Raw genomic sequence first — 52,001 nt, forward strand, 5'->3', positions numbered from 1 at the left:
CCCGGCCTCGCCAAGATGATGGCGAGCTATCTCGATCCCCGGCACGACGGCCCGGTGATCGAGCTCGGGCCAGGCACCGGCCCGGTGACCAAGGCGCTGCTGGCGCGGGGCTTCGCGCCCGAGCGTCTGTTCCTGATCGAGTACAATCCGGAATTCTGCGCCCTGCTGCGCCGGCGCTATCCGGGTGTCACGGTCATCCATGGCGACGCCTATGCCATGCGCAAGACCCTGGGCGACCAATTGCCCGGCAAGGCGGTGGGCACCATTTCGTCGCTGCCGTTGTTCACCATGCCCCAGCCCGAGCGCCATCGCATGGTCAACGAGGCGTTCGACATGTCGATCCCCGGCGCGCCGTTCGTGCAGTTCACCTATGCGGTGGTCTCCCCGGTGCCGCTACTGCCCGGCAAGATCGAGGGCAAGGTGTCGCCGCGGGTGTGGATGAACCTGCCGCCGGCGCGGGTGTGGGTCTATCACCGGCCCTGAGCGCGCGCGGACGGCGTTTTCGCACGGGTTTTCGTGGCGCGGGATGCAGGATTACCCGCGCCGGACATGGCCTGTGCCAGACATTTCCCGTGGCATGGCTTGCCTCCCGCCGCAGCGACGGCTACGCCTCGTCTCGCCAGGAGCGCGGGGCGGTGCCGCTGCGGCGCGCGAGGCGCGGCACAATCTTGGAGGGGGCATGAGCGCGGAGCTTTCGGGCGGAGATGACCAGGGCGCCGCGCCGCGCCTTGCGGCCGCGCGCGAGCGCCTCATCGTGGCGTTGGACTATGCCAATGTGGGCGCCGCCGAAGCGCTGGTGTGGCAGCTCGGCGACGATATCTCCTTCTACAAGATCGGCCTGGAGCTCACCATCGCCGGCGGGCTGGATCTCGCCGCCGACCTCATCGGCTCCGGCAAGCGGGTGTTCCTGGACCTGAAGCTGCACGACATCGGCAATACGGTGGAGCGCGCCACGGCCGCCGCCGCCGCCCGTGGCGTGAGCCTGCTCACCGTCCATGCCTATCCCCAGACCCTGGCCGCCGCCGCGCGCGGCGCCGCCGGCAGCCCGCTCAAGGTGCTGGGCGTGACCGTGCTCACCTCTTATGACGATGCCGACCTCGCCGCCGCCGGCTATGCCGCGGGCGTGACCGACACCGTGCGCCGCCGCGCCGGGGATGCTCGCGATGCCGGGGTCGCCGGCGTCATCTGCGCTCCGACCGATGCGCGCATGGTGCGCGAGGTGCTGGGACCTGGTGGCCTGGTGGTGACCCCCGGCGTGCGTCCGGCGGGTGCCGCCGTGGGCGACCAGAAGCGGGTCGCGAGCCCGGCCGATGCGGTCAGGGCGGGGGCGGACATGATCGTCGTGGGGCGGCCCATCATCGCCGCGCCGGACCCGCGGGAAGCCGCCCGCCAGATCCTTTCGGAACTCGCCGGCGCCTGAGGCACGAGAGGGGGGTAAGCATGGCCAAGGGGTATTGGTTCATCAATGTGGATGTGGTCGATCCTGTCGACTTCATCAGCTATGCGCATGCCAACGTCTCCTTCCTGGCGGAGCGCAAGGCGAAATTCCTGATCGCCGGGGGCGATTTCGAGCACATGGAGGGCATCAAGCGCCATCGCAACGCGCTGGTGGAATGGCCCTCCTATGAGGTGGCTCTCGACGCCTATCGCTCGCCCGAATACCAGCGCATCGCCGCGCAGCGGGGTGAGTGCGCCATCACCGACGTGGCCGTTGTCGAAGGCTATGACGGCGAGCAGCCGAGCGCGGCGGAACCGGCGGACAGCACCCCCCAGTTCCCGCGCGGCTATTGGATGGTCCGCATGGACGTGACCGATCCCGCCGGCTACGAGCACTATCGGGCCGAGAATGTGAAGGCGCTGGCCCAGTTCGGCGGCTGGTTCCTGGTGCGCAGCGGGCGCAGCACGGTGGTGGAGGGCAAGGGCCGCTCGCAATATATCGTGATCGCCTTCCCGGATCTCGCCAGCGCCCGCGCCTGCTATCACTCCTTCGACTATCAGCAGGCGTTCGCCCGTCGCAAGCTCGCCGCCCAGGGCGATCTCATCATCCTGTCCGGCCATGCGGGCCGCCAGCCCGCCCTCTGAGCCGGCCGGCCCGCTTCAAGGAGCATACGCGTGTCCGACCTGCGCATTGTCATTGCCGGAGCCGGCGGCCGCATGGGCCGCACCCTCATCAAGGCCATCTGCGACCATGAGGGACTGACCCTCGCCGGAGCGCTGGAGCACGCCGGCAGCACCCATCTGGGCGCCGATGCGGGCGTGGTGGCCGGTCTTCCGGCCGTGGGCGTGACGGTGGAGGCCGACGGTACCGCCAGCCTCGCCGGCGCCGACGTGGTGATCGACTTTTCGTCGCCGGCGGCGTCGGTGCATCTGGCGGAGCGGGCGGCGGCGCGCGGGGTGGCCATGGTCATCGGCACCACCGGCTTCTCGGCCCAGGACAATGCGGCCCTTGGCGCCGCGGCGGGGCGCACCGCCATCGTGAAGTCCGGCAACATGAGCCTCGGCGTCAACCTGCTCGCTGCCCTGACGCGCCGCGTGGCGGCGACCCTCGACGATACGTTCGACATCGAGATCCTCGAGATGCACCACAACAAGAAGGTGGATGCCCCCTCGGGTACCGCGTTGCTGCTGGGCGAGGCGGCGGCCAAGGGGCGCCAGCGCGATCTCGACGCGTGGTCCGAGCGGGGCCGCGACGGCCAGACCGGCGCCCGCAAGGCCGGGGCCATCGGCTTCGCCAGCCTGCGCGGCGGCTCGGTGGTGGGCGAGCATGCGGTGATCTTCGCCGGCCCGGCCGAACGCATCGAGCTGGTGCACAAGGCCGAGGACCGGATGATCTTCGCCCATGGGGCGCTGGTGGCGGCGCGTTGGGTGACCGGGCGGCAGCCGGGTCTCTATTCCATGGCCGACGTGCTCGGCCTCTCCGATTTCTGAACGCTGCTCGCGGAGCTTTCGATGTCCGACCGTATCCTCGTGCTCGTCCGTCACGGACAGAGCGAGTGGAACCTCAAGAACCTGTTCACCGGCTGGCGCGATCCGGCGCTGACCGAGCAGGGCGTGATGGAAGCCAAGCGCGCCGGCGTGCGGCTGAAGGCGGAGGGCCTGGTGTTCGACGCCGCCTTCACCTCGGCGTTGACCCGCGCCCAGAACACGTGCGCCCTCATTCTGAACGAGATGGGGCAGGGCGCCCTGGAGCCGGTGAAGAACCAGGCTTTGAACGAGCGCGACTATGGCGACCTCTCCGGCCTCAACAAGGACGATGCCCGCGGCAAATGGGGCGAGGCGCAGGTGCACCTCTGGCGCCGCTCCTATGACGTGCCCCCGCCTGGCGGCGAGAGCCTGCGCGACACGGTGGCCCGCACGCTGCCTTATTATGTGCAGGAGATCCTGCCGAGCGTGCTGCGCGGCAACCGCACGCTGGTGACCGCCCACGGCAATTCGCTGCGGGCTCTCATCATGGTGCTGGAGAAGCACACGCCGGAGAGTATCCTGAAGCGGGAGCTGGCCACCGGCTCGCCCATCATCTACCGCCTGAACGCCGATTCCACGGTGGAGCAGAAGCTCGACCTCGCGGCCTGAGCGGGCCTTGAGCGGACCCAATGGTTGCCCGGTCGAAGGCCGGGGCCGATGGTCTCATTCGAGTTCCGGCGGACTTTGGTGGGTCCAGATACCCGGCCGGGGCTGCGGCCCGTCCGGCGCGGCGGCGGTGGACGGGGTCGAGGGCTGCGGGTAGCGGGCGGCCAGCGCCTCGGCGCGCCGCATGTTGGCGGTGATGAGGCACAGCGCCCGCTCCTCGAAATTGCCGATGCCGCGCCGGCCCTCGAATGGCGCCACGCTTTGGCAGTCGAAATTACGAAAGAGCAGGAACCGCGATTGCGCCTCGTCCAGCAGCTCGGTCCAGCGATTGCGCTGCACCGGGGCGAGGTCGCTGCGCGCCGCGATGACGCGCATGGCGTTGGCGACCTCCGCTTCCAAGGCCTGCTCGCTGGTGCGGATGGCCTCGTAAAGGCAATGGCTGCGCGCGGTGGCGGCGATCTGGTCGGGCGGACAGAGGGCGGCTGATGTTGAGGCTTCCACGACCGGCGAGACGCTGTCCAAGGTGTGGTCCAAGGTGTGCTCCAAGGCGCGGAGCACGGGCGGGCTGCCGGCCTCGGCGCGGGCGGCGGGTGCGGCGCCGGGCGGCGTCAGCACCACGGGGCCGGGGAACAGCGAGGCGCCGGGCTCCGGCGCCACCGGTCGCGACACCAGCAGGGCCGCCGGGCTCACCGCCAGGGCGAGCGCGAGGAGGCCGAGCCCCCAACGCGGCCGAGCGCGCCTTGGGCGGTTGCGGTCGCTGGCGCCCCGGTGCTCCGTCATGGGGTCAATGGCGCCGGGCGGCCGGCGTGGGCCTCTGCGCGCTGCAGGATGTGGGGCGAGAGGACACGGGGCGAGCGGATTCGGGGCGAGCGGATTCGGATCGCGAGCGCAGCCACGCGGCGGATGCGCTCGCGATCCGTCGCGCCGGGCAGGTTCCGCCGGCCCGGCCGGACCCCTTCCGCGCTTGGGACATCGGTCGAAGCGGACGGGATGCGGCGCGCGGCGGCGTCCGTTTCCATCGGCGCGCCCGCGTGCCGCACGCCTCAGGCGACGGCCAGCGCCGCGCGGGCGTGGGTGCGGATGCGTTCCACCATGGACCTCAAGCCGTTGGAGCGCTGGGGGGTGAGGTGCCCTTCAAGGCCGATCTGCCGGAAGATGCCGAGAATGTCGGTTTCCAGGATGTCCTTGGGGCTGTGGCCGGACACCAGCGTCAGCAGCACGGCAACGAGCCCCTTGACGATATGCGCGTCCGAATCCCCCTGGAATTCCAGCACGGTGCCCTTGGGAGTCGTCTTCGCTTCGCCGATAAGCCACACTTGGCTGGCGCAGCCCTGCACCTTGTTGGTCTCGTTGCGCTCGGCCTCGGGAAACGGCGGCAGCGCCTTGCCGAGTTCGATCACGTGGCGGTAGCGGTCTTCCCAATTGTCCAGGAATTCGAAATCGGAGATCAGGTCGTCCTTGGTGGTCATGAAACCGGTCCCTTCGTCCAATGCGCCGGGCCTATGAGCGGTCTAGCAATGGGCGCCGCGGTGGCGGCGTGCGGTGCAATACACGCGCAGCATATCGCGAGACCCGCAGGGGGGCAAAGGGAAGAGCGATCGCGGAGCGCGCTCGCGCCCGGTGGGCTCAGCCTTGGCGCTTGGCAGGCGCGGGCACGGGCTGCGGCGCGCTCGCCGGCTGCACCTTTTCGCCGCTGCCCCAGGCCGGGGCCAGATCCTGCGGCGTGAGGTCTTGCGGCGTGAGGTTCTGCGGCGCGCCGGTGGCGGTGGCGCCGCTGGAGCCATGGCTCGACAAGGTGTCTGAAAGCCACTTGGCGCCGGCCTGGGCCTTCTCGGTGAGGTGGGTCACCATTTGCCCGCCCACCGCGCAGGCGTCCGGCTGGCGGGTGCAGAAGCCGCGGACATCGGCCACCACCGCCTGAGCGGCGCCGAAGGCGTCGAACACGCTCACATCCTGCCCGGTGGTGCCCTTGAGGCCGAGCGGCAGCAGCAGCAGCACCAGGGCGATCCAGAACGCCATTCGCAGCAGGAAGAACATCGCGCCCTCTTCAGATCATGCCGCGGAGCCCGTCTCCCTTGGAGCCTGGACGTTTGCCGTGGCGAAGGTCTTGCCGGCGTGCCGCAGGGGCGGTTGAGGTCCTCGGGCTCCCGTCTTCGCGCCTGATGCCGCAAGCCTGCCGAACATACCACTGACGCTCCGGATTGCGGTGGCGCGCGGCGCGGGCGCACAGGGGCTTTTCAAGACATCGTTAACGCTCGGCGCGTCGGCACCGGGCGGGCTTAGCGTTCGCTTAAAGCCTCAGTGCGAGAGTGGTGCCATTCCACGACACCGGGAACCGACTCACTCCCCATGCCGGCGCTTGAGAGGAACATGGTGCGGTCACGCGCTTTCAACGGGTTTGGCGACCTCGCCCCCGCGCCTGCCGGAACCTCCGAGGCGGAGGCGGCGGGCCTGCCGCGTCTCGCCCGGCTCGGCCGGGTGATGGCGGTGGTGCTGGGCGCCCTCGGGGCGCTGGCGCTGGCAAGCGCGGGCGCGGTGCTGGTCGCCCAGGCCTCCGGCCTGATCGTGGGCGAGCCGGCCGATGCCTTGTCGCTGCTGGCGGCGGGCCTGCTGTGCGCGGCGCTGGCTGGCATGGCGGCGGGGGTGGCGCGGGCGGCGAGCGGGGTATCCGATGCGGAGCTCCGGGCCGGGGCTGTGCTGGTGAGCGTGCATGACGCCCAGGGCGACGCGGTGGAGGTGGAGAGCCAGACCGGCGTTCTCGCCCGGACCCCGGCGGAGGCGTTGCGGGGGGCGGGCCTGTTCGGTCGGGTGCTGGTGGCGGATCGCCCCGCCTTCCTGTCGGCGGTGCGAACGGCGGCGGAGGGACGCGCCGCGGTGGCGTGCGACGTGCGCCTGAGCTGCGTCTCGGAGACCGCCGGCACCGCCTTCCTGCCGCTTGAGGTGCGCTGCCTGCCGGCGGCGGAGGGGCGGGCGCGATTGATCTGGCGGGAGGCGCGGGTGTCCCGGCAGGAGGTGGACGACGAGGTCCGCGCCCGCGCCGACGCCGAGGAGGCGAACGCCGCCAAGAGTCGTTTCCTCGCCGCCATGAGCCATGAGCTGCGCACGCCGCTCAACGCCATTCTCGGCTTTTCCGAATTGCTTTCCACCGACACCGGCGCGCCGCTCGACGATGCCCGCAAGGCGGAATACGCGCGCATCATCCACGAGAGCGGCCAGCATCTGCTGGGGCTCGTCAACGACATTCTCGACCTGTCGCGGGTGGAGGCCGGGGCCTATGCCCTGGAGCTGGAACCCATAAATGTGGCCGAGCTGGTGGGGGGCTGCCGCGAGATGGTGGCGCTGGACGCCGCGCGCAAGGGCGTGCGGGTGCGCACGCTCGCCGCCGCCACGCTGCCGCTTGTCGCGGCGGACCGGCGGGCGCTGCGGCAGATCGTGCTCAATCTGCTGTCCAATGCGGTGAAGTTCACTCCCGAGGGCGGGCGGGTGCAGCTCACCGCGCGGCGGCAGGGGGATCGCCTGGCGCTGCGGGTGCGCGACACCGGGCCCGGCATCCGCCCGGAAGATGTGGCGCGGCTTGGCGAACCCTTCTTCCAGACCGGCGAGGTGGCGCAGCGGGCGCGCGGCAGTGGGCTCGGCCTGGCCGTGGTGAAGGGGCTGGTGAAGCTCCATGACGGGACGTTCCGGGTGGACAGCGTGCCGGGCCGAGGTACGACCGTCACGGTGACCTTGCCTCAGGGGCCGGTCCGTGCCGGCGCCGACGGAACCGTGAAGGCCGATGGCCGCGGCGACGACGTGGTGGCCGCGTTTCCCGCTCACCGCACAGCAGAAGCCCGCGCAAGGAGGATGGCATGAGGCTCGACACCGCCCCCGCGCTTGCGGCGCCCGCCATCGAGGTGGCCGACGATCCCTTCGCGCCGCCCCCAGTGCATGGCGGCCGGCGCCTGAAGCTGCTGGATGTCCTGGTGGCGGCGGTGGTGGTGGCCGCCGGCGGCGCCGTGGCCTCCAATGCGCTCCTGATGCAGGTGCCGGCGCAGCATGCCGCCTTCGCCCCCGCCGTGCCCGATGCGGCGGCCGGCGGTGGCAAGGCGAAGCCGGCCCGCAGCCCCGCCAATTCCGTGTCCATTCCCCTGCCGCCCGTCAACCCCAACGGTCACGCCGTCGGCAGCGGCGGGGGCGAGACCAACGGCACGCTGGGCTACCTCGCCTCCAAGACCTCCGTCACCGGCATGTCCACGACGCTCAAACCGGTGAGCGCGGAGGAGGCGGCGGCCGGCGCCATCGCCGCGCCGCGTCCCGTGTCGAGCATCAAGCCGCCGCTCAAGGTGGGCCCCCTGGCCGCGACCGGGCCGATGAGCGTCTCGGCGGAGGTCGATCCGATCCGCCCGCCGGCGAATGTGCCCACTTCGCCACGCGTGGCGGCGGTGCAGCGCGCGCTCGCCAAGATCGGCTATGGTCCACTCAAGGCCAGCGGCGTGCTGACCCTGGAAACCCGCGAGGCCATCCGCCGCTTCGAGCGCGACCGCCGGCTACCGGTGGACGGCAACGTCTCCGATGGGCTGGTGCGCGAGCTGAGCGTGATCTCGGGCATCGCGATCAACTGAAGTGAAGGGGCGTCATGCGCCTGAAGAGCGGCATATTCGTTTCAGCCCTGCTGCGACGCGCCCAGGTGGAGGGCGCCTTCGGCGTCGTCGCGCGGCGCGGCTCGGAAGAGGCGGGCGCGGTGTTCGTGAAGGTGACGCCTCTGGATGGCACCGCCGCCCTCTATGGCCCAGCCCCGCAGAGCGCCTTCGATGAGGATGATCCAGGGGATCGCAAGTTCTGCATGCTGGTCCCCCCCGGCCGCCCCGAGGCGGAGGCCGATGCCCGCATGGCCAAGGAGATCCGGTTCGATCCGGATCTGTACCTGGTGGCGATCGAGGACCGCGCGGGCCGTCATTTCCTGGATCTCGTCACGCCGTGAGGCTGGGCGCCGGCCGGGGGCGCGCGCACCTGCCGCAGGGGGATCGTTAACGATCCGTTAAGCTTGGTGAAACCATAAGGGCGCAATCGACGTTGTGGTCATGGCTGTTGCACTGGAGGACCAGGGGCATGAGCACTGTCATTGCGTTTCCCCCGGCGCGGGACACGGCGGCGCAAGCCGTCGCGGACAGGCCGAGGGCAGAGTTGTCCGGACCGAGGGTCGTCATACTTCCGGTGGTGCGGATCGAGCGCCATGGAAATGAGGGCCGGGAGATGGACCGGGAAGCGGAGCGAGAGATGGAGCGGGATGCGGGCGCGCCGGTGCGCCTGGACGCTGCCCGCGCCCCGCGTGGGGTGGGACCATCTGGCCGGGCCCATTGATGATTCTGGGCCGTGACGTTCTGGGCCGTGAGGGCCGTGAGATCCTGGGCGGTGCGGTTCCGGGCGGTGAACTGTACCCCTGATGGTGCCTGCGCGCGCGTCGGCGACGGGGCAGACCCGCGCGGCGCCAGGACGCCGATGGACATGGGCCGATCTTCGGCCGATCTTGGGCCGAGCGTCGGCGTGTCCCCTCAGTTGGCGGAGGTGCAGGTAGCGGCTTCGAGCTGCCGGCGCACCACCTCGCGCATGCCGCGGTCGGGCACATGGGCGCGCACCAGCACGATGCCTTCCTCGGACGGAGATTCGATCACCAGCCGGTCGGCCGCCGTGATCTCCTCATCCTCGGGCAGGGCCGCCTTCTGATCGGCATTCATGAGATCGAGTTCGATCACTTTGCCGGCGGCCTGGTCGGACAAGGCATAGAAGGCCAGTCCCTCATCCGTGTAGAACGACACCGAGGTGTAATTCGCGGTGGCGGGCACCCGCACCTTCAGCGGCTTGTCGTTGAGGTCGTAGAGGCAGACCGCGGAGATGAAGGCCGGGTCCTGCATCGGCAGAACCGCGTCATTGGGGGTTGGGTCCGGCAGCAGCTTCATGTCGTTGCTCCCGACGATTTCCGAGAGGCGGGCAAAGGCGTTGTTCTCCGCCAGGGCCGGCATGGCGAGGATCGAGACGATGTGGGCGATGCCCGCCAGCACCAGCGCCATCGCCGCCGGCAGCAGCAGTCCCGCCGGCCACAGCCAGTTGACGCGCGCCATCTGACGCCCGAACCAGCCGCCGAGCCGCCGCTTGACCGCACGCGGTCGCGGGACGCGCACGGTGAAGGTGTCGAACAGGCTCACGGGCAGGCCTCCTGCACGATGTGCGGCAGCACGGTGGCGGCGTCGCCCGCGCCGGAGGCGAAGGAGAAGGGCGCATCATAAAGGCGCAGCGCCACCTTAAGGCGCCCGCGGGCGCCGGTGGGCAGCCAGTTGCCGGGCCGCGCGCGGGGGGCAAGGCGCACGTCCAGCTTGCCGTCCGCCTTGTACAGGGCCTCGGCGCTGGTGAGGCCGTAGCGCTCGGCGTCGTTGGGGATGAAACGGCCGTCCTCGTCCATCACCGTAAGGGTCCACAAGCGGGCCTGGGGCAGGACGCCGATGATCCGGGTTTCACAGCGCCCGTCGATGGGCTGGCCCGTGTCGTCGGTGGCGGCCAGGAACAGCAGGCCGTCCGCCAGCTCCAGCGGCAATTCGCCGGAGCGGGCCACGGCGGCGCGGGCATAAGGGTCCGCCTTCACGGTGCCGGAGCGCGGCCAGCCGCGCCAGGGGCCGGCTTCGACCACGTCGAGCCCGCGCGAATGGGTCACCATGAACAAAGTGGTGCCCAGCCCGAGCACGATGGCCACGAGAAGGGTCAAGGCGAGAGGCAAGAGACGCACGGCACCGTCCCGGCTACAGCTCCCGTCCGAGGGAGGCTCGACGCCCTTAAGTAGAGCACAATCGCGGCCGGGCAAAGGGACCATCCGCCCGCGCGCATCGGGTGGGGATCGCGGGCAGGGGATCGACGCCCGGCCCGGCCCCGGCCGGCGTCACATGTAGCGCGAGAGGAAGGCGCGGCTGTCCGGCGGCAGCTCGGCGGCGCGGCGCGAGACCGGATCGAAGAGCACCAGCACCGTGTCGGCGGTGGCGACGCAGGCGCCGTCCTGGAACAGCCCCTGCACGATGCCCACCGAGCTGCGGCCGAGGTTCGACACGCGGCTGCCGATCTCCACCGTGCCGGGCCAGGTGATCTCGGCCCGATAGTCCAACACGAGCCGCACGATGACGAAGGAGAAGCCGTCCGGTGCCGCGCGGTGGCCGGGGCCGATGAGCATCTGCGAGCGGCCGGTCTCCAGGTAACTGGAGAACACGGCGTTGTTCACATGGCCCTGCCGGTCGGTGTCGCCGAAGCGGATGGTGTCGAACGACTTCAGCGGGAAGTCGTCGAGGGTGGGCAGGGGGGCCTTTCCGGGCGGGGGCGCGGCGGTCATGTGGCGGGCCCGCTCAGGAGGCGGGGCGCAGGGCGCGCCAGCCGATGTCGGAGCGATAAAAGCCATCCGGCCAGTCGATCCGCGCGATGGCGGCATAGGCCTTCTCCCGCGCGTCCGCCAGGGTGGCCCCGGTGGCGGTGACGTTCAGCACCCGCCCGCCGTTGGAGACAATGTCCGCGCCCTTGCGCCGGGTGCCGGCCTGGAACACCTGCACCCCGTCCGCGTCCGCCTGGTCGAGGCCGCGGATGACGCTGCCGGTCTGGTGCGGGCCGGGATAGCCGCGGCTCGCATAGACCACGGTCATGGCGCTCAGGTCGTGCCAACGCGGCGTCACCTCGGCGAGGCGGCCGGTGGCGGTGGCGTGCAGCAGCTCCACGAGGTCGCTGGCGAGGCGCGGCATCAGCACCTGGCATTCGGGATCGCCGAAGCGGCAATTGTATTCCACCAGCTTTGGCCCGTCGGTGGTGAGCATCAGGCCGGCATAGAGCACGCCGCGATAGGGCGTGCCGGCCGCCACCATGGCGCGGGCGGTGGGGCGGATGATCTCCTCCATGGCGCGCCGTTCCAGCTCCGGGGTGAGCACCGGTGCGGGAGAATAGGCGCCCATGCCGCCGGTGTTGGGGCCGAGATCGCCGTCGAAGGCGCGCTTGTGGTCCTGGGCGCTGCCGAAGGGAACCACGGTTTCCCCGTCCACCAGGGCGAACAGGCTGGCCTCCTCCCCCTCCATGAACTCTTCGATCAGCACTTCGGTGCCGCCGCCGGCGAACACCTGCTCCACCGCGTCCACCGCGTCCTCCACCGCGAGGGCGACCACGACGCCCTTGCCGGCCATGAGGCCGTCGGCCTTGATGACGATGGGGGCGCCTTCCGCCTTCACATAGGCGGCGGCGGCGGCGGCATTGTCGAAGCGGGCGAAGGCGGCGGTGGGGATGCCGTTGGCCTTGCACAATTCCTTGGTGAAGAGCTTGGAGCCCTCCAGCCGCGCGGCGGCGGCGGTGGGGCCGAAGGCGGGAATGCCGGCGGCTTCCAGCCGGTCCACCAGGCCCGCCACCAGCGGCGCCTCGGGACCCACCACCACGAACTCGATGCCGTGGTCCTTGCACCAGGCGACGAGGGTGTCGTGGGCCGAAAGGGGAATGCCTTCGATCAGCTCCGCATGCTCGCCAATGCCCGGATTGCCCGGCAGGGCATAGAACTGGCCGATCTCGCGGCTCTGCGCCAGCTTCCAGGCGAGCGCATGCTCGCGGCCTCCCGAACCGAGCAGCAGGATGTTCATCGGCCCTCCACTCCTCGAGCGTTGTTGTTGGTCGTTACCGTTCTTTACGCGTCGGGGTCCTTGGCTATCGGCTCGCGCCCGCGCATACAAGACCCCTCGCTCTGCGCTCGCCGCATAGGGGTGCGGCGGGCTATGCTCCTTGCCCGGCTTCCTGGTCAGATTGATTCGATGGTCGATGCCCCCGAACCGCGCGGCAATGCGCCCGAATGGAGTGTGTCCGAGCTCTCCGCCGCCCTCAAGCGCACGGTGGAGGACGCCTATGGCCATGTCCGCGTGCGCGGCGAGATTTCCGGCTATCGCGGGCCGCATTCCTCCGGCCATGCCTATTTCAGCCTGAAGGACGCCGGCGCCCGGCTCGACGCGGTGATCTGGAAGGGCACTTTCCAGCGCCTCCGGGTGCGTCCGGAAGAGGGGCTGGAGGTGGTGGCCATCGGCCGGCTCACCACCTATCCCGGCAAATCCGGCTACCAGATCGTGATCGAGGCGCTGGAATTCGCCGGCGCCGGCGCCATCATGGCCATGCTGGAGGAGCGCAAGCGCCGGCTCGCCGCCGAGGGCCTGTTCGACCCCGCGCGCAAGCAGGAACTGCCCTATCTGCCGCGGGTCGTCGGCGTGGTCACCTCGCCCACCGGCGCCGTCATCCGCGACATCTTGCACCGCCTTGCCGACCGGTTTCCCCGCCGTGTGGTGGTGTGGCCGGTGCGGGTGCAGGGCGAGACCTGCGGCGCCGAGGTGGCGGCGGCGATTCGCGGCTTCAACGCTCTGCCGGAGGGCGGACCGATACCGCGGCCCGACGTGATCGTGGTGGCACGCGGCGGCGGCTCGCTGGAAGATCTGCTCGGCTTCTCCGAGGAAGCGGTGGTGCGGGCGGCGGCCGAGAGCTTCATTCCGCTGGTCTCCGCCGTGGGCCATGAAACCGACGTGACCCTCATCGATTTTGCCGCCGACGTGCGCGCGCCCACCCCGTCCGCCGCCGCCGAAATGGTGGTGCCGGTGCGCGCGGACCTCGTGGCGGCGGTGGAGGGGTTCGGCGCCCGGCTGCGGGCGGCGCCGCTGCGCGCGCTGGACCGGCGCCGCGCGGACCTGCGGGCGCTGGCGCGGCTGCTGCCGTCGCCGGAAGACCTGTTCGCCATTCCCCGCCAGCGCCTGGATTCGGTGGGCGAGCGCCTGCCGCGGGCGCTGAAGGCCAATGCGGCGGCCCACCGATTGCAACTGTTGAAGGCGGGCGCGCGCCTGTCGCCGCTGGCCCTGCGCGGGCGGTTCGAGCGGGCTGGCGAGCGGGTGGCGGACATCGCCGGGCGCCTCGGGCGTGCCACCCGGACCAATGTCCGGCAGGCGAGGGATCGGATGGACGCGGTGGGGGACCGGCTGCCGCGGGCGCTGAGCGCCAATGGCGCCACCCATCGCCTGCGGCTGCTGCGGGCCGGGGCCGGCCTATCGCCCCTCGGCCTGCGGGACCGGCTGGCGCGGGCGGGCGAACGGCTGCGGGCGGCCAGCCACGGCTTTTCCATGGCGCGCGGCGCGCAATTGCGGGCGCACAGCGAGCGCAATGCCCGTTCCGGAGAGTTGGTGGACGGCCTCATCCTGCGGGCCCGCCGGGCGGTGGCGAGCCGGCTGCGGGACGAAGGGCGCCGGCTGGACGGCCTCGCGCAGCTTCTCTCGGCCCTGTCCTATCATGGGGTTCTGGAGCGCGGCTTCGCCTTGGTGCGTGATGCCGAGGGCCAGGCCGTGCGCCGCGCCGGGGGGCTTGGTCCGGGCCGGCGCATCGAGCTGGAATTCGCCGACGGGCGCATCGGGGCGCAAACTCTTGGCGGTGCGGTGGGGGCGGAGGCGGTCATTCCCGAGCCCGCGCCGCCGCCGGCCGCCGCGCGCCCGCCGTCCCGCCGCGCGAAGAAGGCGGACCCCGGCCCGACCCTGTTCGACTGAGGGGTGCCATGACCCGGACCCGTGCGCTGACGCCGGCGATGCGCACCTCTTTCGCGCGCCGCGCGTTGGCATTATGCTTTGCGCCTCTCTTGAGGACGTTTCGTAACGTGATGAACCGATTTGAACGCTTCCCCGAGCCCCTCGGCGAGGCGGAGCTGCGCTATCTCGATGGGGAGTTCCGCATCGTGCGACCCGGCAGCTTCGTGCGCTGCGCGGTGACCGGACAGGCCATTCCGCTCGACGATCTGCGCTATTGGAGTGTGGATCTCCAGGAGGCCTATGCCACCCCCGAGGCGGTGCTGACCCGCATGCAGGAGCGCGGCCGCCCGATGCCCTGAACCGGCGCGGTTGCGCCGTGGTGGGATGCCAAGGCCACGGGAACAGAGTCCGTGTGCGGCGACCCTGGTGGTGTGCCGGACCGCTCGGTCTGTCCGGAATATGGGGATCGGATAGCGCCCGGCGCGGGGCGACCCCGCCGTTCCGCGGCATGTCTTTGGATCCTTGCCGCGCCCACGCCCCTCGCGAGGGGGAACGATATGCTGCGCCGTTCCGGTGCCCACGGTCGCTTCGGCGCCCCGTGACGCGCCTCATGTCGGCGGCCGGCGGCGGGACGTGTGATGGAGCTCAGGACTCTGCTGGCGCGGTCCCGGTTCGGCCGATGCGGCGTGTCCGCGATGGCGCAAGGTGAAGCACCCCGGAGCGTTTGACGGCGCCTGTTCACCCTTCAGGACTTCGCGCGCCGTGCGTGTCCCCCGGTCAGGGTATGCGCCTTCCCCGACGGGGCCGGGGCACATGGGCCTTGTACTAAGGGCCTGTGAGCTTGACTCACGGGGCTTTAGTCAAGCTCGCGCGGCGCCTGAGCGAACCCACTTGGCACCGGTCAAAGACCGGGGCCGATGGTATTGTGTGTCTGCGTCATCGGCGCTGGGGCTTTGCCCGTGCGCACGAATGCCAAGGGAACCGCGTTCCGTTTTCCTTGAAGGGCCTCGCGCTGGTTGCCGGAGAGCAATTTCAGCAAAAGTGTGAAGCCGTTTCGCGTTTGGAATTGCGAATGCGCTTTAGCAACCCGCCTGGCGCGCCTGAGCACGGGCCTCGGCGCGGCGCAGCAGGGCATCGAGGGCCGCTGGCTCCTGCGGCACCAGGGACACCGGGAGCACGGCGATCGCGGCCTGCACATCCTTCAATTCGGCGGTGCCGAGCCGGGCCATGTCCTTGGCGGTGGTCACCAGCGTGGCGCCGTCGCGCGCCGCGGTCCGCGCCAAGGCTTCGATGTCCCCGCGACGGAAGCGGTGATGGTCCGGGAAGGCGGTGCGGGCGATCAGGTCGAGCCCTTCCCGTTCCAGGGTGGCGAAGAATTTCTGCGGGCGTCCGATGCCCGCGAACGCGTGCAGTCGGCGACCGCGCAGGGCGGCGACTGCTTCCGGCGATGGCGCGAGCATAGCCCGCAGCACCGTGCGGCCGAGGCGCTCGGCGATGCGCGCGACCGCGTCTCCCGCCGCGCCTTCCCCCACCAGCAGCACCGCATCGGCGCGGCTGATCTGCGGGGCCAGCGGCGCCCGCAGGGGTCCGGCCGGCAGCACCGCGCCATTGCCGATACCCACCATGGCATCCACCACCAGCAGGCTGGCGTCCTTGGCCAGGCTCGGATTCTGGAAGCCGTCGTCCATCACCAGATGGGTCGCCCCGGCCGCCACGGCGAGCCGGGCGCCGCCGGCGCGGTCGCCGCCGGCCACCACCGTGGGGGCATGGCGCGCCAGCAGCAGGGCTTCGTCACCCACCGCATCGGCATCGTCGCGCGCGAGATCGACGCGCAGGGGCGCGGAGACCGCTCCGCCATGCCCGCGCAGCAGCGCGAACGGGCGGCCGCCGGTCGAGGTGAGCCGATCCAGGTACCACAACGCCGTCGGCGTCTTGCCCGCGCCGCCGACGGTGGGATTGCCGATGCACAGCACCGGGATCGGCACCTCTTCCCCTCGTTGCGTCATGCGGCGCAGGGTGAGCGCCCCGATCGCGGCGCCCACCGGGGCCAGGAGGGCCGCCGCCAGCCCCGGAGGTCGCCACCAGAAGCCGGGCGGGTGGAGGGTCATCGATACTGAAGGCGGATGTGGATGAGGTAGGGCTCAATGGCGCGCAGCGTGTGTTCGAGCGCGCCGCCGAGGGCTTCCATGGTCTTCAGCCCCTGCGCCACCGCCTGGGCCCGCAGGTCCGGGTCGCGCATGAGGGCGAAGGCGGTGCGCGCCAAGGTGGCCGCATCGCGCACCGGCAGGGCACCGTAATGGGTGTCGAGATGGGTGTAGATCTCGGCGAAATTCTCCACATGGGGACCGTGCAGCACCACGCTGCCGAGCTTCACCGCCTCGATGGGATTCTGCCCGCCGTGGGGCACCATCGAGCCGCCGATGAAGGTCACCGGCGCCAGCCGATAGAACAGGCCGAGCTCGCCCACCGTGTCGGCGACATAGAAATCGGCATCGGGGGCCGGCAGCTCGTCATGGCCGCGCTGGGCGGCGGCCCAGCCGCCGGCTTCCGCCTTCGCCACGATGGCGGAGCCGCGTTCGGGGTGGCGGGGCGCGATCACGGTCAGCAGATCGGGGATCTGCTCGGCGAGCAGCGCATGGGCCTCCATCACCATCTCGTCTTCGCCGGGATGGGTGGAGGCGGCGAGCAGCAGCGGCCGGTTGCCGATGGCCTCGGTGAATTCGGCGAAGTCGGCCGGATCGGCGGCGGGCGGTGGCACGTCGAACTTCAGGTTGCCGCACACCTCCACCCGCTCGGAGCCGAGGGCGCGGAAGCGCTGGCCATCCTCGTCGGTCTGGGCGAGGCACAGGTCAACGCGGGAGAGCAGGGCGCGCGCGCTCGCCGGCAGCTTGGCCCAGCGCTGGGCGGAGCGGGTCGAGAGCCGCCCGTTCACCAGCACCACCGGCGTTTCGCGCCGGCTGAGTTCGGTCAGCAGATTGGGCCACAATTCGGATTCGGCCAGCAGCACCAGGTCCGGCCGCCAATGATCGAGGAAGCGGCGCACGAAGGATGCGGCGTCGAGCGGGCAGAATTGGTGGATGACACCGTCCGCCGCCCGGTGCGCGGCCACCTTGCTGGACGTGAGGGTGCCGGAGGTGAGCAGCACCTCATAGCCGCGGCCGCGCAGGTTTTCGATCAGCGGCAGCACGCAACTGATCTCGCCGACGCTGGCGCCGTGCACCCAGATCAGCGGGCCTTCCGGCCGCTCGGCGCTGGCGCGGCCGCGCCGCTCGGCGAGGCGCTCGGGATCTTCCTTGCCCTTGCGGACGCGATAGCTGAGCCAGGCCGGCGTGAGCAAGGCTGCGGCCGAGCTGGCGCCCCGATACAGCCGCAGCGCGACGGGCAGCGCGCGCGATTTCTTCATGCGAGCCTCGATCGGGCGGGGGTCGCGCGGCCCCCGGCCAGCGCCTCGGCGCGCCGGGTGACCGCTTCGAGCCGCGCCTGCAATTCGTCGCGGGCGGCGGCGAGCGCGGCCTCGTCCGCCTCGCGCGGGACGTAAAGCGGCGCGCCGACCACGGCTGCCCCCCGGCCGAAGGGCAGGTTGAGGCTGGCGCGATCCCAGCTCTTCAAGGTGATGCGGTTTCGGGTGGCCATTGCGACCGGGATGATAGGCCGTCCCGAGTACCGTGCAATAGTAACGACGCCGAGCCCCGCCTTGCGGGCGATCTTGGGAACGTCGGCGGTCATGGCCACGGTAATTCCCGCTTCCAGGGTGGAGAGCAGCTCATAGGTGGCCGAGACGGCGCCCTTGCGGTGGAAGTCGCGGCGCGAGGTGGCGCCGGACCCGCGGATGGTGCCCACACCCAGCTTTTCCGCGGCGATGGCGTTGATCTCCGCATCGGCATGGCGGGAGATCAGGACCTTGGCCTGGTGGTGCGGCTTCTTCGCGAACGGGGTGAGGAAATGCTGCCCGTGCCAGAAGGTCAGGATGGCGGGCAATTGCGCGTCGATGGTGTCGAAGACGTCCGCCGGCTCGATGACGAACCGCGTGGTGCGCGCCACGAACTTGAAATAAGAAGCAAAGGTAGTCCCCGCCGCGAGTTGGAACGCGCGGTTGGTCCTCAGTCGCCGCCACATTGTTCTTTTTGCTCGCTGTCGTGAGAGGCACGCGACCATGGACGGCCGCGCACGGCGCCATCCATAGCCTCTCTCGGGCTCCCGTCAAAGGGCGGGAGCCGATCTGTCTCGTTCAGCGCGCATTTCGGGCCGGGCCGCGCGGCAGTGCCGCACCGTAATGTGACGCAAGGTCCGACGCATGTCTGGTCGCACGTGCGTCAAGCGGAGCGTGCGTCAAGCGGAGCGTGCGTCACGCATCCTGGGCGATGCCGGTTTCCGGGTCCAGCAGGCGGTGCAGGTGGACCACGAAATAGCGCATCATGGCATTGTCCACGTTCTGTTGGGACTTCGCCTTCCACGCCGCGACCGCGCTGGCATAGTCGGGGAAGATGCCGACGATGTCGAGCTTGGCGAGGTCCTTGAACTCGGAGCCGTTGAGGGAGGTGAGCTCGCCGCCGAAGACGAGGTGGGGCAGTTGCTTGTTGGAGCTGGTCATGGCGTGTCCGGATGCAGGGTCACGGTTGGGAGGGGTCCGCCCCGGAGCGGGCGGGGGAAGGGGAGGTTCCGCCGGCGGCGTCGAGCGCCAGCGGGTGCAGCGCCCGTCCGGCGCACAGCAGCGGTCCATGGCGTGGCACGGCGCGATTGTAGGTGAGCGGCGCGGCGTCGAACGTGGTCAGCCGCCCGCCGGCTTCCTGGACCAGCAGGTCGGCGGCCGCGAGATCCCAGTCATGGCTGTTGGCGCGTGACAGGGCGAGATCGATTTCGTCGCTGGCCACGCGCGCGATGCGCAGCGCCAGTGAGTGGCCGCGCGGCAGGCGGGTGATGGCGGCGACGCGGGCGATGGCGTCGAGTGCGTCCACGGGCCCGGCGGCGCGGGCGCCTTCCAGGGTGGCGCGGGTGCCGGCCGCCAGCCGCAGGCCATTGCGTTGCGCGCCGGCGCCGAGAATGGCGGTGAACATCTCGTCGAGTACCGGGGCGAACAAAGCGGCGAGGAGCGGCCGCCCGTCCTCCACCAGCGCCACGGACACCGCCCAGTCGGGCGCGCCGTTCATATAGCCGCGGGTGCCGTCGATGGGGTCAACCACCCACACCCGCCGCGCCGCGAGGCGGTCCGGGGTGTCGGCGGTCTCTTCTGAAAGCCAGCCGTAATCGGGACGCAGCGCCGTCAGGCGCTGGTGAAGGAAGCGATCGACCGCGAGGTCGGCCTCGGTGACCGGGGAATTGTTGTCCTTGGTCCAGGATTTGACGCCGGCGGCGAACAGCGTGCGCGCAAGCGCTCCGGCTCCCGCCACCACATCCGTCAGGTGGCGGGCCAGGATCTCGTCGTCCGGGTGCACGGCACGCGGCTCCCCGGCGGAGGCGTTGAGTGGCTCGACGCTCATGGCCCCGCCACATAGGAGCACGCGCTAGGGAACGCAATGCGTCTTCTGTCTCCTAACCGCCTGAAAAATGGGCGAACAGGGGGTGGGCAGCGTGAAAACACATTACAATTCATCGGTATACAAGAAGGACGGAATTTGCGTCGCGCCCGTCCTTGTCCTGCCTATTTTTTGGCGGCGCCTACGGAAAGATCAGTCGCAGGGCGCTCGGCACCAGCGTATCGAGGCTCAGGCCGGCAAACAGGATGAGGCCGGCGTCGCGATTGGAGCGAAAAAGCGCGAGGCAGCGGGCGGAATCGTCGATGTCGAGCCGCGACACCTGCCAGCGCAGATGTGCGGCAAATCCGATGAGACCCAGCAGCGAGAATAGCCCGGCCGGCACCAGCAGAAGGGCGCCGGCGAACAGCACCACCACCAAAGTGTAGCACAGGGCGACGGCGAGGCCGGTGTTGGCGCCGAACAGGAGCGCCGTGGAGCGCACGCCGACGATGGCGTCATCCTCCCGGTCCTGGTGGGCGTAGATGGTGTCGTAGGCGAACACCCATACCACCGCGCCGGCGAACAGCAGCAGGGCGGGATCGGAGATGGTGTCGAACACGCTGGCCCAGCCCATCAGCGCGCCCCAGGAGAAGGCGATGCCCAAGGTGAGCTGCGGCACAGAGGTGATGCGCTTCATCAGCGGATAGACCGCCACCACGCCCAGCGAGGCGATGCCGGTGACGATCGCGAAGCGCGGCAGGCACAGCAGCACGCCGAGGCCGATCAGGGCCTGGAACACCAGGAAGGCGAGGGCCGCCGGCACGCTCACGGCGCCGGAGGCGATGGGGCGCGCGCGGGTGCGCGCCACCGCCTGGTCGATCTTGCGATCGAGAATGTCGTTCCAGGTGCAGCCGGCGCCGCGCATGGCCACCGCGCCGATGGCGAACAGGATGAGCAGCGTCGGGTCGGGGTAGGGCGCGTCGGCCGCGATCGCGGCCAGCGCCGTGGACCACCAGCAGGGCAGCAGCAGCAGCCAGGAGCCGATCGGCCGGTCGAGCCGCGCCAGATGGAGGTAAGGCCGGATCGCGGCGGGCGCGGAGCGATCCACCCAATTGTCTGGCGGCGCGTCCGCGACTGTGGGGGCCACCGCGCCCTGCTGTGTGCTCAAGGGGCGCCTATTTCTGCAGGACGTTGCCGCTCAGCGTGTCGAACACGCCGCTCTTGCCGTCGCCGGCATTGCCCACCGAATAGCCGGTGGTGATGCCGAGCGCGCTCGACATGGAGCCCTGCGGCGGCGGCTTCACGGGGCCGCCCGCGCCTGGGGCGCCACCATTGGCCGCGACCTGGCAAACCTTGTCGCGCACCTCATTGGTCTTCTTGTGGCTGGCCGCGGCCTGCTTGATCGCCGTTTCCGGGATCTGGCACCAGTCCTTGTTCTCGGTCAGGAACTTCACCCAATTGGCTTCCGCCGTGGAGAAGGCGCGGAACAGGGGGCACAGGGTCTGCGGGTCGGCCTTCTTCTTGCCGGCCTCGTTCAGTGCCTTGCCCTTTTCCTCCAGCGCGCTGCGCGCGGCGACGACGTCGCTCTGGCAATCCGCCCATGCCGTCGCGATGGACAGGGCGCTCACCACGACCGCCGCCGCAATCTTGAGCGTCGTCTTCTGCATCGAGCACAGCCCTTTCATGTCCGCCCCTTCTGGGTCCTTGTTATATGGAGCACCGACATGGGGCAATATCACGGCGCGGCCCGCAGAAAAGCCGGCGGACGCAACGGCAGTGTGGCAGCGATATGCTAATGGCCCATTTCCATGGGGGCGCCGCGCCCATTGCCAATGGCCCATGGCCCAATGCCCTTGCCCTGCCGTCCGGCGTGTGGGAGAGGCAGGCGATCCGGTCGCGGCCGGGGCTGTCCTTTGCGACATGGACGATGGGGATGAGCGTGGCGGAACACCAGCCGGCCTCCGGGCCGAAGCCGACCGAACCGGCGGCACCAGCCCCCTTCGCCGATCTCGTGCCGGAGCTGCGCGCCCGCGCGCCCGGCCTGCGCGGCCGGCTGGAGGCCAATGTGCCGCTGGCCGATTTCACCTGGTTTCGGGTCGGCGGGCCGGCGCAGGTTCTGTTTCTGCCCGCCGATGCGGATGATCTTGCGCGTCTGCTCGCCGCCCTTCCCGCTCAGGTGCCGGTCACGGTGATCGGCCTCGGTTCCAACCTCATCGTGCGTGATGGCGGCGTGCCGGGGGTGGTGGTGCGCCTCGCCAGGGGGTTCACCGAGATCGTGGTGGAGGGGTGCCGCATCACGGCCGGCGCCGGCGCGCCCGATGTGAAGGTCGCGCGCGCGGCGGCCGAGGCGGGGCTCGATGGCTTTTCGTTCCTGCGCGGCATTCCCGGCGCCATCGGCGGCGCGCTGCGCATGAATGCCGGGGCCTATGGGGGCGAGGTGAAGGATGTGCTCGTCAGCGCCCAGGCGGTCACCCGCGCCGGCGCGGTGGTGACGCTCGCGGCGGCCGAGATGGGCTTCACCTATCGCCATTGCCATGCGCCGGACGACCTGATCTTTACCCGCGCCGTGTTCGAGGGGCGGCCCGGCGACCGGGCCGAGATCGCCGCCCAGATGGCCAAGATCACGGACAGCCGCGAGGCGACCCAGCCCATCAAGAGCCGCACCGGCGGCTCCACCTTCACGAATCCGCCTGGCGCCAGTGCCTGGAAGCTGGTGGATGGGGCGGGCCTGCGCGGCTTCACCCTGGGCCGGGCCCAGGTGTCGGAGCTGCACACCAATTTCCTGGTCAATCTGGGCGGGGCCACCGCCGCCGAGATCGAAGCCCTGGGCGAGGAGGTGCGGCGGCGGGTGTTGGCGACAAGCGGCGTTGCGCTGGAGTGGGAGATCAAGCGGATCGGCATCGCCGCGCCCGCGCCGTAAGGCGCGGAATAGGGGCTTGCGCGAAAGCGCACGCGGCGGGTGATGTCTCGCCGCGTGCGGTGCCGGCGCGGGTCGTCCGTCAGGAGAGACCGCGCCGGGGCACACTCCGGGCACGGGCCTCCCGGCGCCTCTCACGAGGCCGGACGAAGGGCGGTCCGCGGGTCATGGGGCGCGACCGTCAGGGCGGCGGGGCGCCCCTGGACGATGACGCCATACCAGCCGAGGCCGCGATAGGTCTCGTAGCCGGGCGTAAGGGCGAAGCCCACCATGGCCCCCTGGCTGTCCGTGTAGTGGCCGGTGTCACCGGTCGCCTTCAGGGGAAACACCTCGGTGAGGATGCCCTTGTTGTCGGAGGCCGCGATCACGCGGAAGCGGGAATCGAGCAGCATGTAGCGGGTGCGGGCCTGCTCATCGGCGCTGCGGCGGCCGCCGTTCACCACCGCGGCGGCCTGGGGGCGCCAGTCGAAGAAGATCCCGAGCACGCCCAGCGGCCGGCCGTTGGTTTCGCCGCCGGAACGCACGGCGGCGCTGTAGATGGCGGCCTGGGCGTGGTTGAGCGCGCCCACGGTCTCCACGTCCGCCACCGCGAAATCTTCCCCGGTCCGGGTTTCCATGGCGGAGCGGAACCACGCGGTATGCGAGACGTCGGTGCCGACCGCCGATGGATATTGCCCCGGTCGCCCATTGGCCACCACCCGCCCGTCGGCGTCGATGATCCAGAGGTCGAGATAGACGGTGTAGCTTTGCAGGATCACGCCGAGCCGCTGGCACGCGTGGCGGGCGTTGTCCGGGCTCGGCGTCTCCAGGCAGTCCACCACTGCTTTGTCGGTGGCCCACCAGCGCACGTCGCAGGACCGCTCATAAAGATTCCGGTCGATGATCTCGATCATGTTCAGCGCCTGATCGGCCAGGCGCTGGCCGCGCACCTGCTCGGCCATCTGGCGGCCGATGTCGGTGAGCTCGACGATGGAGCGCGACAGGTCGGTGGACAGGGCGCTGGAAATCTCCTGGATCCGCTTGGAAACCGCCTTCACCTCGTTGGCGACCACGGAGAAGCCGCGGCCGGCATCGCCGGCGCGGGCGGCCTCGATGAGGGCGTTCAGCGCGAGGGTGCGCGTCTCCCGCGTCACGCCATTGATCTGAGCTATCTTTTCGTGGGCGATCGTGCCGATCTGCTCTGAAAGCAGGACCACCCGTTCGGGTTCAGCGCTCATGTCACGGCCTCATGAAAAATGGTGCCTAATCTCGCTTCATGAGCAAAAAATGGGCCAATGAGTGGTGCGTGCGTAGGGCATCTCTCACGCCGCCATGCTATCGAATGACCATCTCAGTTTGGAGACGGTCAGGCTTAAGTCTTATGTCGTTACCGCCATTGTGGTCTCGGCCGCAGCGCCCGGTTCGTCGAAGTGTCATGTCCGGACAAGGCTCACGCTTGAAGACGGCCGCGACCGGTCGCAGTGCGGGAGGAAAATGCGCTTCGATTGCTGCGCTGCTACACCCGTCGGCCCGCAAATTGAGAGCTATGCCTGAATTTTAGGCGATACCTTTAGCAAATTGCACACGGCCTTTGGTTTCCACTGGGTCCTGTCGCGCGGTCCTGTCGCGCGCCCGCGCCGGAGATCCGGTTTTTTGCTACATCCCCGCTACCCCGGGGCGCGGGGGTTGAGGAGCAGTGAGCGATCATGGCGAAACATGTGGCGGTGCTGATGGGCGGCTGGTCGTCCGAGCGGGAGGTCTCGCTGAATTCGGGCGCCGCCTGCGCGGTGGCCCTGGAGGATGCGGGCTATCGGGTGACACGGGTGGACGTGGGGCGCGACGTGGCCGAGGTGCTGGCGCGGCTGAAGCCGGACGTGGCCCTCAACGTGCTGCATGGCCATCCGGGCGAGGACGGCACCATTCAGGGCGTTCTGGAGATCCTGCGCATTCCCTACAGCCATTCGGGCGTGCTGGCCTCGGCCCTGGCCATGGACAAGGCGCAGGCGCGGCTCATGCTGGCGGCGGCGGGGGTTCCGGTGGCCGCCGGGCGGCCGGTGAGTCGGGCCGAGGCGGCCACCGCCCATGTGATGGCGCCGCCTTATGTGCTGAAGCCGGTGGCCGAGGGGTCCAGCGTCGGCGTGTTCATCGTGCGCGAGGGGCAGGCCCATCCGCCCCAGGAACTCCACAGGGAAGATTGGGCCTTCGGAGAAATTCTGTTGGCGGAAGAGTTCATCCCCGGCCTGGAGCTGACCTGCGGCGTGATGGGCGACAAAGCCTTGGGCGTCATCGAGATCGAGGCGGCGCAACCCTTTTACGACTACGAAAGCAAGTATGCGCCCGGCGGCTCCCGCCACATTCTTCCGGCCCGGATTTTACCTGAAGTTTACGAGCGCGTGCAGATGTTAAGCCTAACGGCGCACCGAGCTCTCGGCTGCCGGGGGGTGTCTCGCGCGGATTTCCGCTTTGACGTTTCCAAGGGCGATGCCTCCGGGCTCGTCTGCCTGGAAGTGAACACCCAACCCGGCATGACCGAGACTTCGCTGGTGCCCGACATGGCAGCCCACGCGGGCATCTCATTCGGCGAGCTTGTGACATGGATGGTGGAGGACGCGTCGCTGGATCGGTAAGGGCTCCCAAGCCCGCGGCGCCTGCCGTCGCGCCGGTTCCGCCCGGACGCCACAAGCGCCTGCCGGTGGAACCGCGCCCGGCGAGCCGCACCGCCATCCTGCTGCGCCGCTTCACGGTGCGCCTGGGCGGCTCCCGGCTCGGCCGGCGTGGCGCCAGCCTGCTCACGGTGGCCGTCATCGGCGGATTTTCCGCCTACGGCATCGTGCTGGGCGGCCATGTGGAGGAGGCGCGGGAGGTCGGCATGGACCTCGCCGACGCCGCCGCCAACGTGGCCGGCTTCAAAATCCGCGAGGTCAACCTCTCGGGCCACAACCACGTGATGCCGCAGGAGATTCTCCAGGCGGCGGGGATCAAGGGCTCCACCTCGATCCTGTTCGTCAATGCCGACGACATGCGGACCAAGTTGGAGCAGATGCCCTGGATTCTGTCGGCCAGCGTCCGCAAGCAGTTCCCGGACCGGATCGACATCGCGGTGGTGGAGCGGGAGGCGTTCGCCCTCTGGCAGGTCAATGGCGAGATCAAGGTGATCTCCCGCGACGGCACGCCGATCGCCCCCTATTCGGACGACCCGCGTTATGTGGACCTGCCGATCGTTGTCGGCGAAGGCGCGCAGAAGCGGGTGGAAGAAATCGTCGATGCGCTCGCCCGCCTGCCGGACCTGAAGGGCCAGGTGCGCGCCGCCATCCTGGTGGCCGAGCGGCGCTGGACGCTGAAGATGCACAACGGCATCGACGTGCGCCTGCCCGAGGCCGGCATGGAGGCCGCCCTGATGCAGCTCGTCGCCCTCGATCGCGACAAGAAGCTTTTGACCCGTGACATCACCATCGTCGACCTGCGCCTGCCCGATCGCGTGGCGGTGCGCCTGTCGGATGCCGCCGCCGCCGCCCGCGACGAGATGCTGAAGGCGAAGGCCAAAGCCAAGAAGGGAGGCCCCGCATGAGGTCCCGGCTTGCCCAGGGGTTCGCGCCGAAGATGCGCCCCCTGCCGCCGCGCAAGGGCGGCATCGTCGGCGTGCTCGATATCGGCACCAGCAAGGTGGTGTGCGCCATCGCCAAGCTGCGGCCCCGTGGCGCGTCGGACGTGCTGAGCCGGCGCACCCATTCCATCGACGTGCTCGGCATCGGCCACACCCGCGCCTACGGCATCAAGGGCGGCGCCGTGGTGGACATGGCCAAGGCCGAGCTGGCCATCCGCCAGGCGGTGGACATGGCCGAGCGCGCCTCGGGGGTGCAGATCGCCTCGGTGGTGGTCGGGGTCTCCGGTGGCCGGCTCGCCTCCCAGCATTATGAAGCGGCGGTGCGCCTCACCGCGCCATCGGTGGAGGAGTTCGACATCCGCCGGGTGCTGGAGGCGGCTTCCACCTATGCGGTGGGCGATGGCCGGGCCGTCATGCATGCGCTGCCGGTCGGCTACGCGCTGGATGGGCGCTCCGGCATCGGCGAACCGTGCGGCATGCTCGGCCAGGAGCTGGGCGCCGACATGCACGTCATCACCGCCGATCTCACGGCGCTGAAGAATCTGGTGCTGTGCGTGGAGCGCTGCCACCTCTCCATCGAGGCCATGGTGGCGGCGCCCTATGCGGCGGCGCTGTCCTCGCTCACCGACGACGAGATGGAACTGGGTGTCACCCTCATCGACATGGGGGCCGGCACCACCACCTTCGCCATCGTCGCCGGGGGCCACTGCGTCTATGTGGACGGGGTCGCCTTGGGCGGCCACCACATCACCAACGATGTCGCCCGCGGCCTGCCGGCCCGGCTCGCCGATGCCGAGCGCCTCAAGGCCCTGCATGGGGCGGTGGTGGCGGTCTCTTCCGACGAGCACGACATGCTGACCGTGCCGCCGCTCTCCGGCGATTCGCGGGACCAGCCGCAGATGGTGCCGAAGTCGCGCCTCGTCACCATCGTGCGGCCCCGCGCGGAAGAAATCGTGGAATTGATTCGCGACCGGCTGAAGTCCTCGGGGCATGCCGGGGATGCCGGCCGGCGCATCGTGCTCACCGGCGGCGCGGCGCAGCTTCAGGGGCTTGCGGACCTGGTGGCGCGGGTGATCGGGCCGCAGGTGCGCATCGGCCGTCCGTTAGGGGTTTCGCGCCTGCCGGAAGCGGCGCGCGGGGCGGCGTTCGCGGTCACTGCGGGCCTGCTCGTCTACCCGCAAGCCGCTGGCCTGGAACATTTCGAGCCCCGCCGGCGGCAGGCCGTGGGGGCTGAATCCCAAGGATATTTCGGCCGCGTGGGACGCTGGCTGAAGGACAGCTTTTAGACATGGTTAACTAAATCCGCAGTAACACAGTGGGCAATCGGATTCATCGAGAGGCGGTCTGAGCCGAGCGGGTTCGACGGAGCGAAAACATGACGATCAACCTTCAGATGCCCGACATTCGTGAGCTCCGTCCGCGGATCACGGTGTTCGGTGTGGGCGGCGCCGGTGGCAACGCTGTCAACAACATGATCGCCTCGGGTCTGAGCGGTGTGGAGTTCGTGGTGGCGAACACCGACGCTCAGGCTCTCACCCTCACCAAGGCCGAGCGCGTGGTGCAGATGGGCGTGGCGGTGACCGAGGGTCTCGGCGCCGGCTCCCAGCCGGAGGTCGGCCGCGCCGCCGCCGAGGAAGTGATCGACGAGATTCGCGATCACCTGTCCGGCTCGCACATGGTGTTCATCACCGCCGGCATGGGCGGCGGCACCGGCACCGGCGCGGCGGCGGTGGTGGCGCGGGCCGCGCGCGAACTCGGCATCCTCACCGTGGGCGTGGTGACCAAGCCGTTCCACTTCGAGGGCCTGCGGCGCATGCGCGTCGCCGAGCACGGCATTATCGAGCTGCAGAAGAGCGTCGATACCCTCATCGTCATCCCGAACCAGAATCTGTTCCGGGTGGCCAATGAGAAGACCACCTTCGCCGATGCCTTCGCCATGGCCGACCAGGTGCTGTATTCGGGTGTCGCCTGCATCACCGACCTGATGGTGAAGGAAGGCCTCATCAACCTGGACTTCGCCGATGTGCGCGCCGTGATGCGCGACATGGGCAAGGCCATGATGGGCACCGGCGAGGCTTCCGGCGAGAAGCGCGCCCTGCAGGCCGCCGAGGCCGCCATCGCCAACCCGCTCTTGGACGAGACCTCCATGCAGGGGGCCCGCGGCCTCCTGATCTCCATCACCGGCGGCAAGGACATGACGCTGTTCGAGGTGGACGAGGCGGCGACCCGCATCCGCGAGGAAGTGGACCCCGACGCCAACATCATCCTCGGCGCCACCTTCGACGAGATGCTGGATGGCATCATCCGCGTGTCGGTGGTGGCCACCGGCATCGATCCCCTCTCCATGCCCGACCAGATCCAGCCGCCGGCCGACCTGGGCGGCCGCAAGATGTCCAACGCCGGTCGCGTGGCGGTGGAAGCCGCCCGCGAGGCACAGATCCACTCGGCGGTGGCCTCCATCTCCGAAGAGGATCTCCTGGGCATCGAGGATTTCGCGCCCATCCCCCAGCAGGCGCCCGTGCCCGAGCAGGCGGTGGCCATCGACGACGTGACCATCCGCGCCGCCCAGCCGCGTCCCTCTTTCCTCGCCGAGCCGGAGCCCGCCCCGGCGCCGGCCCAGATCCAGGAAGACGACGACTTCGCGCCCTATATCCCGCCGCCGAGCCAGCGCATGCGCACCACCCGCATGCCGCGCGTGGACGAGCTGCCGCTGCCGGCTCAGAACCAGATCCGCGCCCAGCGCGGTGAGCCGCCGGTGGAGCAGGCCCAGCCTGACAAGAAGCGCATGACCCTCCTGCAGCGCCTGGCCCATGTGGGCCGCCGCGAGGAGCCGGAACCCGAGCCGGTGCGCCGCGAGCAGCAGACCATGCGCGCTCCGGAGCGTCGCCCGGCCGAGCCGCGGTACCAGGATCAGCGTCCGGTGGCGGGCGGTCGTCCCGCCGAGGCGGTCTCTGAGTTCGCCAAGCGCCCGCAGACCCGGCCGGTGATGGAGGTTCCCTCCCGCCCCGCGCCGCAGCGCGGTGACGACGACGACCATCTGGACATCCCCGCCTTCCTGCGCCGTCAGGCCAACTGACCGCAAGGACCGGCGCGCCCGCCGCGCCGGTCCTCGGGCTCCCGCCGGGACCTCCGCTCGCGGTCGGGCCGAGCCGGGCCGGATGACCTGAGTCGCCGCGCCGCGTGTCCGCAGCCTGTAACAATGGCCTTGAGGCCGGCTGTCACGGTCGGCCTTAAGTTTTTGTTAAATAAAAGAAATCGCGCTTTTAGGCATGGTAACAGGCGGTAAGCAAGCGTGATTTGGCGCAGCGCAGCGCGGGGACTAGGGTGCCCCCCAATCCTGATCGGCCCACACGTCTCGCGTTGACAGTTTGTTCGGACAACCGCGGCGAAAGTGGGAAGGCAAGGTGGAGCTTTGGGGGAGGGCTGGCGGCCATTCGGTGGCCTGCGCTCCCGGCGCATGGGACGACACCGATTATGCAGACCACTCTGGCTCGCGAGATTGCCCTCAAAGGGGCCGGCGTTCACGCCGGGGTCGAGGCGACCCTCACTCTGAAGCCGGCTGCCGCGAATACCGGAATTGTCTTCGTCCGCTCCTTCGCCGACAGCGCGCCGCGCAAGGCGACAGTTTCCCATAAATCCGTGCAGGCCACCGATCTCGCCACCGTGCTGGGCGATCGCTCGGGCGCGCTGGTGTCCACAGTCGAGCATCTGCTCGCCACCTTCAATGGTGTCGGCGTCGACAATGCGGTGGTGGAGATCGACGGGCCGGAAGTGCCGATCCTCGACGGCAGCGCGGTGGAGTTCGTCGCGGCCATCGATGCCGCCGGCATCACCAGCGTGCGGGGCCGGCGCAAGTATCTCAAGGTTCTGAAGCCGGTGCGGGTGGAGAACGGCGCCGCCTTCGGCGAGCTTCTGCCCTATGACGCGGGCTTCCGCCTGGAAGTGGAAATCGATTTCGCCCACGAGGCCATCGGCCGCCAGCGCTTCGCCGCCACCCTGTCACCGGCGGTGTTCCGCCGCGAGTTGGCGCAGGCCCGCACGTTCGGCTTCTTGAAGGACGTGGAGCGCCTGCGCGCCGCCGGCTATGCCCGTGGCGCCGCGCTGGAAAACACCGTGTGCCTCGACGAGGCGGGCGTCATCAATCCCGACGGCCTGCGCTTCGCCGATGAGTTCGTGCGTCACAAGGCCCTCGACGCGGTGGGGGATCTCGCCCTCGCCGGCATGCCGCTGCTGGCCCGCTATCGCTCCTTCCGCGGCGGCCACAAGCTGAATTTCCAGATGGTGAACGCGCTGCTGGCCGACCGCTCCGCTTATGCGGTGGTGGAGGAGGCCCGCCCGGTGCGCGAGACCGTCGGCGCGGAGATCACCGGGACGAGCCCGGTGCCGGTGTTCGCGCCCGACCTGTGAGCGTGGCGGCGGTGGGCCGGGATGAACTCCTGGCCGGGCCGCCCTCTCCCGCCGCGTGGTTTTTCATGATCCGGCTTCAAGGGCCCGGTGGACGCCAGCGTCCCACCGGGCTTTTTGTTTGAGGCGCAGGGAGCTTTCGCCTTCGCGTGCCGGGGCGCTTCTGTCGGCTCAGATCGCGGCCTACGCTTTGGCCGCTCGCCAAACCACGCAACCCCAAGCCTCGCAGTCCAAGCAGCGTCGGGGCGGCGACGGCTGCGCGGTCCTCTCGTCGGGCGGCTCTCGGGTGGCGGCGCCGTTCCGGTGGCCAGACGTCGCGGCAATGGCGTCCGTCGCGCTCGTCCCCATGATGGGTCGGAACGGGCGCGGCGCCCGTCGCGGGCGGATGCGCATGTTCGGACGACCGGCTTGCGCGATCGCTCGGTGCGCTTGGCGCACCGCCTTCGGCGCACCCCTCTTGGGGAGGCATCTGCTCTTTGGGGGGCATCTGTTCTTGGCGCGCATCTTTGGGGCGCATCGACGGTGAGGCTGGTCATAGCGCGGGCCGTGGTCGTGGTCCCGGCCATGTTAGGCCGCCGCCGTGCCCGTTTGCGTTTCGCTCACGCGCCGGCGGCTGGGCCCATGTCCCCGTCCAGGCGCATCAATAGCCTGCGCCGCGATCCACGAGATTCAGCAGCGGCAGGCCGGCTTGATGGCGGCGGATGCCCTCGATGACGGTGGGCGCGGCGGTTTCCGGATAGGTGGGGGCGGAGGCGTGGGGCATCACGATGATGCGCGGATGGGACCAGAACGGATGCGCCGCCGGCAGCGGCTCCACCTGGAAGACATCGAGGGTGGCGCCGGCGATCTGCCCGCTTTCGAGCGCCGCCAGCAGGTCGCCATCCACCAGATGCCCGCCGCGCGCCACGTTGATGAGAAAGCCGCCGCGCGGCATGCGCGAGAAGGTTTCGGCGTTGAGGATGCCGCGATTGTCGGGCGTCAGCGGCAGCAGGCACACCAGGATCTCGGTTTCGGCGAGAAAGGCGCCCAGGCCCTCGGCGCCGTGAAAGCAGGTGAGGCCGGGAATGTCGTGGGCCGAACGGGCCCAGCCGCGCACGGCGAAGCCCATCTGGGCCAGCTTCTCCGCGCAGGTCCGCCCCAGCTCGCCCAGCCCCATGACGCCGACCGTGCGGTGGCGGGCGAGCGGCACGTCGCGTTCGCGCCATTCCCGGCGGGCCTGCTGGGTGGCGTAGGCGGGCATGTCGCGGTGGTAATAGAGCGTCTGCATGAGCACGAACTCGCTCATGCCGTCCTTCAGGCCAGGGTCCACCATGCGCACGAGGGGCAGGTGAGGGGGCACCACATCGGGGCTGATGATGCGATCGACGCCGGCGCCGAGGGAGAACACCGCCTGGAGGTTCGGCAGGCCGGCGAGGACACCGGGCGCCACCTTCCAGACGAAGGCATAGGTGATGTCCTCGGCCGCGCCGATCTGCGGCCACATCCGGATTTCGAGCTCCGGCATCGCCGCGGCGAAGGCGGCGCGCCAGGGTTCGGGTGGCGTGTCGAGGCAGGCCCACAGCAGGACGGGCGGACGGGCGGGGGCAGCGGCCATGATGGTTTCCTGGCATGAACGGGCGGCGCGCCCGCACGGCGGCGCCATCCTCCGGCTATAGTGCCTTTTTCGCGCGCCCGTCATCCCGTGGCGGCGGGGCCGATGATCCTGCACCTTGGGGCTGGTTCGCGCCGGCCTCGGCGGCAGCATCTCGCCGGTTCTCGGCTGATCATTCCGGCGGGCGCATCGGCCGCGTTGCATTCGCGCGAGCGGCGTGCCAGAGCTGTCCCGATTTGGCCGATAGGTGCAGGGTTCCTCATGAAAAAAGCGTCTCTCTTCGCTGCCGTCGCCACGCTCGCGCTCTGTGCGATGCCTCGCATGGGTCTTGCCCAAACCGCGAAGTTCGAATGCGCCTGGCTGCCGGCCGGGCAGAAGCCGGCGGCCGAGGTCGCGGCCCTGCTCGCCGCCGGCGATCCGCTGGACAAGCCGCAGGTGCTCAATGCGGCGGTGGACCAGCTGCGCGCCAGCGGCCTGCGTCCCGCCCTCATCATCGACGGGCTGGTCAGCGCCTATTGCCCCTCGGTGGCGGCCAACGCTTCCTACACGGACGCGCAGAAGGTGGCCCGCATGCAGGCCTTCGCGGCCCGCACCGTGCGCCTCGTCTATTCGCTCGAATCAGCCGACAAGATCTTCCTCGACGTGGCCTTGCCGTCGTCGGTGGTGGACGCGGTGAATGCCAAGGCGAGCGCCGGCGGCGTGAGCCAGCAGGACTGGCTGGCGGGCGTGGTCACCACGGCGGCCCAGGCCAAGTAAACGAGCCAATTGCGCGGACGCGGCCGGTGCCGACCGACTCCGTCCGCTGCAAGGCAATCAATCGTCGGCGGGCGGCGGTGTGCGTTGCCCGACTGATTGAACCCATCTGATTGAGCGCCAGCGGATGACCTGCCGTTGCGGGAGTCGGGTTGGCGGCCCTTGGGACTGAAGGCGCGCGTGCCCGCGTGGGGCGTGCAGTTGCCGGGCTCTGGGGCAAGGGCGCCGCGCGAGTCGGTGTGCAGGCCACCGCGGCTAAGGATTTTCGAGAACACTCTGCCTTCAGCGCGCGGCTTCAGGTGCCGGGTGGCAGACCGCGCGCCCGAACGAAGGGGGGCGCCGACGCACTGTGGCGGGATCACACCGTCATGTGTGCCGGTGTGATCCCGTGGATTGCAATCGCACCAGCCCCCAGCGCTTCAGCTGCCTCGCCCGAACCTTCCTGGCCTAACCTTCCTGGCCCGAGCGCGCCGGCTCGAACTCCGTGCGCGCGGCGCGGCGGTGGGGCGCCTTGCCGTTCGAACGGCTCAGGAAGCGGGGGCGAGGATGCCCTTTTCGGTGAGCAGGGCGGCAAGCTCACCCGCCTGGAACATTTCGCGCACGATGTCGCAACCGCCGACGAATTCGCCCTTGACGTAGAGCTGGGGAATCGTCGGCCAGTTGGAGAAGGCCTTGATGCCCTCGCGGATGAAGGGGTCTTCCAGCACGTTTACGGAGGCGTAGGGCGCGCCGACCTGGTTGAGCACCTGCACCACGGCGGAGGAGAAGCCGCATTGCGGCGCCTGCGGCACGCCCTTCATGAAGAGCACGATGTCGTTGCTGTCGATGATGTCCTTGATGCGTTCGGCGGTGTTGGCCATCGGGGTGGTCCTTAGCTGATCCGTGACGGAAGATGGGGGCGGGCGATCAGGCGCCCCCTATTTGGGAATGATGGTTTCAAGGGCGAGGGCGTGCAGCACGCCGCCCATCTGGCCCTGCAGCGCGGAATAGACCATCTGGTGCTGCTGCACGCGGCTTTTGCCCCGGAAGGTTTCCGACGTAACGCGGGCGGCGTAATGGTCGCCGTCGCCGGCAAGGTCCACGATCACCACATGGGCGTCGGGAAGGGCGGTCTTCACAAGCCGTTCGATTTCGGCTCCGTCCATGGCCATGGTCTGCGCTCCTCTTTGGGGCTCCTCATGCAAGGTCGGCACCAAGTGCCCTTGCCGCCCCGACAGCCGCGCCGTCGCCGCGCCGGTTTCCGCCAAATTCCAGGCACGTCGGGGGAAACCCGGCGATGCGCCGCCGGGCGCGTGCGGCGATGGCGCGTTTCGTCCGTCAGCCCGCTGTCGGCTTTGCGACAGGTCATCGACACCTTGGGATGTTGCCGAATCGCGTGCTATGTCGCCGGGAATAACGGCTGCGGTTCGGTCTGAAGTCCCGGCTGATCGTGCGGGCCGGGGGAAATGCGAGGCCCGCGCCGAAATCGGCCCGGCTCTTGCTTGCCGAACTCAACTTCCGTGATGAGAGACGGATCATGAGCGAAACACGACATGGGGACCGCCGCCGCTCACCGGCCTTCGCGGTGATCCTCGGGACAAACGAGATCGCCTCGGCGGTGGCGGTGCATCTGCACCGTTCCGGCTACGGCGTTGTTTTGTCTCATGACCCGGTGCCGCCGGTCATTCGCCGCAAGATGGCGTTTCACGACGCCCTCTTCGACGATCTGGTGGAGGTGGACGGGGTGTGCGCCACCCTGGTCGATTCCAGCATGGCGATCCGCCACGGCCTCAACCGCCGGGACGGGGTGCGGGACGGGGTGATGGTCACCAATCTCGGCCTTCTGGATCTCATCGTCATCGGCGCCATCGACCTCTTGGTGGATGCGCGCATGAACAAATACCAGGTGACGCCGGATCTGCGGCGCCTGGCGGCCCTCACCATCGGCCTCGGGCCGGGCTTCAGCGGCGGCGCCAATTGCGATGTCGCCATCGAGACGCGGCCGGGCAAGGAGGGGCAGATCATCCAATATGGCCCGACCGACGCGCCGGACGGCGTGGCGCGGCCGCTGGGCAACAGCCGGTCTGAGCGTTTCGTGCATGCGGAGATGCCGGGTCGCTGGTACACGGCGATCGAGATCGGCACCCGCGTCTACAAGGATTTCCTTATCGGCCATCTCGGCAACGTGCCGGTGCGGGCGCCGTTCGACGGCGTGGTGCGCGGCGTGGTCCGCGACGGCACCGAGGTGCCCGCCGGCGTGAAGCTGCTGGAGCTCGATCCGCGCGGCCGCAACGCCAATTGGACCGGGCTCGACGCCCGCGCCCTCATCATCGCCAAGGCGGTCAATCGCGCCCTGTCCTTCCGCAAAGCCAAGCCGGCGGCCAAGGATCCCTCACTCCCGGTTTTGCGGTGAGGGGCCTTCCTTTTCGGTGTCCGTCGGCCGCCATAGAGGCCGTCGTTCATGATCGAATTGTTCCCGAACACCGACGTCATCAATTTCGGTGACCTGCCCCCCGGCATCAACGCGCTGCTCCAGCAGGGCGTTATTGCCTACCGGAAAGACCGAGAACGGGCGGACCAATTGTTCCGGCAGGCGCTGGCGGCGGCTCCGCACGAGCTGCCCACCTATTTCTGCCTCTATAAGATCCATACCTATCAAGGCAATCTGGACGAGGCCCAGCGCGCCGCCGAGGGCGGCCTGAAGGAGGCCGCGCGCCAGGCCGGATGGAACACGGACTGGCGGCAGTGGGTGCCGGAAGATCCCTTTCCGGACGGCGCCGGCCGGTTCGCCCTCTATACTCTGAAGGCGCTCGCCTTCATTCACCTGCGACAGAACCTGCCGACCGACGCGGCGGAGAAGCTCGACGCCTTGAAGGTGCTCGATCCCAGCGGCGCCGTGGGCTGGCCGGTGGTGGCCGCCCTCGCCGAGGGCGTGGCTTGACCGCGTTCTCTGGCATCAGGTTTGCTAGTTGGAGGGGGAACGGCGCTTCAGGGCGTCGTGATTGGTCAAAAACCGCAATGCGTGCGCAATAACGTACGACATCGGCGTGTCATCGAGGCGGAACAACTCAGCAGACAGAGGTCTCGGGGTCGGGGCCGGGGGCGGCGTTGCTCCCGACTGCCGGCGTCGCGTCGGCGGGTCGGCTCCCGCCCGGCTGAAGGGGAGAACGGAACAGACGCGGCGGCACCCCTGTCGGGACGCTGCAGGAAAGCCTACATCATACCAAGATGCAGGACCGTGACTGGAGAGGTTGCTGGAGGCGACTGTCAGATGACGGAGAATATCGACGATTACGGCTTCGAGGCCCCCTGTGCTCCCGCGCTGTATGCGGAGGGGGAGGCGAAGTCCTACCTGGATTTCGAGCCGAAGGACGTGACCCGGCTGGAGAATATCGTGGGCGCGCTGCGCACGGTGAATGATCCGGAAATCCCGGTGAATATCTACGATCTTGGCCTCGTCTACCGCATCGATCTGAAGGCGGACGGCGTGGTGGAGATCGACATGACCCTGACCGCGCCGGGCTGCCCCGTGGCTGGCACCCTCACGGGCTGGGTGCAGCAGGCGGTGAGCGCGCTGGAAGGGGTTTCGGATGTGAAGATGAACCTTGTGTTCGATCCGCCGTGGGACAAATCGCGGATGTCGGAAGAGGTTCAATTGGAACTTGGCCTGTTGTGAACCGTTGCCGGTGTGCTTCAGGTGGCGTTGCCAAGGGACATGGGTCGCGGGCCGGTGTGCAGATGACGCGCACGTTCTGAACGGGGACGTTGCGGCCTCTCGCTTCCAGTTGTTGGGACGGGTGACCGGTGCGGGCCGCCGATTCCACACCGGGCGGGTTTTTCCGCGCCGCGGCGGTCGCGAAAAATCCGCGCGCGCCGCCGGTTGATCGGCGTGCGCCCGCGAGGGTTTGCCGTTCGCGCCGGGCTCACGCCAGCCGCTTTAAGTTTTTGCATGTGAGCAATTCCCACACGCGAAGCGGAAGCCCGTGCCCTGGAAAAGGGCTCTAACTCTGTCGCTTCACATTTTTGCAGAAATGACTCTAGCGGCGCAGGTCGTTGGGTCGCACACCCTCGATGTCCACGAACATCTCGCCGCCCAGGATCTGCGAGGGATATTCCACCAGGGTGCAGACGCCGCCGACGGTGCATGTGCCCGTCATGGCATCGAACGCCCAGTCGTGGGCGCGGCAGGTGATGGTCCGGCCATCGAAGCGGGCGTCGATCAGCAGCTCACCGGCGTGGGGGCACAGGCCCTGGAGCGCGCGCGGCGCGCCCCCCTGCGGCCACACCGCCAGCACCAGGGTGTAGCCGATGCCGACCGGCAGCATCGTTCCCTCCTTCAGGTCCGCAAGGTCGCACAGCTTGACCCGCATGAGAGCCCCCCGCATCGCGTTACAGGCTGAAGTGCGCCTTGAACATCTGTTGCTTCTCCGCCGTGTCGAGGCCGGAGGAAAGGGGCCAGCCCTGTTGTCGAAACAAGGTGTTGGCGTCCCGTGTCACGTCCTTGCCATGAAGGTACCACCGTACGACCCCATCGGGGGAGAGAAGGGCGGGACCGTCGTCGCGATGCACCGTCCCGTCGGTGAGCCAGAGCCGGGTGTCCACATAAAGAAAGATGCCGGCTTTGCGGGAGAGGTCGTCGCGGTTGGCTTCCTCCACCACCATGCACACATGTTCTGTCATCGGGATGCTCCTGGTCCTTGCGGAAAGCGTCAGTTGAGGATGCGGGCGGCGGTGCCGAGGGTGGCGGTGTTGTAGCCTTCCTCCCGCAGCACCTGCTGCACGGCGCGGCGTTCCAGCAGGCGCCGGTAGTGGGCGGCGACGTTGGGGGGCAGGGGAATCTGGGTCTTGTCCGCCCAGAACTCCACATAGAAAAGGAACGGATCGGCGGCCGAGAAGGTGTCGGCCACATAGTCCCGTCCCGCCAGCACCTTGTCGAGAATGGCGAAGCCCTGGGTGACGATGTCGCGACCGAGGGTTTTCACCTTGTCGAGGTCGCTGGCGGTGCCGGCGAAGCTCGGGGTGGCGAAGATGCGGGCAAAGCCCTGGCCGTGCACGGTGTTGACCACATAGGCCATGGTCTCGATGGCGCGGGTCTCGGCTTCCAGGTCCGTGGGCCAGAGGCCGGCGCGCGGCTGGCTCTTGCCGAGCCAGAAGCCGATGGCGATCATCTCGGTCAGCACGCTGCCGTCGCGCCGCACCAGGGTGGGAATGGTGGATTTCGGATTGAGCGCCACATAGTCCGGCTTGAAGTGGTCGCCGGCGGGCAGGTTCACGATGTGGGCCTCGAACACCTCCTCCAATTCTTCGAGCAGGATGTGGATCGCCGTGGAGCAGGATCCAGGTGTCATGTAAAATTTCATGTTCGCCATGTCGTGACCTGTATTGGGCTGCCGGATGTCGGGGGGAGCGACCGCGCGCGCCCCGACACCCGGTCGGGGCGGCATGGTTCATGCAATTATCGGGGCAATTGAGAATTCCTACAGGATGTCGGGATCAGAACCCGACATCCTGTGTCATTCACGACAAGCTCACACGACGGCACCGTGTTGTATTCGGCGCCGGACGCGTTTTTGTCGGGCGCGCAAGAAGAACAGCAGGACGGGCACCATGTCGGCTGAGGATATCGAGGTCTATGCCATCTGCGAGGTCGATGACATCGATCCGGGCGAGGCGAAAGCCTTCAACCTGTCCCGCGTCGGCGAGGATGGCGCGGCGCGGCCGTTCCGCATCCTCGTGGTGCGCACCGGCGCCCGCGAGGTGGTGGGCTATGTGAACGCGTGCCCCCACCAGGGCACCTGGCTGAATGTGGGCAGCGGCGAATTTTTCAATAAAGACGGGACCTTGCTGCGCTGTGGCCGGCACGGGGCGCTGTTCGACATCGAGAGCGGCGCCTGCACCGAGGGGCCGTGCAAGGACCAGAGCCTGGAGCCCATCGCGCTGGCGGTGGTGGGCGATGATGTGTGCCTGTGCGGCGTGACGCTGGTGGAGGAGGAAGACCGGCCCTTCCCCTATGACGAGCTGGACGACACCATGGAAATCATGATCTCGCCCGATTAAGGCCGGGTCGGGCAGCCCCTATGCTGCGCGCGTTTTCCGGTTCAACTGGAGATGCAGTTTTCATGACTTCATGTGACGCGACGGCGCCCGATGCGCCCCAAGATCCCGCCGGCGCGGAGGCATCTTGCCGCTACTTCATCACCTACACCGGCGTGAAAGTGCCGTTCAAGCTGGTGGAACCCATCGCGGCGGAGCATCTCACGCACCGCAATACCTTCATCAAGGCCTATTTCGATGCCGCGGGCGTGCTCACCGGCTTCGACAAGATGGTCTATGGGGAGGTGGAACTGGCGCACCGCTACGCGTACCACGCCAACGGGCGCCTGAGCCGGGCGGACGTGACCATGGACGAGGAAACGGTGATCCTCGCGTTCGACGAGAGCGGCGCGCCGGTGGCGGGCGCCTAGAGCAATTTCAGCAAAAGTGTGCCGCGGTTTTGCGTCTGAAATTGCGATAAAATAAGGGTTTAGAGCATTTTCGGTGAACCGGAATTCACCGAAAATGCTCTAGGCGTCGCGATCCGCGGGCGCTGGAAGAGGGAGCAGGCCATGACGGTGGCGCAACTCATGGAGGCCTTGGCCCGGATGCCGGCCGAAGCCGTGGTGCTCATGGAGGCGGACGGCGGGCTTTCGCTGGTGAGCGCCCTTGATCTGGTGGACGCCCAGGGGCCGGGCGCGCCGGCGGAAGTGATCCTGCTGCCGAACATGGACGAATAGGCCCGGCGCGACCACCTGCCGCCGTGACGCGCGGACGCTGGCGCCGGCCTTGCGTGATGGTCGCGCAACTGGTTTCGTCGGGAAGGCTCGTGCATATGGGCGGCCTTTGTGGGCAAGCTCTTGTTGCACGCGCGACATCCATGGCGCGCCGGTCACTGACCGGGCCGCTGGTCCGAGCCGGGGCGAGGCCCCGCTGAAAGGTCGAGGAAAGACATGTCCGACGGTGTCGAGACCCAGACGGTGTATGACCGGATCGGTGGGGCGGTCGCCATCGACCGCTTGGTGGAGGAGTTCTATGCGCGCATGGACCGCCTGCCGGAAGCGCAGGACATCCGCCGCCTCCATGCGCCCGACCTCGGCCCGCTCAAGGCCGATCTGAAGCGCTATCTCAGTGAATGGACCGGCGGACCCAAGCTCTATTCGCCGGAGAAGGGCCACCCGCGGATGCGCCAGCGGCACATGCACATCCCCATCGGCAATGCCGAGCGCGATGCCTGGCTCTTGTGCATGCGCGGCGCCCTCGACACGACCGTGGCCGATGCGGTGGCCCGTGACGAAGTGTTCGGCGCCATGGCGAAGCTGGCGGATTGGATGCGCAACATGGCCGGCAATCCCCACGACACGGCGGGACACGCCGCGCGCCCCTGACTGAATGCGGCATCGCGCCCCGCCGATGCGGTGGGGTGGGCCGCTCCCGGTTCGCGTGAAAGTGCCCCTTAGGGCCCCCACCTTTGTCGGCCGAAAAACGAGTCCGTGACGATCCTCCCGGCGCGCCGCGGGCGCCCTGCTCGTCCGACGCGTGCCGGGGCTACAGGGGGATGCCGAAAAAGTCCTCGTCCTCGCCGCCCCAGGCCTTGTGGAGGGCGAAGGCCTCCTGCCATTTCGCGGCTTCCGGCTCCGAGGCGCTGCGGTGGGTGATCTTGCCCTCCGGTTTGTCCGCCAGGAGAAAGCCGCGCCCGTTCTTGATGAAACGGTTGAGCGCCTTCATGTCATTGGGGCGGACGACGCAACGGGGGGCGTCGTCGATGAGAATTGTCGTTGGGAGCATCGATCACCTCGGGGCTTGGTGGTCTTGTTGCGTGCTCCGGCACCGGCCGGGGCACGCGGGGATGTCAACGCGGCCGGCGCATGCCGGGAAGGGCTTTCGCTATGAAGGCCTTTCCCATGCGTATCGCGGGATACAAGGGCTCCCGCGCGCAATGTCTTCGCGTGAACCCGAAGCCGCCGCGCCGGAAGTCGCTGGCTCTAGAAGCCGTCCTGTTTCGTGCCCCAGGGATGGGAGCCGGGAACCAGGCTGGCACGGATGCCGGCTTTCTCCACGTCGTTCACGCTCTTGTAGTAGGTGCCCTCGTGCACCAGCGTGCCGGTCTTGGTGGTGATGGCCACATAGCGGGCGACCATATCGGTCTCGCACAGATAACCGCCGCCGGGATCGAGCGTGCTCCGGACATTCCCGTCCCAATCCACAAAGAAGCCCTCCGGGTTCGACATGCACCTTCTCCAGTGAAACGCCCGCGTGCGCGGGCCGGATGCCGACCACCCAGCAAGGTTCTTGCCAATCTCGGCCACGAGCGGGAACCATCGCCGCCTTTTCCGTCTTGCCATGTCATCACTCTCAAAACTTGAAATTTGATCCAAATCAAATGTTATGTCTTGAGATAATGGGCTATTTGACGTATATTTAAGGAATTACTTTTTCCATTATTGGGAGTGCGTGATGGCTGAATTGACTCAGCGACGGGCGTCGCTCGCCGATGTGCAGGGCATCTGGGGCCTGCTGCGCCAGGTCTCGGCGGACGTACCGTTCGCACTCGACAGCGAGCTTGAGCAGGAAAGCATTCTGTCCGAGCTGGTGGCGTGCTGCACCTCCGGGCTGACCCCCATTGCCGTCGACAATGAGAAGGGCATCGTGGGTGCGCTTCTGGCGCGGCGGGACGATCTGGAATGGGGCCTGCGCAACAACCCGGCCATTCATGTGGCTTATGCCGCTATGGCGCCCGGCTTTCGCGACCCGGATCTCTTTGCTCAGCTTTTGGGGGCGGTAACGGGGCAGAAGGTATCCGTCTTCGCGAGTGTGAAAGCGGGCGAGCAGCAGGGTTTCGCCACCGCGCTCAGCGCCCAGGGCTTCACCCACGAGATCACGGCGGCCAACGGCTGGGGCGACCTTTACCAGTGGACGCCGCCGGCACAGTGACCGGTTTGCAGCCGTTGCTCCACACCGCAGGGCGCCGGTGCCGCCGGTCGAAGGCGGGGCGAAGGATCTGAACTGAAGGACTTGCGGCGCCGGAGCGTCGCCATGCCATGCCCGGACGCGTTCCGTCCGGGATGCGCGCACCTTGCGGCGCGGGCGTCAACGCGCTCCGCGCCGCCCTTTTTCAAGGGCGAGGTTCAGCGGTGACGCCGAACACGGCCACCGCGCGCACCAAGGCCGCCGGTGTGGAATCAGGTGTCTTTGTCCTCGGTGCCGTTGACGAGGGGATGCGCGGACTCAAGGATGGCCAGCGCGGCGCGCAGGCGTCTGTATTCGTCGGCGTCGATGGTCACGGTTTCGCCGCTGGGCGTTTCGCCGGGGGCGGGGCGGCTGGCGAGCACGGCCTCGAACACGACCTTTTCCAGCTGGAAGATGCGCTCGCTGGCCCGCTCCAGATAGGGCAGGGGATTGGCCTCCACATTGGCCTCGTGCAGGGCATCCAGGCTCAGAAGCTTGCGAAACCGCCGCGTGGTGCGGCGCTTGTCGGCACCGAAATCATGCGTGATCACACTCATGTCAGGCCTTCCTGAAGCGCGTCGAAACGGAAGCGCGGCGCCGTGTGCCGCCATGTCGGGAGCCGGGGCCACCCCAGACATTGTCTGTCGCGCGTCCGACACGGTAAAATTCAGCCCAGACGAAATCAAGCCGGCCAATGGCCGAAGTCGATGGCGCAGGTCAGGAGCCCTCGTCCGGGTGATGGCCGGTCGCGGGGACCGGCCATCACGCTGTTCTCAGGCGTCGGGTGGGCCGAGGTCATCGTCGGCCTTCTTCTTGGGCTTGCGCTCGGTCTTGGCCTGGGCATAGGCGCCCGCGTTCTTCAGTTGAACCGGCCCTTGTCCCACCACGTATTGGGAAATCCAGAACAAGGTGCGGTCCAGGGCGAGCGCCGCCGTCGCCGCGTCGTCGATGGCGCCGGGATAGAGATAGGCGGAGACATCGGGCCGTGCCGCGCGGAACCGAATGATGTCGTCTTCGGAAAACAGCGGATCATCTTCCGCGAAGTGGAGCAGGGTGGGCACCCGCCGTTTCTCCCGCGCCCCGTCCAGCACACCTTCCGCATAATAGCCGATGGCGCACGCCAGGCCCCGCACGCGGTTCGCGGCGTGATAGGCGAGATAGCCGCCCCAGGCGTGGCCGACCACGGCCACCTTGCCGGCGTCCTTGACCGAATCGACCGCCGCCTGGACCGCGGCCAGCGACCAGTCGGTGCCCACCTGGGCCGCGAGCGCGCGCCCCTCGCCCGCGTCGCTGGCGGCGAGGGTCACGTTGGCCTTCACCTTGTCGAACAGGGCGGGGGCGATCGCCACATAGCCGGCGGCCGCGAAGCCATCGGCGATCTTGCGGATCTCCGCATCGACGCCGAAGACATCCTGGACAACGACGACGGCACCCTTGGGGGCGCCTTCCGGATCGGCGCGGTAGGCGGAGACGGTTCCGTCATCGGTGGTGAGTTGGATCATGGCATCCTCGTTTCTCGAGCGGCTTCCGGGGAAGGGGGCAGGTCCGCTCGCTCTGCCACTCAGTACTGATGTGCTGATGCAGAGAAGATGCCAGAAAGAAAAGGCGCGCCTCATGTGGCACGCCTTTCATCGGTGGGGTCGTTATTTTTCCGCCCCCGCCGGATTTGAGGGGCGAAAATTTGAAAATGCGCTGAATTTATTGTTTTGCGGAGTCGTTCGCGCGGAGCAGGCGGGTGCGCGCCAGCTCGGAGATTTCGGGCACCGGGTCGTCCGCCAGCACGGCGAGGTCCGCGTCGCCGGCGCGCTCGGCCACCGCGAAACGCACCCGCATGTCGTCATCGTCCCGCAGGGGCGTGAGCGCGCCCTCGGGCAGGCGCTCGGCGACGATCACGCGGACCAGCGGATCGGGATCCTGCGCCATGCGGGCAAGGGTGCGCCCCTCCACCCGGCGGGCCACGTCGCGCCGCACCTCGGTTTCCGGGTCGTGCAGGCTGTAGATGAGGGCGTCGAGGGGCGCGCGCCGCACGGCGGCCCGGCGCACCCGGTAATCTTCATCCGACAGCAGCGGCACCAGCGCCGCGCCTTCGAGGCGATCAGCGACGGCGATGCGGACGTCCGGCTCGGGGTCGCTCTTCAGCGGGCCGATGCGGCTCGCCGGCAGGCGTCTGGCCACCATCGCGCGAACGTCCGGCTCGGGATCCGCGAGCAGCGCCGGCAACAGGAAGACGCTGGCATGCTTGGCGGCCAGCACGCGCACTTCGAAATAGGGGTGGTCGAGGTAGCGAGCGGCGAGTTCGGCATTGCGCCGAAAGAAATTGTCGATGCGCTTATGCCGCCGGTCGGCCACGCACACGGTGCCGAGGTCGCAGCGCCCTTCGGCATGCATGTCCTCGTGGGGGCAATCCTGGCATCGCAGGGGGCGCCCCTGCCAATCCAGGGCTTCAAGCTGAACTTCGCTGCTGGCGCGCATGTCCGAACCTCCTCATACCCCGTGCGGAGCCGCCTTCTGCGAGCGACCTCCGTCGCGGGTCTCCTTGCAGCTAAGCTAGGCATGCTTCCGGTTCTGCGCCAGAGCCGGCGACGGTGCTTCACGCGCGCGTGACAGCAACGCTCCGGAGCCCGTGCCCCGTGCCGGGAGAACGGCGCGGGGCACGGTGGCGGACTTGGTCGCGGATTTGGCTACGTAATTGTCCGTATTGTTCCGGCGAAGGGGGCGCCGTAATTACGGACAGCGCAGTCACGCGGCCTTTGAGTCGAAGGGGGACTTGAATTCCGCAAGCTGCGCCGCGTTGAGGCGGTAAACGCCGCGGCCGCCAGCCAGTGCTTGGTAGGTGGTGCCGGCGTGTTCGGCCAGATAGTTGAACCACTCTTGGGCGTCGAGAGACGCGGGGCGCTCGCTAATCTCCACGACCGTTCCGCTGGGGTTGAAGCGGGCGTGGATGAGAATCTTCTGGCTGTCCATGTGTCGTCTCCGTGATGCTGTGTCGTCGGTGGTGGTGTGTCGACTGCGGTAGACTTTTGTACAAAGGCCTCCCCTGTGGAGGGCCGTTTGTTCTGAAGGTGCCATAGCGTGTCCGGTTTCAGCGGCGCGCGATGGTGTCTTGCGGTGTCGTGCCCGAGGGCTTCATGCCTCCTCGGTCGAGCCGGTGGGCTGGCATGGTCGGCCGCCGGACGCGAGCGAACAGTCCGCGCGTGCGGCGCGGTTTTCCAACTCCAAAAAAAGAGCGAGCTTTGAAGGCTGGGCCGAAGCGGGCTCGCGGCCAAAGCTCTTGCCGGCGGGTCCGCGTCCGATCTGCGGCGCCTTGGGGCGGACCCCAGGGCGTAGCCGAAGGTTCAGCGGCTGCATCATTGTCCAAGCAAATTCGGGACCACGGGCAGAGGCGGGCGCGCCCAGCATCCGGGTGGGGTCGGTCTCGGGCCTGCGCCGCGCCGCGGATCGAGGCCGGTTCCGTGCCGATGGCGATGCGGGAGCGCGATGCAGGGCCGCGGGGCGTCTCATTTCCGGTGTTGGATATGTCAGCACCAGGCGCGGTGAGCGTGACGGCTTGGCGGTCGATGAGCGGCTATGCAGCCGAGAATCTGCACCCCGTCTTGCGGATGGATCAGCACCGGCGGTGACGGGTCCTGATGGGCGGCGCGGGTTCGTGGACGCTTGCCTGTGCGTCCGACGGGTCGTGTCAAAAGAATCCGTGCGGGGTTTTCTCGAAAAGCGCCTGCACATCACGCACGGAGCTTTTCGCGAATGCGGCGCGCGCTGGAACGCGACTCGGCGGCATCGATCGAAAGCTGCGGCAAGGGTATTCAAACGCCAATCGGCGCCGCGGTCCTGCGGGCGCCGATTGGCGGTCTCGCCTGAGGGCCGGTCTCAGAGGCCGGCGTAGTCGAAGCCGAGCAGCTCCACAGTGACGTTCTCGGTGCCGAGCACCGTGATCAGCGCGGCCATGCGCGACTTGGAGCCGACGCCGACAATGGTGTCGAGCTTCTCATTCTCTTCGCGGGAGGTCTTGGAGAGGCCCTTGCGACCTTCCAGGACGAAAACGTGAGAATAGCTGCCGTCCTTGTCTTCCTTCTGGCGATCGAGCAGGCGCGGCTCCACGGAGGTCAGGACCTCGAAGAGGTTCGCACCTTCAGCGGCCTCGACGGTCTTGCCGAGGGGGAGAACCTTAATGGACACGGTGGACATCAACTACTCCTGTCATTTCCAAATATTATTGGGGTGCGCGTTTTTTGGAGCCTAGTAGATGGCGGACCCCGCCCCTACGTTGATGGAGGCATCCTTCATCGTTGCGACGATGAACTCGATTTCGTCTTCGGTCAGGTGGGTGTGGAACGGCAGCGCGACAGCGCGGTCCGCCACCTTCTCGGTGACGAGATAGTCGCCGCGGCGATAGCCGAGGTCGAAATAGTGCCGCTGCAGGTGCAGTGGATTGGCATAGGCGGTGGATTCAACCTTCTCCACCTTCAAGTCGTCAACGATGGCATCCCGGCTCGACTTGGAAAAGCGCGTGCCCAGATGCACCACATACAGGAACCAGTGCACCTCGGTGACATCAGGACCGATGTAGGGATCCTTGATGCCCTCGAACGACTGGACATATTTGTAATAGAGGTGCTCGACATACCGCCGCCGCTCCAGAATTTCTTCCAGGCGGTTGAGCTGGGCGAGGCCGAGCGCGGCGGTGACGTCGCTCATGGGCGCCTGATAGGGCGCGGTCATGCTCACCACCACCGAGGAGCGCTCATCTAGCCGGTGCGAGCGGTAGCGGCGCAGGGCCACCGCCACGTCGATGTCGTTCGTCACCACCATGCCGCCTTCGCCGCAGGTCAGGGGCGAGGGCTGGGAAAAGTCGAATACCGCGGTATCGCCGAAGGTGCCGACCAGCGCGTCCTTGTAGCGCGAGCCGATGGCCTCGGTGGAATCCTCGATGAGAATGAGATTGTGCGCGGTGGCGAGCGCCCGCAGGCCGTCCCAGGCCGCGGGATGGCCATTGGTGTTGCCGGCGACGATGGCCTTGGTTTTCTCGGTGATGCGCAGGGCGGCCTTGTCGGGCACCAGCGTTCCGGCCCAATAGTCGATGTCGGCAAATACCGGCCGCGCGCCCACCAGGCTGATGGCGTGGGCGGTCTCGCGGAACGAATAGGGGGAGGCGATCACCTCGTCGCCCGGCCCGATGCCATAGGCGTGCAGGGTGATGAGCAGCCCCATGGTGCCGCTCGGCACCGCCACCGCATATTTGCGCCCGAGATAGGCCGCGAAGGCCTCCTCGAACGCGTCCACGGTCGGGCCAGCGGACAGGCGCGGCGCCTGCAGGGCAAGGCTCACGGCCTCAAGCTCGGCAACCGTGATGTCGGGGTCGGAGAGCGGAATCGATGTCGCTTCGGCCGCACCTTCGTCGGTGTCGTCCGTCAGGTCTGCGACAAGATCATCGTCCATCATCGCACAGCGCTCCCGTTTTCAGTTCTTCTTGGCCAGGATGACGCCCGTAGCCCGGGCGGGATCGCTCGTGATCTGGACGCAGTGGTCGGCGGTGTCGATGAGGTGGATGTCGAAGGCCGCAAAGCTCAGGAATGGCGGTTCGCAGACATCGGAGGCGTCACACTGGGTCCACGACAGCTTCGGCAGGCGCTGGCGCAGCTCCGCGAAGACCGGCCCGGCAAGATCCTCTGCCGTCAGCACCTTTTGGATTTCCGACAAGTCGGTGTCGCTCACTGCCATGGTCCTCAACTCCGCTTTGGCTGCGCAAGGCCGCCGGGTGGCCGATGAGGCGTGCGCGAAGGGGGCGCGGACCTCACTGCCAGAACTTGCGCTCGCTATCGTCGTTCAAAAGCTGAAGCAGTTCGACCAGCCGCGGGTGCGTGCTGTCGAGCTCCCAGCTCTTTGCCTCATGGTTCTTGCGAAAAAGATGCCAAGTGCCGGCCTCGGCATCGAAACGCAGCAGGGCGATATCCACGACGCCGCCATCCGGGTCCACATTGCGCGAGCAGCAGGCGCTCTCGATGCGGTATCCGTCGGGTGCGCCGAGAACGCGCGGTTCCACATAGCGGTAGCGCTTGCGGGCCTTGAGCGTCCGCTCGATCCTCTTGCGATCGAGATCATTGGGATGAGGGGGCAGTCTCATCGGCCTTACTCTCCCGTCGGAGCGTGCCGGCGGCGATCGGCCGCTTACACCGGCTCGATCTCCTCCTCCAGGCAGCCAATAACCAGACGTTCGTTGAACTCCACCAGATAGATGGGGGTGTTGGTTTCGGTGTGGCTGCCGACCTGAACGATTTCGCCGATGGTGCCGAGATCCACCAGCAGCGCATCCGGCAGGGCTTCCGGGTAGGAGCCGTCGTTGCGCAACTCGATGAGGGTCTTCACCTTCATGCCCCACTCGTATTTGGGCAGGCGCTGGTCGAACATCATGCGCTGGGTACTCCGGGGAGGGGAATATCTTCTTCATCCCGCGGCTTGGCGGGTTCGAGTTCCTTGCGCTTCATGCCGACGCGATTGCCGCTCTCGGTGAACTCCACGCCATAGATATAGAATTGCTGCAGGAAGGTGCCGATGGAGACCACATATCCGATCTCGCCCTTGCGGGCGAGAACTTCGCCGATCTCTTTTCCGGCATAGGTGCCGTCGTTGCGGATGACCCGCTTCGCCTTCACCTTTTCTCCAAAGGAGAAGTAAGGCGGCTCGGAAATCTCCACAACGTCGCTGTCGCGAACAATATTACTCATCGTGGCATCTCCTTCAAAAGGGGCTGCCCGCCAGCGCGGCCGCGGGCCACCTCTCGAACGAACTCGTCGGCGTCCTCCAGCAGCGGCGCGATATGGTCGAGGCCGATGCGGTTCGCCACCTCGTGACGCACCCGCCAGTCCGGATCGCGGATCAGGCCGGACAAAAGATCCGGTGGCAGGCGCTGGGCCACCTCCAGGCGCACGGTGGCGACCGGATCGGTCATCATGTTGGGCAGCCACTCGGGCGGCAGGCGCTGGGCCACCACCTTGCGCACCTCGGCCTCTTCATCGGTGATGAGGCGGGACAGCAAGGGCGGCGCCACCCGGCGGGCGACCACGAGGCGCACGTAATAATCCGGGTCGCCCAGCATGGGGATCAGTTCGGCATCGTCGAGCAAGGACACCATGCGGATGCGCACCTCGCGATGGGGGTCGGTGCGCAGCCGGAGAATGAGCCGCTTGGGCAGCCGCCGGGCCGCGTTCCAGCGCACGGTTTCTTCCGGGTCGTCGAGCAGCGACGTCAACACGAACACGTCCGCATGCTTGGCGGCGATGGCGCGCACCTCGAAATGCTCGTGGTGCACATAGCCGTTGGCGAGGTTGGGATTCCAGTTGAAGAAGCGGTCGATGCGCCGGGCATAGCGATCGTTGACGCAGGCATGTTTCAGCCGGCACTTTCCGGTCGCCAGCATGTCCACATGGGCGCAGCTCGCGCAGTCGATGTCGTCACCGAGCCAGTTCTTCGCCTCGTCGATGTCGTCAGTCATCGTCCTGCTCCGCTCGGGCGGTTTCCGCCCGTTCCAACACGTCGATCAGCAGCTTGGCCCCGATCTTGTCGGTGGGGTCGAGCTGCAGCAGCTTGTTCGCCGCGGCGCGGCCCTCTTCCAGTTCTCCCAGGCGCATGTTGAGGTATGCGTAGCCTTTCAGGGTGAACATGAAGAAGCGGGGCATCAGCCGGTCGTAGCGGGAAAATTCCGCGTCGTTCGGCTGCACGTCCCGCCAATCCGCCGGCAGGTTGGTCTCGCGCTGCGCCTTGGCGAGGCACTCGCGGGCCACCACGAGGCATTCCTTGAGCCGCCCCTTGTAGAAATAGAACCGATACAGGCCGATCAGCACCGCCGCATGGCCGGGCGCGATGTCCTGCGCCGCGCGGAGATGACGTTCCGCCACCTCCGACTGTTGGTAGGACAGCCCAGCCTGCTCCAGATGCTCCTGCGCATCGGCGGGCAGGCCGCCACCCATGACCGCGCTGGCGAGCAGCGCCTCGGGAGTGAGGGCGTCCGGATCGTCGTCCAAAGCGGCCGCCTTCATCCCCATCCTCGTGTTTGCCGTCCGCGCCAGCGCTCAATGCGCGTGCGAGGAGCAGGTGCCGGTGGCCTTGGGATCGTGGAACACCAGGCCCGTCTTGGCGGCGGTATCGGTGAAGTCCACCGTCACGCCGTCGAGCAGCAGGCGGCTCTCCGCCGGCAGGAAGAACTTGAGGCCTTCCTGTTCCACGATCGCGTCGCCCGGAGAGGGTTCGGGCAGAACCGCGATTTCGGCGCTGAGGCCGGAGCAGCCACCGGGAGACACCGCCATGCGGAAGCCCGCGCCGGGCCCTCCGTCGCTCAGGATCATGAGGCGAATGAAGCGCTTGGCGGCCGGCGTCAGAGAGAAGTTCATCGTCGCAGATCCTATGCGGGCGGCTGATAACGGGGATAGGAGGTGTCGATGATGCAGGTGTCGTCCACGGGGCACACGGCCGCGCACTGCGGCACGTCGTAGTGGCCGAGGCACTCGGTGCACTTCTTGGGATCGATCACGAACGTGCCGTTCTTTTCATAGATGGCGACGTTGGGGCATTCGGGCTCGCAGGCGGAGCAGCTTGTGCATTGGGAGGCGACGATCTTCAGCGCCATGGCTTGGTCCTCTGTTGGCTTTGCGCTGCATGCGGGAACCGGGGCATCGGGCTGCGATGGCCCCGGTCCGTTTTCAGCTCCGGGCTCAGGCGGCGCTGATGAGGGCGCCTTGGCGGATCTCGGCGTCACCACGCTGGGTGTGCTCGATCTCGCCGCTCTTCACCTTGGCCAGGTAGTCCTTGAACCAGGTGATGGCCGACTTCTCGATGAACTCGTGGGCGAAGCCATCCACCGGCTCGATGCCGGCCTTGATGAGGTCCGCCTTCGGGCAACCGCCGATCTTGGCCACGAACACCGCATGGCAGTCGTTGATGGCGCGGATGATGGTCTCCAGCGAGTCCTCCTCGCCATAGCCGCCTTGGCAGTAGAGGTCCACGCGACGGTGGCCGACGAACTTGGCCCCGGCGGTGGAGAGCTCCCACACCTGGAACTCCTTGGCGTGGCCAAAGTGCTCGTTGATGAGGCCCGAGCCCTTGGTGGCGACCGCCACCAGCAGCTTGATGTCGCTCTGCTCGCCGGCGAGGGAGGCAAGCTCCTCCTGCTTGGCGGCCACCTTGGCGACGCGCTCTTCTTCCACCAGCGCCTGATAGGCCTTGCGGCTCTCCAGGTCGTAATTGACGTCCATGGCCATGATCTTGTCGGTGGTGAATTCCGCCGAGCGGTCCTCACCGAGCAGCCCGACCGCGTCGGCGCGGCACTGGCGGCAGTGCCGCATCATGTTCATCTCGCCTTCGCAGCTGTCCTGGAGCGCCTTGAGCTCCTGGGCGGTCGGGCCGCGCTGGCCGTTGAGGCCGAACACGGTGCCGTGCTCGGGCGAAGAGATGAGGGGCATGATGTTGTGCAGGAAGGCGCCGCGCGACTTCACGGCCCGGTTCACTTCAACCAGGTGGTTGTCGTTGATGCCGGGGATCATCACCGAGTTGACCTTGCACAGGATGCCACGCTCGGTGAGCATCTCCAGGCCCTGGAGCTGACGGTCGGTGAGCAGCTTGGCGGCTTCATAGCCGGTGTAGCGCTTGTGCTTCCAGAACACCCAGGGATAGATCTTCGCGCCGACCTCGGGGTCCACCATGTTGATGGTGATGGTCACGTGGTCGACGTTGAAGCCGGCGATGGTGTCCACATGGTCGGGCAGGGCGAGGCCATTGGTGGACAGGCACAGCTTGATGTCCGGCGCGGTCCGGTTGATCAGCTCGAAGGTCTTGAAGGTCTTTTCCGGGTTGGCGAGCGGGTCGCCGGGGCCGGCGATGCCGAGCACGGTCATCTGCGGAATGGTGGAGGCCACCGCCAGCACCTTCTTCGCCGCCTGCTCGGGGGTCAGCTTTTCGGAAACGACGCCGGGACGGCTCTCGTTGGCGCAATCATACTTGCGATTGCAGTAATTGCACTGGATGTTGCACGCCGGTGCCACGGCGACGTGCATGCGGGCGTAATGGTGGTGGGCTTCCTCGGAATAACAGGGGTGGTTCTTCACCTTTTCCCAGATCTCGGTGGGCAGGTCGCCCTGGCCGGCGGACGAGCCGCAGCTCGCCTTGCCGGAACCGCCCGAGGTGCCGCAACCCTGGTGCTCGGCCTTCGCCTGCAAAATACCCGCGAGTGCGTCAGACGTGCCGACGGCAT

63 protein-coding genes (2 of these 63 running past the window's edge) are annotated in these 52,001 nt (G+C 68.3%); 25 read left to right on the top strand and 38 right to left on the bottom strand.

What is annotated here, in order from left to right; all coding sequences use genetic code 11:
* From HUW53_RS03655 to HUW53_RS03675, 5 genes are all read left to right on the top strand, one after another.
* On the top strand, nucleotides 1-483 hold the 3' portion of the coding sequence (locus tag HUW53_RS03655; RefSeq protein ID WP_237344390.1) for a class I SAM-dependent methyltransferase. The gene continues 147 nt to the left of window position 1, outside the view; 483 of the gene's 630 nt are visible here — the last part of the coding sequence; its start codon lies beyond the left edge, outside the window; its stop codon occupies nucleotides 481-483.
* Between the two features lie 196 nt (nucleotides 484-679).
* Nucleotides 680-1,420 (top strand): orotidine-5'-phosphate decarboxylase, encoded by a 741-nt coding sequence (gene pyrF / locus HUW53_RS03660; RefSeq protein ID WP_237344391.1) that lies wholly within the window; start codon nucleotides 680-682, stop codon nucleotides 1,418-1,420.
* Nucleotides 1,421-1,440: 20 nt separating this feature from the next.
* Nucleotides 1,441-2,082, top strand: a complete 642-nt coding sequence (locus tag HUW53_RS03665; RefSeq protein WP_237344392.1) for a DUF1330 domain-containing protein — start codon at nucleotides 1,441-1,443, stop codon at nucleotides 2,080-2,082.
* Nucleotides 2,083-2,112: 30 nt separating this feature from the next.
* Nucleotides 2,113-2,928 carry a 4-hydroxy-tetrahydrodipicolinate reductase gene (gene dapB, locus HUW53_RS03670; RefSeq protein WP_237344393.1) on the top strand — a complete coding sequence of 272 codons (816 nt, stop codon included), beginning with the start codon at nucleotides 2,113-2,115 and terminating at the stop codon, nucleotides 2,926-2,928.
* Nucleotides 2,929-2,949: 21 nt separating this feature from the next.
* Complete coding sequence (locus HUW53_RS03675) at nucleotides 2,950-3,573, top strand: 2,3-bisphosphoglycerate-dependent phosphoglycerate mutase (RefSeq protein WP_237344394.1); 624 nt, start codon at nucleotides 2,950-2,952, stop codon at nucleotides 3,571-3,573.
* Nucleotides 3,574-3,627: 54 nt separating this feature from the next.
* Here the strand turns inward: HUW53_RS03675 and HUW53_RS03680 are convergent, their stop codons facing one another.
* The 3 genes from HUW53_RS03680 to HUW53_RS03690 form a co-directional block, all read right to left on the bottom strand.
* Nucleotides 3,628-4,350 (bottom strand): lysozyme inhibitor LprI family protein, encoded by a 723-nt coding sequence (locus tag HUW53_RS03680; RefSeq protein ID WP_237344395.1) that lies wholly within the window; start codon nucleotides 4,348-4,350, stop codon nucleotides 3,628-3,630.
* A 263-nt stretch (nucleotides 4,351-4,613) separates the two neighbouring features.
* Nucleotides 4,614-5,039 (bottom strand): SufE family protein, encoded by a 426-nt coding sequence (locus HUW53_RS03685; RefSeq protein ID WP_237344396.1) that lies wholly within the window; start codon nucleotides 5,037-5,039, stop codon nucleotides 4,614-4,616.
* Between the two features lie 157 nt (nucleotides 5,040-5,196).
* A complete protein-coding gene (locus HUW53_RS03690) occupies nucleotides 5,197-5,607 on the bottom strand; it encodes a DUF5330 domain-containing protein (protein WP_237344397.1) in 411 nt (136 codons plus the stop codon).
* A gap of 333 nt (nucleotides 5,608-5,940) precedes the next feature.
* Between HUW53_RS03690 and HUW53_RS03695 the strand changes: the two genes are divergently transcribed.
* From HUW53_RS03695 to HUW53_RS03705, 3 genes are read left to right on the top strand one after another with little or no spacing between them, the layout of a single operon-like run.
* A complete protein-coding gene (locus HUW53_RS03695) occupies nucleotides 5,941-7,422 on the top strand; it encodes a sensor histidine kinase (RefSeq protein ID WP_237344398.1) in 1,482 nt (493 codons plus the stop codon).
* The gene (locus HUW53_RS03700) at nucleotides 7,419-8,171 is read left to right on the top strand and encodes a peptidoglycan-binding domain-containing protein (RefSeq protein ID WP_237344399.1); all 753 of its coding nucleotides are present in this window, start codon (nucleotides 7,419-7,421) and stop codon (nucleotides 8,169-8,171) included. Before HUW53_RS03695 ends, HUW53_RS03700 begins: the two co-directional genes overlap by 4 nt.
* 14 nt (nucleotides 8,172-8,185) lie before the next feature.
* Nucleotides 8,186-8,530 carry a DUF1491 family protein gene (locus HUW53_RS03705; RefSeq protein ID WP_237344400.1) on the top strand — a complete coding sequence of 115 codons (345 nt, stop codon included), beginning with the start codon at nucleotides 8,186-8,188 and terminating at the stop codon, nucleotides 8,528-8,530.
* A gap of 571 nt (nucleotides 8,531-9,101) precedes the next feature.
* Here HUW53_RS03705 and HUW53_RS03710 read toward each other — a convergent pair.
* The 4 genes from HUW53_RS03710 to purD all read right to left on the bottom strand — a co-directional run bounded on the left by HUW53_RS03710 (nucleotide 9,102) and on the right by purD (nucleotide 12,194).
* Nucleotides 9,102-9,752 carry a DUF1254 domain-containing protein gene (locus HUW53_RS03710; protein ID WP_237344401.1) on the bottom strand — a complete coding sequence of 217 codons (651 nt, stop codon included), beginning with the start codon at nucleotides 9,750-9,752 and terminating at the stop codon, nucleotides 9,102-9,104.
* Nucleotides 9,749-10,327, bottom strand: a complete 579-nt coding sequence (locus HUW53_RS03715; RefSeq protein ID WP_237344402.1) for a DUF1214 domain-containing protein — start codon at nucleotides 10,325-10,327, stop codon at nucleotides 9,749-9,751. The genes HUW53_RS03710 and HUW53_RS03715 overlap by 4 nt, the downstream gene beginning before the upstream one ends.
* Before the next feature lie 150 nt (nucleotides 10,328-10,477).
* Complete coding sequence (locus tag HUW53_RS03720) at nucleotides 10,478-10,918, bottom strand: acyl-CoA thioesterase (protein WP_237344403.1); 441 nt, start codon at nucleotides 10,916-10,918, stop codon at nucleotides 10,478-10,480.
* 13 nt (nucleotides 10,919-10,931) lie between these two features.
* Nucleotides 10,932-12,194, bottom strand: a complete 1,263-nt coding sequence (gene purD / locus HUW53_RS03725) for a phosphoribosylamine--glycine ligase (protein ID WP_237344404.1) — start codon at nucleotides 12,192-12,194, stop codon at nucleotides 10,932-10,934.
* Nucleotides 12,195-12,362: 168 nt separating this feature from the next.
* Here purD and xseA point away from each other — a divergent pair, with 168 nt between their 5' ends.
* The gene (gene xseA, locus HUW53_RS03730; RefSeq protein WP_237344405.1) at nucleotides 12,363-14,120 is read left to right on the top strand and encodes an exodeoxyribonuclease VII large subunit; all 1,758 of its coding nucleotides are present in this window, start codon (nucleotides 12,363-12,365) and stop codon (nucleotides 14,118-14,120) included.
* A gap of 110 nt (nucleotides 14,121-14,230) precedes the next feature.
* Entirely contained in the window at nucleotides 14,231-14,458 is a 228-nt protein-coding gene (locus tag HUW53_RS03735; protein WP_237344572.1) for a DUF2093 domain-containing protein, read from the top strand.
* A gap of 720 nt (nucleotides 14,459-15,178) precedes the next feature.
* Here the strand turns inward: HUW53_RS03735 and lpxK are convergent.
* The 7 genes from lpxK to HUW53_RS03770 all read right to left on the bottom strand — a co-directional run bounded on the left by lpxK (nucleotide 15,179) and on the right by HUW53_RS03770 (nucleotide 21,219).
* Complete coding sequence (gene lpxK, locus HUW53_RS03740) at nucleotides 15,179-16,207, bottom strand: tetraacyldisaccharide 4'-kinase (RefSeq protein ID WP_237344406.1); 1,029 nt, start codon at nucleotides 16,205-16,207, stop codon at nucleotides 15,179-15,181.
* Entirely contained in the window at nucleotides 16,204-17,502 is a 1,299-nt protein-coding gene (locus HUW53_RS03745) for a 3-deoxy-D-manno-octulosonic acid transferase (protein WP_237344407.1), read from the bottom strand. Before HUW53_RS03745 ends, lpxK begins: the two co-directional genes overlap by 4 nt.
* A complete protein-coding gene (locus tag HUW53_RS03750) occupies nucleotides 17,499-18,215 on the bottom strand; it encodes a lysophospholipid acyltransferase family protein (protein ID WP_237344408.1) in 717 nt (238 codons plus the stop codon). The genes HUW53_RS03745 and HUW53_RS03750 overlap by 4 nt, the downstream gene beginning before the upstream one ends.
* A 229-nt stretch (nucleotides 18,216-18,444) precedes the next feature.
* A complete protein-coding gene (locus HUW53_RS03755; protein ID WP_237344409.1) occupies nucleotides 18,445-18,690 on the bottom strand; it encodes a DUF4170 domain-containing protein in 246 nt (81 codons plus the stop codon).
* 19 nt (nucleotides 18,691-18,709) lie between these two features.
* Nucleotides 18,710-19,576 carry a 3'(2'),5'-bisphosphate nucleotidase CysQ gene (locus tag HUW53_RS03760; protein WP_237344410.1) on the bottom strand — a complete coding sequence of 289 codons (867 nt, stop codon included), beginning with the start codon at nucleotides 19,574-19,576 and terminating at the stop codon, nucleotides 18,710-18,712.
* Between the two features lie 178 nt (nucleotides 19,577-19,754).
* A complete protein-coding gene (gene ubiA, locus HUW53_RS03765) occupies nucleotides 19,755-20,720 on the bottom strand; it encodes a 4-hydroxybenzoate octaprenyltransferase (RefSeq protein WP_237344411.1) in 966 nt (321 codons plus the stop codon).
* Nucleotides 20,721-20,727: 7 nt separating this feature from the next.
* Nucleotides 20,728-21,219, bottom strand: a complete 492-nt coding sequence (locus tag HUW53_RS03770; RefSeq protein WP_237344412.1) for a hypothetical protein — start codon at nucleotides 21,217-21,219, stop codon at nucleotides 20,728-20,730.
* Nucleotides 21,220-21,485: 266 nt separating this feature from the next.
* On the opposite strand from HUW53_RS03770, the gene murB reads away from it, so the two are divergent.
* Complete coding sequence (murB, locus tag HUW53_RS03775) at nucleotides 21,486-22,472, top strand: UDP-N-acetylmuramate dehydrogenase (protein WP_237344413.1); 987 nt, start codon at nucleotides 21,486-21,488, stop codon at nucleotides 22,470-22,472.
* A gap of 131 nt (nucleotides 22,473-22,603) precedes the next feature.
* Here murB and HUW53_RS21750 read toward each other — a convergent pair whose 3' ends face one another.
* Complete coding sequence (locus HUW53_RS21750; protein ID WP_272903754.1) at nucleotides 22,604-23,686, bottom strand: methyl-accepting chemotaxis protein; 1,083 nt, start codon at nucleotides 23,684-23,686, stop codon at nucleotides 22,604-22,606.
* Nucleotides 23,687-24,154: 468 nt separating this feature from the next.
* On the opposite strand from HUW53_RS21750, the gene HUW53_RS03785 reads away from it, so the two are divergent.
* The 5 genes from HUW53_RS03785 (at nucleotide 24,155) to lpxC (ending at nucleotide 30,459) form a co-directional block, all read left to right on the top strand.
* Entirely contained in the window at nucleotides 24,155-25,075 is a 921-nt protein-coding gene (locus HUW53_RS03785; protein ID WP_237344414.1) for a D-alanine--D-alanine ligase, read from the top strand.
* Nucleotides 25,076-25,140: 65 nt separating this feature from the next.
* The gene (locus tag HUW53_RS03790; RefSeq protein ID WP_237344415.1) at nucleotides 25,141-26,016 is read left to right on the top strand and encodes a cell division protein FtsQ/DivIB; all 876 of its coding nucleotides are present in this window, start codon (nucleotides 25,141-25,143) and stop codon (nucleotides 26,014-26,016) included.
* Nucleotides 26,013-27,338 (top strand): cell division protein FtsA, encoded by a 1,326-nt coding sequence (gene ftsA, locus HUW53_RS03795; protein WP_237344416.1) that lies wholly within the window; start codon nucleotides 26,013-26,015, stop codon nucleotides 27,336-27,338. Before HUW53_RS03790 ends, ftsA begins: the two co-directional genes overlap by 4 nt.
* An 89-nt stretch (nucleotides 27,339-27,427) precedes the next feature.
* Nucleotides 27,428-29,128, top strand: coding sequence for a cell division protein FtsZ (gene ftsZ / locus HUW53_RS03800; RefSeq protein ID WP_237344417.1), 1,701 nt, complete (start codon nucleotides 27,428-27,430; stop codon nucleotides 29,126-29,128).
* Nucleotides 29,129-29,526: 398 nt separating this feature from the next.
* Nucleotides 29,527-30,459 carry a UDP-3-O-acyl-N-acetylglucosamine deacetylase gene (gene lpxC, locus HUW53_RS03805; RefSeq protein WP_237344418.1) on the top strand — a complete coding sequence of 311 codons (933 nt, stop codon included), beginning with the start codon at nucleotides 29,527-29,529 and terminating at the stop codon, nucleotides 30,457-30,459.
* A gap of 637 nt (nucleotides 30,460-31,096) precedes the next feature.
* Here lpxC and HUW53_RS03810 read toward each other — a convergent pair.
* On the bottom strand, nucleotides 31,097-32,050 hold the full coding sequence (locus HUW53_RS03810) for a 2-hydroxyacid dehydrogenase (RefSeq protein ID WP_237344419.1): 954 nt from the start codon (nucleotides 32,048-32,050) through the stop codon (nucleotides 31,097-31,099).
* A gap of 318 nt (nucleotides 32,051-32,368) precedes the next feature.
* Between HUW53_RS03810 and HUW53_RS03815 the strand changes: the two genes are divergently transcribed.
* Complete coding sequence (locus HUW53_RS03815) at nucleotides 32,369-32,803, top strand: hypothetical protein (RefSeq protein WP_237344420.1); 435 nt, start codon at nucleotides 32,369-32,371, stop codon at nucleotides 32,801-32,803.
* Between the two features lie 524 nt (nucleotides 32,804-33,327).
* Here the strand turns inward: HUW53_RS03815 and grxD are convergent.
* On the bottom strand, nucleotides 33,328-33,660 hold the full coding sequence (grxD, locus tag HUW53_RS03820) for a Grx4 family monothiol glutaredoxin (RefSeq protein ID WP_237344421.1): 333 nt from the start codon (nucleotides 33,658-33,660) through the stop codon (nucleotides 33,328-33,330).
* A 57-nt stretch (nucleotides 33,661-33,717) separates the two neighbouring features.
* Nucleotides 33,718-33,951: a BolA/IbaG family iron-sulfur metabolism protein gene (locus tag HUW53_RS03825; protein WP_237344422.1), complete on the bottom strand. Its 234-nt coding sequence runs from the start codon at nucleotides 33,949-33,951 to the stop codon at nucleotides 33,718-33,720.
* A gap of 365 nt (nucleotides 33,952-34,316) precedes the next feature.
* On the opposite strand from HUW53_RS03825, the gene HUW53_RS03830 reads away from it, so the two are divergent.
* From HUW53_RS03830 to HUW53_RS03840, 3 genes are all read left to right on the top strand, one after another.
* On the top strand, nucleotides 34,317-35,192 hold the full coding sequence (locus HUW53_RS03830) for a xanthine dehydrogenase (protein WP_237344423.1): 876 nt from the start codon (nucleotides 34,317-34,319) through the stop codon (nucleotides 35,190-35,192).
* Nucleotides 35,193-35,240: 48 nt separating this feature from the next.
* Nucleotides 35,241-35,720, top strand: coding sequence for a tetratricopeptide repeat protein (locus HUW53_RS03835; protein WP_237344424.1), 480 nt, complete (start codon nucleotides 35,241-35,243; stop codon nucleotides 35,718-35,720).
* A 330-nt stretch (nucleotides 35,721-36,050) separates the two neighbouring features.
* Nucleotides 36,051-36,455: a DUF59 domain-containing protein gene (locus HUW53_RS03840; protein WP_237344425.1), complete on the top strand. Its 405-nt coding sequence runs from the start codon at nucleotides 36,051-36,053 to the stop codon at nucleotides 36,453-36,455.
* Nucleotides 36,456-36,816: 361 nt separating this feature from the next.
* Here the strand turns inward: HUW53_RS03840 and HUW53_RS03845 are convergent, their stop codons facing one another.
* From HUW53_RS03845 to HUW53_RS03855, 3 genes are read right to left on the bottom strand one after another with little or no spacing between them, the layout of a single operon-like run.
* A complete protein-coding gene (locus HUW53_RS03845; protein WP_237344426.1) occupies nucleotides 36,817-37,149 on the bottom strand; it encodes a Rieske 2Fe-2S domain-containing protein in 333 nt (110 codons plus the stop codon).
* A 19-nt stretch (nucleotides 37,150-37,168) separates the two neighbouring features.
* A complete protein-coding gene (locus HUW53_RS03850) occupies nucleotides 37,169-37,459 on the bottom strand; it encodes an aldehyde dehydrogenase (RefSeq protein WP_237344427.1) in 291 nt (96 codons plus the stop codon).
* A gap of 29 nt (nucleotides 37,460-37,488) precedes the next feature.
* The gene (locus HUW53_RS03855; RefSeq protein ID WP_237344428.1) at nucleotides 37,489-38,139 is read right to left on the bottom strand and encodes a glutathione S-transferase family protein; all 651 of its coding nucleotides are present in this window, start codon (nucleotides 38,137-38,139) and stop codon (nucleotides 37,489-37,491) included.
* Between the two features lie 247 nt (nucleotides 38,140-38,386).
* Between HUW53_RS03855 and HUW53_RS03860 the strand changes: the two genes are divergently transcribed.
* The 4 genes from HUW53_RS03860 to HUW53_RS03875 all read left to right on the top strand — a co-directional run bounded on the left by HUW53_RS03860 (nucleotide 38,387) and on the right by HUW53_RS03875 (nucleotide 40,200).
* Nucleotides 38,387-38,836 carry a Rieske (2Fe-2S) protein gene (locus HUW53_RS03860; protein ID WP_237344429.1) on the top strand — a complete coding sequence of 150 codons (450 nt, stop codon included), beginning with the start codon at nucleotides 38,387-38,389 and terminating at the stop codon, nucleotides 38,834-38,836.
* A gap of 62 nt (nucleotides 38,837-38,898) precedes the next feature.
* A complete protein-coding gene (locus tag HUW53_RS03865; RefSeq protein ID WP_237344430.1) occupies nucleotides 38,899-39,243 on the top strand; it encodes a DUF6156 family protein in 345 nt (114 codons plus the stop codon).
* Nucleotides 39,244-39,384: 141 nt separating this feature from the next.
* A complete protein-coding gene (locus tag HUW53_RS03870) occupies nucleotides 39,385-39,552 on the top strand; it encodes a hypothetical protein (RefSeq protein ID WP_237344431.1) in 168 nt (55 codons plus the stop codon).
* A 213-nt stretch (nucleotides 39,553-39,765) separates the two neighbouring features.
* Nucleotides 39,766-40,200: a group II truncated hemoglobin gene (locus HUW53_RS03875; RefSeq protein WP_237344432.1), complete on the top strand. Its 435-nt coding sequence runs from the start codon at nucleotides 39,766-39,768 to the stop codon at nucleotides 40,198-40,200.
* 160 nt (nucleotides 40,201-40,360) lie between these two features.
* Here HUW53_RS03875 and HUW53_RS03880 read toward each other — a convergent pair whose 3' ends face one another.
* On the bottom strand, nucleotides 40,361-40,600 hold the full coding sequence (locus HUW53_RS03880) for a hypothetical protein (RefSeq protein WP_237344433.1): 240 nt from the start codon (nucleotides 40,598-40,600) through the stop codon (nucleotides 40,361-40,363).
* Nucleotides 40,601-40,797: 197 nt separating this feature from the next.
* Nucleotides 40,798-41,043, bottom strand: coding sequence for a hypothetical protein (locus HUW53_RS03885; RefSeq protein WP_237344434.1), 246 nt, complete (start codon nucleotides 41,041-41,043; stop codon nucleotides 40,798-40,800).
* Nucleotides 41,044-41,269: 226 nt separating this feature from the next.
* On the opposite strand from HUW53_RS03885, the gene HUW53_RS03890 reads away from it, so the two are divergent.
* Nucleotides 41,270-41,746 (top strand): hypothetical protein, encoded by a 477-nt coding sequence (locus HUW53_RS03890; RefSeq protein WP_237344435.1) that lies wholly within the window; start codon nucleotides 41,270-41,272, stop codon nucleotides 41,744-41,746.
* Nucleotides 41,747-41,994: 248 nt separating this feature from the next.
* Here HUW53_RS03890 and HUW53_RS03895 read toward each other — a convergent pair whose 3' ends face one another.
* The 15 genes from HUW53_RS03895 to nifB form a co-directional block, all read right to left on the bottom strand.
* A complete protein-coding gene (locus HUW53_RS03895; protein WP_237344436.1) occupies nucleotides 41,995-42,318 on the bottom strand; it encodes a hypothetical protein in 324 nt (107 codons plus the stop codon).
* Between the two features lie 216 nt (nucleotides 42,319-42,534).
* Nucleotides 42,535-43,263, bottom strand: a complete 729-nt coding sequence (locus tag HUW53_RS03900; RefSeq protein WP_237344437.1) for a dienelactone hydrolase family protein — start codon at nucleotides 43,261-43,263, stop codon at nucleotides 42,535-42,537.
* A gap of 196 nt (nucleotides 43,264-43,459) precedes the next feature.
* Complete coding sequence (locus HUW53_RS03905) at nucleotides 43,460-44,233, bottom strand: 4Fe4S-binding leucine-rich repeat protein (protein WP_237344438.1); 774 nt, start codon at nucleotides 44,231-44,233, stop codon at nucleotides 43,460-43,462.
* A gap of 267 nt (nucleotides 44,234-44,500) precedes the next feature.
* Nucleotides 44,501-44,725 (bottom strand): hypothetical protein, encoded by a 225-nt coding sequence (locus HUW53_RS03910; RefSeq protein ID WP_237344439.1) that lies wholly within the window; start codon nucleotides 44,723-44,725, stop codon nucleotides 44,501-44,503.
* A 903-nt stretch (nucleotides 44,726-45,628) separates the two neighbouring features.
* A complete protein-coding gene (locus HUW53_RS03915; RefSeq protein WP_237344440.1) occupies nucleotides 45,629-45,946 on the bottom strand; it encodes a ferredoxin in 318 nt (105 codons plus the stop codon).
* Between the two features lie 51 nt (nucleotides 45,947-45,997).
* A complete protein-coding gene (locus HUW53_RS03920; RefSeq protein WP_370877802.1) occupies nucleotides 45,998-47,200 on the bottom strand; it encodes a DegT/DnrJ/EryC1/StrS family aminotransferase in 1,203 nt (400 codons plus the stop codon).
* 18 nt (nucleotides 47,201-47,218) lie between these two features.
* A complete protein-coding gene (locus tag HUW53_RS03925) occupies nucleotides 47,219-47,479 on the bottom strand; it encodes a DUF6129 family protein (RefSeq protein ID WP_237344441.1) in 261 nt (86 codons plus the stop codon).
* A 73-nt stretch (nucleotides 47,480-47,552) separates the two neighbouring features.
* The gene (locus HUW53_RS03930; RefSeq protein ID WP_237344442.1) at nucleotides 47,553-47,882 is read right to left on the bottom strand and encodes a DUF3024 domain-containing protein; all 330 of its coding nucleotides are present in this window, start codon (nucleotides 47,880-47,882) and stop codon (nucleotides 47,553-47,555) included.
* Between the two features lie 44 nt (nucleotides 47,883-47,926).
* Nucleotides 47,927-48,166 carry a nitrogen fixation protein NifZ gene (locus HUW53_RS03935; RefSeq protein WP_237344574.1) on the bottom strand — a complete coding sequence of 80 codons (240 nt, stop codon included), beginning with the start codon at nucleotides 48,164-48,166 and terminating at the stop codon, nucleotides 47,927-47,929.
* Entirely contained in the window at nucleotides 48,166-48,483 is a 318-nt protein-coding gene (locus HUW53_RS03940; protein ID WP_237344443.1) for a nitrogen fixation protein NifZ, read from the bottom strand. The genes HUW53_RS03935 and HUW53_RS03940 overlap by 1 nt, the downstream gene beginning before the upstream one ends.
* Entirely contained in the window at nucleotides 48,480-49,250 is a 771-nt protein-coding gene (locus HUW53_RS03945; RefSeq protein WP_237344444.1) for a 4Fe4S-binding leucine-rich repeat protein, read from the bottom strand. Before HUW53_RS03945 ends, HUW53_RS03940 begins: the two co-directional genes overlap by 4 nt.
* Nucleotides 49,243-49,794: a hypothetical protein gene (locus HUW53_RS03950; RefSeq protein ID WP_237344445.1), complete on the bottom strand. Its 552-nt coding sequence runs from the start codon at nucleotides 49,792-49,794 to the stop codon at nucleotides 49,243-49,245. Before HUW53_RS03950 ends, HUW53_RS03945 begins: the two co-directional genes overlap by 8 nt.
* 33 nt (nucleotides 49,795-49,827) lie before the next feature.
* Nucleotides 49,828-50,145: a HesB/IscA family protein gene (locus HUW53_RS03955; RefSeq protein WP_237344446.1), complete on the bottom strand. Its 318-nt coding sequence runs from the start codon at nucleotides 50,143-50,145 to the stop codon at nucleotides 49,828-49,830.
* Between the two features lie 11 nt (nucleotides 50,146-50,156).
* Nucleotides 50,157-50,381 (bottom strand): 4Fe-4S binding protein, encoded by a 225-nt coding sequence (locus tag HUW53_RS03960; RefSeq protein ID WP_237344447.1) that lies wholly within the window; start codon nucleotides 50,379-50,381, stop codon nucleotides 50,157-50,159.
* An 85-nt stretch (nucleotides 50,382-50,466) separates the two neighbouring features.
* Nucleotides 50,467-52,001: the 3' portion of a nitrogenase cofactor biosynthesis protein NifB gene (gene nifB, locus HUW53_RS03965; RefSeq protein ID WP_237344448.1), read on the bottom strand. Its footprint extends 28 nt past the window's final position; 1,535 of the gene's 1,563 nt are visible here — the last part of the coding sequence; the start codon falls outside the window, past its right edge; it ends in the stop codon at nucleotides 50,467-50,469.

The organism is Xanthobacter agilis (assembly GCF_021730435.1).
GTDB classification, from domain to species: Bacteria; Pseudomonadota; Alphaproteobacteria; order Rhizobiales; family Xanthobacteraceae; genus Xanthobacter; species Xanthobacter agilis.

Excerpts from the sequence above, each read along its gene's own strand:
- HUW53_RS03920 (WP_370877802.1), bottom strand. The coding sequence starts at position 47,200 with ATGATGGACGATGATCTTGTCGCAGACCTGACGGACGACACCGACGAA.
- HUW53_RS03950 (WP_237344445.1), bottom strand. The coding sequence starts at position 49,794 with ATGAAGGCGGCCGCTTTGGACGACGATCCGGACGCCCTCACTCCCGAG.
- murB (WP_237344413.1), top strand. The coding sequence starts at position 21,486 with ATGAGCGTGGCGGAACACCAGCCGGCCTCCGGGCCGAAGCCGACCGAA.
- HUW53_RS03875 (WP_237344432.1), top strand. The coding sequence starts at position 39,766 with ATGTCCGACGGTGTCGAGACCCAGACGGTGTATGACCGGATCGGTGGG.
- HUW53_RS03915 (WP_237344440.1), bottom strand. The coding sequence starts at position 45,946 with ATGTCCACCGTGTCCATTAAGGTTCTCCCCCTCGGCAAGACCGTCGAG.
- HUW53_RS03940 (WP_237344443.1), bottom strand. The coding sequence starts at position 48,483 with ATGAGTAATATTGTTCGCGACAGCGACGTTGTGGAGATTTCCGAGCCG.
- HUW53_RS03945 (WP_237344444.1), bottom strand. The coding sequence starts at position 49,250 with ATGACTGACGACATCGACGAGGCGAAGAACTGGCTCGGTGACGACATC.
- HUW53_RS03850 (WP_237344427.1), bottom strand. The coding sequence starts at position 37,459 with ATGACAGAACATGTGTGCATGGTGGTGGAGGAAGCCAACCGCGACGAC.
- HUW53_RS03760 (WP_237344410.1), bottom strand. The coding sequence starts at position 19,576 with ATGAGCGTCGAGCCACTCAACGCCTCCGCCGGGGAGCCGCGTGCCGTG.
- HUW53_RS03935 (WP_237344574.1), bottom strand. The coding sequence starts at position 48,166 with ATGTTCGACCAGCGCCTGCCCAAATACGAGTGGGGCATGAAGGTGAAG.
- HUW53_RS03815 (WP_237344420.1), top strand. The coding sequence starts at position 32,369 with ATGGGTCTTGCCCAAACCGCGAAGTTCGAATGCGCCTGGCTGCCGGCC.
- HUW53_RS03705 (WP_237344400.1), top strand. The coding sequence starts at position 8,186 with ATGCGCCTGAAGAGCGGCATATTCGTTTCAGCCCTGCTGCGACGCGCC.
- HUW53_RS03905 (WP_237344438.1), bottom strand. The coding sequence starts at position 44,233 with ATGCGCGCCAGCAGCGAAGTTCAGCTTGAAGCCCTGGATTGGCAGGGG.
- xseA (WP_237344405.1), top strand. The coding sequence starts at position 12,363 with ATGGTCGATGCCCCCGAACCGCGCGGCAATGCGCCCGAATGGAGTGTG.
- ftsZ (WP_237344417.1), top strand. The coding sequence starts at position 27,428 with ATGACGATCAACCTTCAGATGCCCGACATTCGTGAGCTCCGTCCGCGG.
- HUW53_RS03675 (WP_237344394.1), top strand. The coding sequence starts at position 2,950 with ATGTCCGACCGTATCCTCGTGCTCGTCCGTCACGGACAGAGCGAGTGG.
- HUW53_RS03785 (WP_237344414.1), top strand. The coding sequence starts at position 24,155 with ATGGCGAAACATGTGGCGGTGCTGATGGGCGGCTGGTCGTCCGAGCGG.
- HUW53_RS03830 (WP_237344423.1), top strand. The coding sequence starts at position 34,317 with ATGAGCGAAACACGACATGGGGACCGCCGCCGCTCACCGGCCTTCGCG.
- HUW53_RS03885 (WP_237344434.1), bottom strand. The coding sequence starts at position 41,043 with ATGTCGAACCCGGAGGGCTTCTTTGTGGATTGGGACGGGAATGTCCGG.
- HUW53_RS03750 (WP_237344408.1), bottom strand. The coding sequence starts at position 18,215 with ATGTGGCGGCGACTGAGGACCAACCGCGCGTTCCAACTCGCGGCGGGG.
- HUW53_RS03880 (WP_237344433.1), bottom strand. The coding sequence starts at position 40,600 with ATGCTCCCAACGACAATTCTCATCGACGACGCCCCCCGTTGCGTCGTC.
- HUW53_RS03855 (WP_237344428.1), bottom strand. The coding sequence starts at position 38,139 with ATGAAATTTTACATGACACCTGGATCCTGCTCCACGGCGATCCACATC.
- HUW53_RS03870 (WP_237344431.1), top strand. The coding sequence starts at position 39,385 with ATGACGGTGGCGCAACTCATGGAGGCCTTGGCCCGGATGCCGGCCGAA.
- HUW53_RS03735 (WP_237344572.1), top strand. The coding sequence starts at position 14,231 with ATGAACCGATTTGAACGCTTCCCCGAGCCCCTCGGCGAGGCGGAGCTG.
- HUW53_RS03900 (WP_237344437.1), bottom strand. The coding sequence starts at position 43,263 with ATGATCCAACTCACCACCGATGACGGAACCGTCTCCGCCTACCGCGCC.
- purD (WP_237344404.1), bottom strand. The coding sequence starts at position 12,194 with ATGAACATCCTGCTGCTCGGTTCGGGAGGCCGCGAGCATGCGCTCGCC.
- HUW53_RS03665 (WP_237344392.1), top strand. The coding sequence starts at position 1,441 with ATGGCCAAGGGGTATTGGTTCATCAATGTGGATGTGGTCGATCCTGTC.
- HUW53_RS03755 (WP_237344409.1), bottom strand. The coding sequence starts at position 18,690 with ATGACCAGCTCCAACAAGCAACTGCCCCACCTCGTCTTCGGCGGCGAG.
- HUW53_RS03955 (WP_237344446.1), bottom strand. The coding sequence starts at position 50,145 with ATGAACTTCTCTCTGACGCCGGCCGCCAAGCGCTTCATTCGCCTCATG.
- HUW53_RS03720 (WP_237344403.1), bottom strand. The coding sequence starts at position 10,918 with ATGACCGCCGCGCCCCCGCCCGGAAAGGCCCCCCTGCCCACCCTCGAC.
- HUW53_RS03895 (WP_237344436.1), bottom strand. The coding sequence starts at position 42,318 with ATGAGTGTGATCACGCATGATTTCGGTGCCGACAAGCGCCGCACCACG.
- HUW53_RS03825 (WP_237344422.1), bottom strand. The coding sequence starts at position 33,951 with ATGGCCATGGACGGAGCCGAAATCGAACGGCTTGTGAAGACCGCCCTT.
- HUW53_RS03845 (WP_237344426.1), bottom strand. The coding sequence starts at position 37,149 with ATGCGGGTCAAGCTGTGCGACCTTGCGGACCTGAAGGAGGGAACGATG.
- lpxC (WP_237344418.1), top strand. The coding sequence starts at position 29,527 with ATGCAGACCACTCTGGCTCGCGAGATTGCCCTCAAAGGGGCCGGCGTT.
- HUW53_RS03810 (WP_237344419.1), bottom strand. The coding sequence starts at position 32,050 with ATGGCCGCTGCCCCCGCCCGTCCGCCCGTCCTGCTGTGGGCCTGCCTC.
- HUW53_RS03925 (WP_237344441.1), bottom strand. The coding sequence starts at position 47,479 with ATGGCAGTGAGCGACACCGACTTGTCGGAAATCCAAAAGGTGCTGACG.
- HUW53_RS03860 (WP_237344429.1), top strand. The coding sequence starts at position 38,387 with ATGTCGGCTGAGGATATCGAGGTCTATGCCATCTGCGAGGTCGATGAC.
- pyrF (WP_237344391.1), top strand. The coding sequence starts at position 680 with ATGAGCGCGGAGCTTTCGGGCGGAGATGACCAGGGCGCCGCGCCGCGC.
- HUW53_RS03835 (WP_237344424.1), top strand. The coding sequence starts at position 35,241 with ATGATCGAATTGTTCCCGAACACCGACGTCATCAATTTCGGTGACCTG.
- grxD (WP_237344421.1), bottom strand. The coding sequence starts at position 33,660 with ATGGCCAACACCGCCGAACGCATCAAGGACATCATCGACAGCAACGAC.
- HUW53_RS03745 (WP_237344407.1), bottom strand. The coding sequence starts at position 17,502 with ATGAAGAAATCGCGCGCGCTGCCCGTCGCGCTGCGGCTGTATCGGGGC.
- HUW53_RS03680 (WP_237344395.1), bottom strand. The coding sequence starts at position 4,350 with ATGACGGAGCACCGGGGCGCCAGCGACCGCAACCGCCCAAGGCGCGCT.
- HUW53_RS03770 (WP_237344412.1), bottom strand. The coding sequence starts at position 21,219 with ATGCAGAAGACGACGCTCAAGATTGCGGCGGCGGTCGTGGTGAGCGCC.
- HUW53_RS03930 (WP_237344442.1), bottom strand. The coding sequence starts at position 47,882 with ATGAGACTGCCCCCTCATCCCAATGATCTCGATCGCAAGAGGATCGAG.
- HUW53_RS03910 (WP_237344439.1), bottom strand. The coding sequence starts at position 44,725 with ATGGACAGCCAGAAGATTCTCATCCACGCCCGCTTCAACCCCAGCGGA.
- HUW53_RS03685 (WP_237344396.1), bottom strand. The coding sequence starts at position 5,039 with ATGACCACCAAGGACGACCTGATCTCCGATTTCGAATTCCTGGACAAT.
- lpxK (WP_237344406.1), bottom strand. The coding sequence starts at position 16,207 with ATGACCCTCCACCCGCCCGGCTTCTGGTGGCGACCTCCGGGGCTGGCG.
- HUW53_RS03960 (WP_237344447.1), bottom strand. The coding sequence starts at position 50,381 with ATGGCGCTGAAGATCGTCGCCTCCCAATGCACAAGCTGCTCCGCCTGC.
- HUW53_RS03695 (WP_237344398.1), top strand. The coding sequence starts at position 5,941 with ATGGTGCGGTCACGCGCTTTCAACGGGTTTGGCGACCTCGCCCCCGCG.
- HUW53_RS03840 (WP_237344425.1), top strand. The coding sequence starts at position 36,051 with ATGACGGAGAATATCGACGATTACGGCTTCGAGGCCCCCTGTGCTCCC.
- HUW53_RS03690 (WP_237344397.1), bottom strand. The coding sequence starts at position 5,607 with ATGTTCTTCCTGCTGCGAATGGCGTTCTGGATCGCCCTGGTGCTGCTG.
- ftsA (WP_237344416.1), top strand. The coding sequence starts at position 26,013 with ATGAGGTCCCGGCTTGCCCAGGGGTTCGCGCCGAAGATGCGCCCCCTG.
- HUW53_RS03890 (WP_237344435.1), top strand. The coding sequence starts at position 41,270 with ATGGCTGAATTGACTCAGCGACGGGCGTCGCTCGCCGATGTGCAGGGC.
- HUW53_RS21750 (WP_272903754.1), bottom strand. The coding sequence starts at position 23,686 with ATGAGCGCTGAACCCGAACGGGTGGTCCTGCTTTCAGAGCAGATCGGC.
- HUW53_RS03865 (WP_237344430.1), top strand. The coding sequence starts at position 38,899 with ATGACTTCATGTGACGCGACGGCGCCCGATGCGCCCCAAGATCCCGCC.
- HUW53_RS03700 (WP_237344399.1), top strand. The coding sequence starts at position 7,419 with ATGAGGCTCGACACCGCCCCCGCGCTTGCGGCGCCCGCCATCGAGGTG.